The sequence below is a fragment of the Clostridium sp. BL-8 genome, assembly GCF_002006495.1.
GTDB lineage: Bacteria > Bacillota > Clostridia > Clostridiales > Clostridiaceae > Clostridium.
In genome coordinates this window covers 1-42,047 of sequence record NZ_LZZL01000053.1, presented here as the reverse complement: position 1 = coordinate 42,047, position 42,047 = coordinate 1, and the positions used below count along the sequence as shown (strand labels likewise).

The following is a 42,047-nucleotide window of genomic DNA, read 5'->3' as shown; positions in this document are numbered from 1 at the left end:
GATATAAAAGTAATAATTAGATATAAAACAATAAAAACGCATAAAAGAAATTATATGCGTTTTTAGTTATTTTAACATATTGTAATAATTTAATGTAAAAAATTCCTTTTTGATATGGAATTGAATTATTATGTTATAATAAATAACTAAATATACTTAATGAAAACAAAGGGAGGGGCTTATGTTAATAAGAGAAATACAAGAAAAAGATAATAAGCAAGTTGAATCGCTTATAAGAACTTGTTTAATAGAATTTGGGGCAAACAAACCTGGATGTGCTTGGTCTGATCCTAACTTAGGATGTTTTTATCAGGTTTATATAAACGAGAAATCTAAGTATTTGGTTGTTGAAGAGGATGGTAAAATAGTAGCAGGTTGCGGCATAGGACCATTAGAAAATGCTGAAGGTGTATGTGAATTACAAAAGATGTATTCATTAAAAGAGGTAAGAGGTACTGGTATTGCGCAAGAGTTATTAGATATCTTATTAGAATTTGCTAGAAAGCATTATAAAGAATGTTACCTTGAAACTTTTGATAATATGGTAGCTGCGAATAAATTTTATAAAAAGAATGGATTTATACAATTAGATAAACCTTTAGTTGAAACTGAACACTTTGCTTGTGATGTTTGGTATTTAAAGAACTTATAAAGTTATTTACTTAAAAAATATAAAGGACATGCATGATACTTTCACGCCATGTCCTTTATTTTGGCTGTATATCTTAAATATAAAAAGCTATAATCTATAGTTCTAGTATATCTAAATCATTAGGCATGTATATATTTCCATTGAATTCTTGTTTTCCTTCATCTATATATAATTCTTTTCTGTTCTCTAGGTTCTTATCTTCTGTATGATATAATATGATATTTTTTACATTCAATTCTTTAGCATTTTTACATGCATCTTTTGCAGTGGCATGATGCTTTTCATAGGGTTTAAATATATCTTTTTGAGAATAAAGACAGAATGCTTCGTGAAGTAAATAATCTACATTTTCACAATAATTTTTTACCGTGTCTCTATATGGTTCATCACCTAAAAATGTTAATGATTTATCATTAGCCAATATGGTTGTAAATCCATATTGAAGATCTTTAGTGCTATGTATATCAAAAAAAGTGATTTTTCTATCTAATATAGTAGTTGTATAGTTATCGGTGATTTTGTTGAATAGTATCCTATCATCAAATAATTTTAAAAACTTTTTTTGAAGGACAAATGAGCAAATAGTCTTAATTGCTTCTGTGGAAGTATCATGACAATAGATATTTAAGTCTCCGATATATTTGCCGTTTAGTATACTTTGAGCGACAGCCCTGATTACCCAGACACTTCCTAAAATATGATCATTATGATTATGTGATATAAACATATTGTGGATGTGATTAATTGATATATTTAATTTTTCTAAATTTGATAGAACAGTATTTCCGCCGCCAGCATCAACAAGAAAATGTTCATCATCCTTTGATAAAGTAAAGCAGGTATTATAGCATTTTGTAACCATTGCAGAGCCTGTTCCAAGCATATATAATTTTTCCATTCGTAAACTCCTTGTATAAATATAAAAATTTTAAAGATAATAAAATTAAGAATTTTTTAATTACTAATTTTAAATTAAGTATATTATAAAAGCTATATAAAATAAATTCAATATCATAAAATTATCTTATAGATTAAGAATTAATTTAAACTTAATATAAAAATGTGTATAAATTTTAATAAATGCATTTACTTATAAGTATACTTATTATATACTAGTGTATATACAGTTAGTAAGCAAGAGGAGGATGCAGGATATATGAATAATAAAATAAAGCAAATGGTATATGCTGGATTATTAACAGCACTAGCAATTATAATTCCTATTCAATTTGGATTTTTAAAGATAATTATTCCACCATATTTTACAGCAACATTGGCAGCTCATGTACCAATGATGTTATCTATGTTAATATCACCATTTGTGGCGATAGTAGTTGGAATAGGTTCAACAATTGGTTTTTTAATAGCAGGGACACCTGCACCAGTAGTTGCAAGAGCAGCAACGCATATTGTTGTAGGGTATGTCGGAGCTATGGTAATCATGAAAAACAAAAGTTATGTTAAAGCTGTAGCAATATCTGCACCTATACATGGAATTCTAGAAGCTTTAGTTACAATACCATTTATAGGATTTGGAGCTGCGGCTTATCCAGCTTTAGCAGTTACACTTGTTGGTGCAATGATACATCATAGTGTAGATGGTGTAATAGCATATGCGGTTATTAAAGCAGTCGCAAAAGCTAGAAAGAAAAATATCTACAATGTTTTTGGTGATTTTGGAACAAAAAATCAATATAGTTATACAAAATAAAATATTAAACAATAATTTAAAGAAAAATATATAAATTTTCTCTAAATTACGAAGCCCAATGCAATATACGAAGTATGCATTGGGCTTTTTGTAGCGATTAATCAGAAAAATTTAGAAAAAAAATAAAATAATATAGACAAAAAGATGAAATATCATATAATAAGGTTAGAATATTTAAAAGCACAAATTATAGGAATTCAATGAAAGTGAATAAATTACCTAGTTTATAAGCAAGATAGGCTTTGTGCTAATAATTAAAGATGAGGTGTGAACATTTTGGAAGAAAAAGAAGTAATGTCATTTAAAGATGAGGATGGAAATAAAGTTGATTTTGAAGCTATAGCAAGGATTTATTTAGGGGAGCAGGGATATTTATTATTATCACCATTAGACGATAATAGTAATGATATGTTTGCTTTTAGAATAGATATAAATGAAGAAGGAAAAGAAGAATTGAATCTTGTTGAAGATGATAAGGAATTTGAAGAGATAAAGAAAGAATATAAAAAATTATTATACTAGGTGTAAGAGGTGAAATTAATGAAAGGTTCAGAAATAATAAGCTATCTAGAGGATAATGGCTTAGAAGATGTAGAGGAAGTAAAACAAAAGAAAGATTATGTTATGATAAAATTTTATTACGATTTTGATAAAGAGGAGATAAGCGCTGCAAAAACTTATTCGAACGAAGAAAGTGATTTTGAACCAGAATCTGACGAATGGTATAATGAATATTATATTCCATATCTAAGAGATATTGCAGTAGATAATGTTGAATCAATACTGGAAGAAATTATAGATGAATATGAGGTAGAAGCTAAATATAAGGAATTTGGAATGGAAAATGGAGACAGCGGATATTTTAAATTTGTAGCAGTCTTTTCTGATGAATTAACAGATACAGAAATGGAAGATATTTTAAACGATTACTATGAGTAAAACTGCCATTAAAATACTATTGAAAATATTATAGCTTGTGCTATAATAAAATCATAGATTTCCTGAGATGTGCGTAGAGCTTATGATATTCAACCTACATGATATTATCGGGATTTGCAGTTAATTCATAAATGTCAGGCTTCATTTAATCACATGTTGTGACAGTAGAAGGCAGAAGTGAATTGAGCTTAACCCACCTGCGAGGCGCAGGATTTGAATATATGGGCAAGCGGCATGTTGGGAACTATAATTGGAGTCAACACCTCAGTAATGAGGTGTTTTTTATATGTTCAAAAATATAGCAGGAAAATGCTAAAAAGCTAACTAAAGAAGTACTTTAGTTAGCTTTTTAGGTAAATGAAAAATTCAAATTCATTATATATGATGCAATATTACATTTAAGCCCCTGTAACCTAAGTAAATATCCAGATACAAGAGACAGAAAACTAATTTCTATATATACATCTTAATTTAAAGTAAAACTATAATTCAAAATTTTATTTTTTGAAAGCATTCTAACTTAAGCAGCTAATTCACTAATTGGTTTTGAATTATGTCTTCTCTTATACACATGAGCTAGTTCCTTTTGGTAAAGAACTATATGCTTGTCCAAATTTTGAGAGAGAATAATCATAAATTTGTTCCTTGGTGAAAAAAACAATAACAATAAGTTAAGTAAGTTTTTCCTAAATAAGAGATTACATTTGAGTTTGTAAGATATCCATGTTTTCATAATTTCACCTTCTTTTTTCATATTTGGCTGAGATATACATTTATTATAAACAAAAAAGTAAAAAAAGTAAAAAAAAATCATCTTGCAAATATTGACAGCAAGAACCAAAAATGAGTAATAAAGCGTTAAAAAACGCATAATTTTAAATATTTTATTACAATATAATACAAATATGGGTAATAATTACAAAAGAGATGATCGACATGACTATATATGGAATTAAGAAATGGTGTCGAAAAATTTCATATTGATTATATTATTTTAAATGGTAAAATTATTGATATAGACACAGAAAGGATGAGGCATAATGGATATCGAAAATTCTAAGATTGAGGACGTTGTTAAGGAAATTAATTCATTATACAAAATAAGTCAAGAAAGAGAACTTACAAAGGATGAGAAAGAATTACAAGAAAAACTTAGAAAAAGGTATATAGATAATGTTAAAAGGAATTTTAGGGCTCAATTAGATGGGATAGAATCAAAAAAAAGAAAAAAGGGGTAATGAGGAGTGGGAGTATTAGTCAAAAAGCTTATAGCTGATTTGAATTTGGAAGTGCTAGTTGAAGGAAAAGAAGATGTGGAGATTTCTGTAAATGATATAAATAGACCAGGACTACAACTTGCAGGCTTTTATAATTACTTTGCTCCAGAGAGAATACAGGTTATAGGCAAGGCAGAATGGAGCTTTCTAGATTATATGCAAATAGAACTTAGAAAAAAGAGAGTAAAGAAATACTTTAGCTTTGATATAAACTGCTTAATTATAACTAGAGGATTAGAACCACATCCGGAATTTATACGAGAAGCACAAAAACATAATATATGGTTTGTTAGAAGCAACTTGGTAACTACACAATTTATAAGTAAAACTACAATATATTTAGCAGATAAGCTTGCACCTGAAACTAGATTACATGGAGTTTTGGTTGATGTTTCCGGTATAGGTATATTAATTACAGGAGAAAGTGGAATAGGAAAAAGTGAAACAGCTTTAGAATTAATAAAAAGGGGACATAGACTTGTTACAGATGATGCTGTTGATATAAAGGATATAGATGGCCAGCTAATAGGAAGATCTCCTAAAATAACAGTAGGAATGTTAGAAGTTAGAGGGCTTGGAATTATTGATGTCACAACATTGTATGGATTAAGTTCCGTTGTTCAGGAGAAGGAAATAAGATTAGTTATGCATTTTGAACATTGGAAAGATGATAACGATTATGATAGATTGGGAATAGACAATGAATATATGAACATATTAGGTATAAATGTAAAAAAATTAACTGTTCCTATTAGGCCAGGAAGAAATATTGCAGTCATTATAGAAGCAGCGGCAGTTAATTACAGACATGCACTCATGTCAAAAATTACACCTGTAGATGTAATAGAAAGTAGGATGAATGATCTTAATGATTAAAGGGCATGCTAACTAAGGAGGAATTTTTTTATGAAAAGTGAGAAAAAGGAAAGTAATAAAAATGCATGGAATAAATATGATAGCGAGAAGGTAGAAGAGATATTTAAATTCTGTGAAGGATATAAAGATTTTATGTCGCAATGTAAAACTGAAAGAGAATGTGTTCATGAGGTAATAGAATTAGCAAAAGCTGAAGGTTATAAAGATATAGAAGAAATTATTAAAAACAAAGGAACTTTAAAAGCAGGAGATAAAGTTTATGCTAATAATAAAGGTAAAACAATAGCTTTGTTTATAATAGGAAATGAGCCAATGGAAAATGGCTTAAAAATTTTGGGAGCTCATATTGATTCACCAAGATTGGATGTGAAGCAAAATCCTCTATATGAAGATAGTGAATTGGTATTGTTAGATACGCATTATTATGGTGGAATTAAAAAATATCAGTGGGTTACATTACCTTTGGCATTGCATGGAGTTGTGGCAAAAAAGGATGGAACAGTTATAAATATATGTATTGGAGAAGATGAAGATGACCCTGTTATTGGAGTTTCTGATCTTTTAGTACATTTAGCAGGAACTCAGATGGAAAAGAAAGGGAATAAGGTTGTTGAAGGTGAAGACCTTAATGTCTTAGTTGGAAGTATGCCTTTAGAAGGAACAGAAAAAGAAGCTGTTAAGGCAAATATTCTAAAAATACTTAAAGAAAAATATGATTTTGAGGAAGATGATTTTCTTTCAGCTGAATTAGAGGTTGTAACTGCAGGAAGAGCAAGAGACTATGGATTAGATAGAAGTATGGTTATGGCTTACGGTCAGGATGATAGAGTTTGTTCGTATACATCTCTCATGGCTATGTTTGATATAAAGGAAATTGATAAGACTTGCTGTACCTTATTAGTTGATAAAGAGGAAATAGGCAGCTTTGGTGCTACTGGTATGCAATCAAAGTTTTTTGAAAACATTGTTGCTGAAATTATAGACAAAGTCGAAGGATATACAGAGCTTAAACTTAGAAGATGTCTTACTAATTCAAAGATGTTATCATCAGATGTTAGTGCAGCCTTTGATCCTAATTATCCTTCAGCAATGGAAAAGAAGAATGCAGCTTTCTTTGGCAGAGGAATGGTATTTAACAAATATACAGGTTCGAGAGGAAAATATGGTTGTAATGATGCAAGTGCTGAATATATGGCAGAACTTAGAAATATAATGGAAAAACACGATGTTGCAATTCAAACAGCAGAACTTGGAAAAGTTGATGCTGGTGGAGGGGGAACTATAGCGTATATATTAGCGCAATATAACATGGAAGTAATAGATTGTGGAGTTGCACTTCTTAATATGCATTCACCATGGGAAATTGCAAGTAAAGTTGATATATACGAAACTATGAAGGGATATAAAGCTTTTTTATTAGAGGCATAGAAATTATTAAAATATGAGATAAGAAAGAACTTTATAATAATAGAGCTCAAGGATATAAATGCTAGAATCCTTGAGCTTTTTATCTTTTAATATAAATAATATCGATTTGTTATTTAGTTTAGTGCGATAAATTTAGAGAAGAGAGAAATTTAGACAAATACTCATAGGGCAATTCAACAGAACCAATATCACCATGACGAGTATCTTCTTTTAAATTACCATGAAAATCAGAACCGCAGGAAACTAATAAATTATTATCATTTGCTAGTTTTAAAAACGATTCAGTTTCTTCCTGTGTGTTAAGATAATATATAGATTCAAAACCGTCAAAACCCATGGATAAGAACTCGTGTATGCTAGAATTCACTATTAATTTAGGATGAGCTAAGAATACATGTGCATTATATTTTTTAAGTAATTTTAAACCATCAATAGTAGAAAGCTTTAAAGTTGGGACATAGGCTTTACAATTTTTGCCGATGAATTTATTGAAAATTTCATCATGAGTATAAGGGTAGCCGCAATTAATTATCTCTCTGGCAATATGAGGTCTAGCAATAGTATCTTTAGCATCTTTTAAAATTTTTTCGAAATTTATTTCTATATTAAACTCCTCTTTTAACTTATTAATCATTTTTTTTGCTCTAACAATTCTATGATTTTTTATATTATCAAGTTCTTTAATAAACTCTTGATTTTTAAAGTTATCATCTTTAAAGAAGCCTAAAATATGTACACTTTCATTGTTGTGCTGAGTTGATAATTCAATTCCAGGAATTAAGGTGATATCATATTTATAACTTTCTTCAATAGCTTCATTTAAGCCATCAATAGTATCGTGATCGGTTATGGCTAGATATTTAACATTATTCTCATAAGCCCTTTTAACAACTTCAGAAGGTGAGAATATTCCATCAGAAGAGGTAGTGTGAACGTGGAAATCTACTTTAAGCATAAGTTATCCTCCAATTATCAGAGATTTTTATAATAATATAATAATCATATCATATGGAAAAATATAAGTATAGGGACTCACAATAACAATAATATTTTTCATATATTTAATTGCAAGATTTGAAATAAAATCACCGGATTTGGTTTATAGTTCACAATTAGTTATCGTTTGATTGTAGTTTGTTAACTTCATTTGCACATTTGATTACAGACAAAGCATTTTTATATCGTAGCCAATAATTCGTAAAATACCCTATTGTAACTAAAACGCACAGAAGCATATCAATACCAATGAGTAGTTGATAGCTCTTACTGATATCAAAAGAAATACCTCCGATTAAGCTACCAATTATACCACCTGCTTGATGGAATAGAAGGAGACTTCCAATGAACTTTCCTTTTTCCTTTGTATTCTCGTTGGCAATTAACATTCCTCCAGGTACAGCCCCTAGATAAGTAAATCCGAAGAGGACTGCAAATATAATTGGCGACCAGGGCGAATATACAAACAAAATTATAAACGCTAAGATGCGTATCCCGTACAACAGCGACATGGCTGTAAATTTATTGATACGATCCAAAAAATATCCGAAAATGAGCGAACCGATTATTTCCATAATTCCTAAGGTGCTCATGGATATAGCAATCAAGGCAGGCTTTACGCTAGACCATTGATAAATAGCCACTAAATTCATCTCTACAGTCCCCATATTAAACCCACATGTAAATAATGCAAAACCAATAAATAGAAATAATAATATATGAGGGCCTCTAAAAAGCATTTTCATTTTTGGTTGTTCAGATTTCTTTGATTGATTCTGTCGAGTTTCAGGATTCCGAATAAGAACCTGAATAACTGGCAATGCAACAAAAAGGCTGAGCAGGCAAGAGATCAGAAATGCATCCTTCCATGTTAACCAACTATTCGAGATAAAAATTGGAGTGCAAACGGCTAGACCAATAGATGATGAGCTTGCCAGAAGCGCAGTAGCTTTGGCTCGATGATGTTGGAACCAGTCAAATATTAGAATATATGTAGCAGATGCTCCTATACCGTAAAAACCCGATATGACTCCATATCCGATAAAAAACAAAACCGGGCTATGTCCTACAAAAACGATACTTGTCCCTAAGATACTAAAAATTGTACTTAGTTGCATTAATTTCTTAGGTCCATAACGGTCAGCAATCCATCCTCCTATAGGTGTGCATAATGCTGCAATCAGTAAGTTGGTTGACCATGCCATGGAAATCAAGCTTCTGCTTATATTCAAATCTTGAGAAATTTGGACTTGATAAGTAGCCATAATAAAACGCAATAATGCGCCAATAAAGCCGATAATCCACAAAGCAGCTAGCCCGATCCAAGCATACTTACGTTCTTTGAACCATGTGTCGTTCATTTTCTCACCTCATTTTAATATAATAAAAAAGATACTTAACGATCTCTTTTTTATCATGGTAACACAATCATGAATAAAGTGCAAATTTATATTCACTTCTTGTGTGAAAAATATTTTTATTATGTCTAATTACAGAATTGGTTTCTTAAGTTAAAATATCAAGTTTGTTGACGAAAATACCCCCTGGCTTGTAATAACTATCTAAATTTTTGGAGGCATGCTATAATAATTAAAGAAAAAATAACATGTGCAATGAGGATAAGATTACATTCCTTGGAGGAGATACTATGAGTAAAGGAGAAAACACACGCAATTATATAATTAAGAAATCGGCTGAACTTTTTAATCAGCGAGGCTACGCAGGATCTTCGCTCTCTGATATTACTGAAGCAACTGGAATTAAGAGGGGAGGGATTTATCGTCACTTTGCATGTAAGGATGAGATTGCCCTTGAGGCCTATGATTATGCAGTAGGAATTGTTAATGAAAAATTTACTGAAGCCGTAAGTGAACAACAATCAGCGATTGATAAAATTTTGGCCTTATTCAAGGTCTATGAACAAGTTGTAGAAAATCCTCCTTTTATCGGAGGATGTCCTGTATTAAATACAGCCATTGAAAGTGATGATACTCACCCTGAATTACGAAAAAAAGCCCAGCAAAGCATTGAAAGGATGCTGCAATATATTAAGGGGATTCTTTACCAAGGTATACAGAACGGTGAGTTAAAGCCAAATATTGATACCGATGCTCTTGCTACTTTCATTTTTTCCACTTTAGAAGGCGGTATAATGCTAAGTAAACTGGAGGGAAATAATCGGCATATGCAATTTAACATTGAAAATATATCCAAGTATTTAGAACAATTTTCATCATAAGTATCTTAGTTCGTTTCCTTTAAAACGCTATATTAGTGAATATGAATCATAATCAGTGCTAATCTGGTGAGTGCAGAAGGTATTCGCACTTCGCAAGAATACCCAGTTGTCTTGTGAATATCCAAGCTAAAATATTCAAGGTTATAAATTTTTTTATGATCTTTTTGTGCTAGTAGAATTTATGAAAAAACCAAGGCTTATTAATTTGTTATTGAAAGAAACATTAACTTATATAAAAGATGCCAATGATATGATTGAATATAATTCTAAGCAAACATTGAGCTTCATAGGAATTGAATAAGTAATATAAAAGGCATTAAACATTCATTAGAAAGTTTAATGCCTTTTATATACTAATTAATACCACATTACAACGTTCAATTTAAACTCTTGAAGAAATATCTTTCAAAGTCTAAAGAATATACTCCAAAAGTATATTCTTGCGGTATCCGTAACAGTTATTCAAAAACTGATGTTGACGCTGCATTTATTCGTCAAAGAAAAGAAGATTTAGAGAAATTTATAAGTGAAGAAGGCTGTCTGCTGGTGCGACAGCCCCTTTAAAGAATAATAATGATTACTATTCAATAAAATATTGTCGTCATAGGTTTCAATGCTTTACTCCCCATATAGTGCGTCTAACTTTAGATAAAGCCTCTTTTGATTTTTCTTTATTCATAAACATCAAAATTACATAGAGTGAATCTAAGATGCTCAATTGAGATATACGAGAAGATAAGGCTTCTGAATGAAATTCGATTTCTTCAGATATAGAAATAAAAACGACATCACCTATCTTAGCTAGAGGAGAAGATGCATGGCTAGTGATAACAATTACTTTTGCACCGGCTTCCTTAACTATTTCAGCAATCTTGATAGTTTCTTTTGATTTTCCTGTATGTGAGATACAAATTGCACAATCCTGTGGTGTTAATAAAGATGCTTCCATAAGTTGTATATGATAATCAGTACTATGACGGACATGAGCTGGGGAACGTAAAAATTTATGATATGCATCTTCTGCAAGTATTCCTGATCCACCGACACCAAAAAAATATAATAGATTTGAATTTGATATAATCTCAGCCGCTTTTTTCAAATCGTCTAACCGTAATATATTCTTAGTATTAGTTAGCGTTTTAATGTTTGAATCAAAGACTTTTTGTGCCATAGTTAACTCATTATCATCAATTTCAATTCTTTCATGAATTGATGTGGTTGAAAAATTATTTTCTTCAATTAAGATAGCCATCTTAAACTCTTTAAAACCAGAATAGCCTAGTTTTTTTGCAAATTGAAATAAAGTAGAGTCTGCAACATTGAGTTCATCAGATAAATAGCTGATAGAATTGTAAGCCACAGAAATTGGATTTTCAAGTATATAGTCTGCAATATTTTGTTCTTTAGCACTTAATCCATTGTATAACGATTTAATTTTAAGTCTAACAGATACCTCCATGTTGGTCCTCCTTTTTATAAATGATGTATTGTAACTTTAAAAATAATAAAAAATTTTGAGTGTAATGTATATTTTAAATAGTATTGTATATAAAAATCAAATTTATAAAAGAAAATGATATAGAGTTTTGTGTTCATATGGTTGAATGAATAATTGAGTTTAATAATGTATGAAAAGTGATTGAATTATTAAAAAAAAGCATTGTTATAAGTATATCAAATAGTAATTTTATGTCAATATCTTGAATACTACAAGTCAGACTTTGGTTCTTATCTTTATGAGAAGGCTAATTATAATAAGCATTATTTAAAGCCTTAACAACTAAAGCATTAGTAATTTTTAACGAAAGTGTAGCCAATTATTTATTTAGAATATAACTCAAGAACTGAAACAAAATAACACTAAACATATTTGATAATAGGGATATATGAATATCTCCTATCTATTTTTGGTTAATAGAAGTAATAGTAAAATAGATATTCTTAACTAAACGATATCTTACTTAACTCTACTCAATATGTCTGCTACTTTATATAAATATCATAGTATTTCTGAAATTGCAAGAGGCGGATAGAGATAGAAGTATGAGAAAAGCGCAATTCTATCAAAAAAATTTTTTTTTATAAAAATATTTACAAAAAAAATTTTTTTTGATACAATAGAGACATGAAATGGAGGGATTGTATGAAAATAGCAATTATAGGTCTTGGTAAGATGGGGTTAAACATAGCATGTAATTTAAAGAATCATAATTATGATGTTATGGGATTTGATTTATCTGATAAAGCAAAAGAAAATGCTGAAAAGGAAGGTATAAAAACATTTGATAATTTAGAAAAAATCATTACTTCATTTACTGAAAAAAGAGTAATCTGGTCTATGTTACCTGCTGGAGAAATTACGGAATCTGTATTGAATCAATTGCTGAACTTACTTTCTCCAAATGACATTGTCATTGAAGGTGGAAATTCAAATTTTAAGGATTCAATACGACGTGCAAAGACTTTTAAGGAGAAAGAAATATCTTATTTTGATTGTGGAACATCAGGTGGTACTTCTGGAGCACTTGGTGGTGCATGTACGATGATTGGTGGAGATCCTGAAGTATTTAAGTATATAGAACCAATTTTTAAAGATATATCAGTTGAAAAGGGTTACTTATACACTGGCCAATCAGGAAGTGGTCACTTTTTGAAAATGATCCATAATGGAATCGAATACGGAATGATGCAAGCAATAGGTGAAGGTTTTCAAATTGTTAAAGAAAGTGAATTTGATTATGATCTAGCTGCTGTTGCGAGGGTTTGGAATAACGGATCTGTTATTCGAGGTTGGCTTATGGAAATTGCTGAATCACAATTTAAAGCTAGTCTAAATTTAGAAGACTACAGAGGAGTTGTTGCTGCATCAGGAGAAGCGAAATGGACTATTGAAACTGCTTTGGATATGGGGATTTCAGTACCAACAATTGCTTTGAGTTTATTTATGCGTAATTTGTCTCAGGAAGATGACAGTTTTTCTGCAAAGGTGGTTTCGGCTTTACGGAACGGATTTGGTGGACATGATGTTGTAAAAAAGGATAAGTAGATATGAGAGAATATAAGATAGCCATTGTTAATTCAAGTAGTTTTGGAAAGATATTCCCTCAGCACATTGATCGTTTGAAGGAAATAGGAGCTGTTGATTATTTTCAAGTTGATAATGAAATGCATGGAAAAGAACTTGCAAACTTATTAAGTGGATACAATATTATCATTGCAAGTGTAACCCCATTTTTTACTAAAGAGTTTTTTGATTACAAAGATGAGCTTTTGCTGATTACACGTCATGGAATTGGATACAACAATATTGATATCGATGCGGCAAAAGAACATGATACTGTTGTTGCAATAGTTCCGGCTTTAGTAGAACGGGACGCAGTCGCAGAAAACAACATTACAAATTTGTTAGCTGTATTAAGAAAAACAATGGAGTCTAGTAATCGAGTTAAATCGGATCGTTGGGAAGATAGAGCCGAATTTGTTGGACATGCACTTTTTAATAAAACAGTAGGTGTTATTGGAGTTGGAAACACAGGAAGTTGTGTAGTAGAGATTGTTAGAAATGGTTTTAGATGTAATGTTTTAGCTTATGACCCATACAAGTCAGATTTGTATTTACAGACTTATGGGGCAAGAAAAGTTGAATTAGATGAATTGTTGACTTCTTCTGATATTATTTGTCTTTGTGCAAATTTAACCAAAGAAAGTTATCATATGATATCTAAAAACGAAATAGAAAAGATGAAAGACGGTGTTTACATATCGAATAGTGCGCGAGGAGCACTATTGGATGAAAATGCGGTTATTGAGGGATTAAAATCTGGAAAAATTGCTGGTTTTGCAACAGATGTTTTAGAAGAAGAGCCAGGAAGAAAGAGCCATCCTTATTTAGCCTTTGATAACGTTTTAATAACTCCTCATACGTCAGCTTATACTATAGAATGTCTAGAGCGAATGGGTAATAAATGCGTAACAGATGTGGAACAAATAGTTCAAGGTGTTTTACCAGAGAGGGCAATTCAGCCAACAAGTAAATTTATTAAAAAATAAGGGGGGATAAAAATGTTGACAGATTTAAAGGTTAAAGTTGGTCCTGAGTTCTATAGGTATCATAAAGGTGCAATTGATTTTATTCCGCAATTATTAAAAGAACATAAATCAAAGAATATCTTGATTGTACATGGAACAATTTCTTGGGAAAAAGCAAAGCCAAAGATGAAGTTTTTAGAAACGATAGATCAAAATGTTTTTTATCATCAATATACAGGTGAATGTAGTTATTATGGTGCAGATTTAATAGCACAAATCGTTGAAGAAAATGATATCGATTTTATTATTGGAGTTGGTGGAGGAAAGCTTGTGGATCTTGTTGGATATTCTGGTCATATTTGTAATGTTAAATATGGGGTCGTTCCAACTTTGGTTAGTAATTGTGCACCATGGACACCTTTATCTGTTATGTATAAGGAAAGTGGAGAATCAGAAGGAAAATCTGAGCATTATATGAGGCAGGCTAGTTTCTTGATAACAGATCCGTATTTAGTGATTGATTCTCCAGTACGTTACTTCATTGCAGGGCTGGCAGATACAATTGCAAAATGGTATGAATCAGATTCTATTTTAGCTCAAAAACATTTGCAGAACGAACCTTTTTTAAAGCTAGCAAGCTATACTGCAAAGTTATGTAATGAATCAATTGTAAAAGAATCGGCTAAAGCAATGAAAGATATGGAGAATAAAGTAGTTTCGGAAGAATTTGTACATTTGTCTGAAATTGTGATAGCAGTTGCAGGTTTATGTGGAGGATTGGGAGATAAGTATGCCCGTAATGCCGCAGCACATGCAATGCATGACGCAATAGCTAAATATATTCCGGAAAGCCATTCATATCTTCATGGCGAAAAAGTAGCTTATGGGGTTTTATACCAGTTGGCTCTAGAAGGCAAGTGGTCGACGATTGATTCTTTAATGCCTTTCTATTCAGATTTGAAACTACCTGTATCTCTGCATTATATGGAATTGTATCCAGAAGATGAAAAAGTTCTTGATGAGATAGTTGGTTTTATTAATTCAAAAGAAAAAGTTCATTTGATTCCTATTGTAATTACGCCAGATATTTTGAAAAAAACAATCTTTGATTTAGAAAAATATGTAGAAAAGAGGTAGAAGAAGAGTAATGGAAACTTTAAGTGTATTACAGAGTTTTTTAATCGCTTTGTGGGTTGGCGCGGTTATGTCAAGATGGTTTGGTGGAGGAGCTTCACTAACGCTTCGATTTTCACCTTTAATGACCGGTTTGATTGTTGGTATTGTTATGGGAAATGTTGGCCAAGCAATGATTGTTACAGCTGCTTTACAGATGATCTATATGGGTGTTTTCTCTCCAGGAGGATCCATGCCACAAGAACCATCTATTGCAGCAGCTATCGCAGTACCAGTTGCTTTATTAGGAAATCTACAGCCTGAAGCTGCTATCGCTGTAGCAGTTCCAGTTGGTTTGTTAGGAAGTTATTTATATCAATTCCGTTTCTTTATCAATACATTCTTAGGTAAATATACAGATAAAGCTATAGAAGATTTAAATGATGGAGCTATTAAACGTTCAATAATTCTTTTACCTACAATTGCATCATTTGCTTTATTTGTACCGTTAGTATTTGTAGCTTTATATTTTGGAGCACCAGTGATTGCTGATGTAATCAATGCTCTGAAAGGAACTATTATCATTCACATCCTTCAAGTTGTTGGTGGTGGATTAGCTGCTATTGGTATTGCCACAACAGTTTATGTAATTGGACGTAAGGATTACTTAGCATTCTTTTTCTTGGCGTATTTCATGAGTGTTTCATTAAAATCATTGAATATTACAATGGTAACTTATGCTGTGTTTGGCCTATTGATTGCTCTAATTTTCAGTATGTCTCAAAAAGGAAAGAATGTTCCTGCTAAAACTGCCACTACGGGTATAGAGGCATTAGATGAAGATGATTATGATGATGGGTTTTAAGGAGAGGATAAAATGAGTGAAAATGTAAAAAGAGCTGCAGCTCCAGAAGAGATTACAAAAAAAGATGTTACTAAAGCATATTTAAGATGGCATTTTTCAAATGAAATTCCACATTCATTTGAAAGATATCTTGCATCTTCTTTGTTGTATGCAATGATGCCAATTTTAAGAAAATTATACAAAGATGATGAAGCGTTAAAAGCTGCTTATAAAAGACAACTATTATTTTTCAATACTCAGTTAAGCTGGGGTGGTGGAGTTATTACTGGTTTAATGGCTTCCATGGAATCACAACGTGCAAAAGAAGAATATGAACAATCAGAAATAACAATGCAAGACGATTTGATGTATAACACAAAAGCTGGTTTAATGGGTGCACTTGCTGGAATTGGTGATGCAATTGACTCAGGGACTGTGCAATATATCTTTATTGCCATCGCAGTTCCCTGGGCACAACAAGGTAGTCCATTAGGAGCGTTGTTCCCATTCGTTTGCTTTGCTCTTTACCAAGTTTTATTGGGTCTATTCTTTGCTCGTCAAGCATTCACTATGGGACGTAACGCAACAGGATTGATGGGAAGTACAGGTGTTAAAACTGCAATCGATACTTTATCTGTTTTAGGTCTATTTATGATGGGAATCTTAGCAGGTAACTATGTACAAGTTAGTGCAAATTTACAATTTACGATTTCTGGAAAAGCATTCATTATCCAAAATATTTTAGATTCTGTTGCTCCGGGTATTTTACCATTAGCAGTAGTTATGGGAGTTTATTGGTTCTACAATAAAAAAGGTTTAAAAGTTACATCAGCATTATTATGGTTAACATTAATTTTAATTGTTTTAGCTGGCGTTAGAATTCTATAGAGTAAAAAGGAGAGTTGAAAAATGGGTGTTATAAATTTAGCAAGAGTAGATGAACGTTTAATTCATGGGCAAGTTATGGTGACTCTTTCACAAAAGAGCGGGGTAAATTCAATTTTTGTAGTAGATGAAGTTGTAGCAAAAGACCCATTCATGAGAGATTTATATAAAAATGCAGGTAGCCGTACTGGACAAAAAACAATAGTAATTACGCCAGAGAAAGCTAAATTCTATTGGGATGAATACCAGTTCAAAGATTATAATTGTATCTTGATAGCAAAAACTGTAAAAGTTATGTATGACTTGGTTAAACATGGAGTGCCAATGAAAGAATTGAATATTGGAGGTATTGCACAAAAAGATGCAAGTAAAGATTTACTAGTTACAAAATCTGTTTATATAAACAAAGAGGATGTAGATAGATTAGTAGAAATGAAAGATAAATATGGAGTAGAGAATATCTATTTCCAAGCTACTCCTTCTGCTCCTAAAACAGAATTGAAAGATGTTGTTAGTAAATTTAAATAATTGTTTTTAAATGAAAGATTATTATTTTCCTTATAATAAAAATTGGAGGTTTATCATGGAGGATATTTTTAACGATAGATTAGCTAGGTATTCGTTTATGTATCGCTCACGGAATAGCAATAAAGAGAAAACTAGATTTTTGAAGGCGCTTGTAACAGATATATCACAAGTGCGAAAAGATATTTCCGTAATCGAATATAGTAATCAAAAAAAAGACAGTGCACGAAATGTATATGTTGGAGATATTGAAAAGGCAGATCAAATCGTTTGTACTTATTATGATACACCTCCAGCCTATTTAGGAGATTATATATTGTTTGATCGAAAAAAACAAGAAAAACAAACTACAAAAGCCGTTCTTTGTATGTCTCTAATTTGGATTTTCCTAGGTATTCTAGGAACACTTTTATACATGAAATTGGTTTCTACACCATTTGTTTTATTTTCTGTGCAAACAGCATGTCTTGCACTAATATACGGTGGATATTTTATTATTTTATCAAAGTTGTCAAAAGGTGAGTGGAATCGAAAGAATTTAATTAGAAATACATCTTCAGTACTTTGCTTGCTACAGATGTTAACAGAGAATCAAAATCAGAAAAAAGTGGCTTATGCATTTATCGATGAAGGTTGTTATGGAAGACGAGGATTAGATGTCTTAATGAGTTCTGTAAAAAAGAATGCAAAGGTTTATTGTTTAGATTCTGTTGGAGCAGATGCCACTTTAAATGTAATGGGTAAACAATTTAAAGAAGAGCTTGCTGAATCTAAAGAAATCCGATATGTATCACCTAGAGGTCAAATCAATTATTTATTTTGTGCAGATATGAATCAAGATAAAGAGTTTTACTTAGATAAGTCAAAGTTAAATAAGAAAAATTTAAATTATAGCCATTTTACTCAAGTAATAGAATTGTTAGGCATATGAAAGAAAATAACGAGTCCAAAAAGTCATGATTATTTTTGATTATGCCTTAAATCAAAATATAAAAGGAGATTAAATCATGTTAGGAATTGTAATCGCTACACATGGTACCTTAAGCAACGGTATAAAAGACGCAGCTGAAGTTATTATGGGGAATACAGAAAATATCATAACTGTAAATTTAAATGCAGGAGATGATGTTGAGAAACTTGGTAAGAAGATAAATAACGCTATTTTAGAAGTAAATCAAGGTGATGGTGTTGTAGTATTAGTTGATTTAGTGAGCGCAAGCCCATATAACCAATCAGTTCTTGCGACAAATCAGTTAGACCCAGAACTAAAAGATAAGGTTTATATTATTAGTGGAGTTAACTTACCTATGTTATTGGAGATAATCAATCATCAAATTTTAGGGACACAAATTGAAATGGTTGAAAAATCAGCTGCAGAACAAGCAAAAGAAAGTATTAGCTCATGGCATTTTCCTATTGATGTAGATGCTAATGAGGTTGATGAAGATGATGATTTTTGATGGAGGGATAAAATGAAGTGGGGATTCAGATGGTATGGAGCGAAAGACTCTATTCCTTTAAAACATTTCAGGCAAGTTCCAGGAACAGATGGTGTTGTAGGGACCTTATTAAATAAGTTACCTGGAGATGTTTGGGAAATTGATGAAATTAAAGAATTTAAGGCTTCAATTGAAAAAGAGGGATTGGAGTTACTTGGTATTGAAAGTGTTGCGGTTCATGATGCAATTAAAGCAAGAACAAAAGACTGTGATCATTATATTGATAATTATATTCAAACAATTAGAAATTTAGCAGCATGTGATATTCATTTAGTATGTTATAGTTTTAAACCAATTTTTGGATGGGCTAAGACAAATTTGAAATATGAAAATCCAGATGGTAGTTATTCATTGTTGTTTGATCAGTCTGTTGTAGAACATATGGATGCTAGTGAGATGTTTAAGCTTATAAATAGTCAATCTAATGGGTTTAAATTACCTGGATGGGAAGAAGAACGTTTGAAAAAGTTTAATGATTTGATGGAAATGTATGAAAATATTACAGAAGAAGATTTATTTAACAATCTTGCATACTTTCTAAAAAAAGTTATTCCTGTTTGTGAGGAAGTTGATGTGAAAATGGGGATTCATCCGGATGATCCACCATGGGAAATCTTTAATCTTCCAAGGGTAACAAAAAATTTAGAGGATTATAAAAGAATAATAAATATTATTGATTCTCCTTATAATGGTGTAACACTTTGCACAGGATCTTTAGGTGCAAATCCAGAGACAGATTTAGTTAAAGTCATACATGAATTAGGAAATAGAATTCAATTTGTACATTTAAGAAATGTTGAATTTTTGGGAAAACAAAAATTTAGAGAATCTGCTCATTTGAGTATTGATGGATCATTGGATATGTATGCACTTATGAAGGCGCTTATAGATGTTAATTTTGATGGGGTTATTCGTCCAGATCATGGTCGTTCAATTTGGGATGAAATAGCAATGCCAGGATATGGTTTATATGATCGTGCTTTAGGTTTTACTTATTTAAGAGGATTGTATGAAGCTATCACAAAATCTCAAAAAGAAAATGGATTGGAGAAAGAATAATGAGTGTATATTTAGAAGGTGCTAAATATTTTGATTTTACAGTGAATCATTCCGTATATTACTATTTGACCAGACGTAGAGATCCTGAGATTCATATATAAGTACGTATTTAAAGCATAAATAGGTTAAAATTAATATAAAAAGCATGAAGAAGGATAATTTAAAATAAGAACTTCTTCATGCTTTTTTATGCTAACTAATACTATTCTGTAAGGGGCAAAATTTGATAAACGCTTATATTACTTAGCTTTGTTTAGCTATAGGCTTATTAGCAATATGATTGCAAAAATCAAAAAGGTTATATCTTAGCGGTAAGTTTTTCATGGAAATAATATCTTCGTTAAAAATTCCATCCCATGGAGCAACAGATATAATAGAATCATTAAAAACTTTAACGAAGTACTGATCATTATCATTAAAATATAATCTGATTCTAAAAGGCTCTTTTATATTGACTCCCTCAGTTGAGTAGTTTTCGGTAGCTAATGAAGAGATGAAATCTTCAAAAATAGAATTTTCGTCCGATGGAACTTCTATTTCCTTATATAAATTAGTATCAAATACGTAAAGAGTAAATTTTTTATTATTTAAAATTTTATTTTTTATTTCATCAATATAATAATGATTATTTGGTTTTACAGAAAAATTTATATATTGATAATTTCGTAAATTGCAACCAATTAGATTAATGGATAATAGCAATATTATAAAAATGCAGCTAATTTTTTTCAAAATACATACCTCCTAAAATACCATGTTTACAATATAAATTTATTCGAACCTTTGAGTTTTAGAACTTCTACATTAATGGAATAAGTGATAATTAAGGGGATTTTATAATATGAATAAACAGTAATAATGTTTTGGGGGATAATATGTATATAATAGGAACAGTAGGACCGACTGTAAAGGATAGGACAATACTTAAGGGGATAATAGACAGCGGTGTAAATGCATTGAGATTTAACTTTATACATGGAAGTGCAATAGAATTCTTAAGATTTTTAAAAATGGCAAAAGAAATAAAGAATGATATTGAAATAATATTAGATCTTTCAGGAACTAAGGTAAGAGTATCAAACAAATTTGAATATGTTTATAAAGTGTATGATGGGGAAGAAATTTATTTTTGTGGTGAAGATAAATATGAAGAAATAAAGGATCGTGAAGGTAAAATCAAAATAATTCCATTAAATATTAAAAATGAAGTCTTGAATGGAAAAGAATATAAAGAAATAGGAATAAAAGATAATACGATGATTTTTAATGTCATAGAGAGAGAAGATGGGCTTATTAAAGTTACTACTGTAAGAGGTGGGATTATTAGAAAGGGTAAAGGGTGCAATATAAAGAATCTAGAGAGAAATGCGATTGCATTAAGTGAAAAGGATAAAAATGCTATAATGTGGGGCATAAGAAACAGAGTAGATATAATATGCCAATCGTTCGTTGAGAATAAAGAAGATATTAATGAAATAAAAACATTTTTGAATGATAACAGTAGTGCAAGTAAAGCTAAACCTAAGATTTGGGCAAAAATAGAAACCTTAAACGGAGTAAATAATTTAAAAAGTATATTAAATGAAGTGGATGGAATAGTCATAGGAAGAGGTGATTTAATACCAGAAACATCAATAGAAGATACACCTATTTATGAAGAAAGAATTATAAATGAAGTAACTAAGGATAAAAACAAAGATATAATAGTAGCAACTCATCTTTTTAATAGTATGAAAAGTGGGAAAATGCCATCAATTTCTGAAGTTGAAAGTATATATAATTTTATAAAAATCGGTGCGACAGGTTTTATGCTGGCAGGGGAAACATCTATAGGAAAAGCACCAGTTAAAACAGTAGAGTTTTTAAATAAGCTGATTGAAAAGTATAGGGATTCATGATAAGGAATTAAAGTAAAAATTTATAACTTGAGATGAAATTAAAAAGTATTCTCTAATAATGTATGCTTTATAAAATGATTATAGAGAAAATGGCATAAATCTAATAAAAAATGAATGATGAAATTAAAAAGTATTCTCTGATGAAGGCAAGCATTAGAAAAATATTAAATAGTTTCGTCATTCATTATTAGATTGCACATGGATATTGCTTATTATATAAGGCATTTAAATATATATGCAAATTTTAACTAAGTTTATGTATTCTGCTTAAATAAAAGCTTATTATAATGGTTAATGCATAATCATAAATTAGAAATACAACTTGCGCTATTATCCATACAATGTATATTGGAAATTTGGTATCTAAATTAATTAATAAGTTGGTTCCGATAAAGTAAATTACTGAAAGTAACATATTAAAGGTAACTAATTTTAGGACTAATTCTATAAGTATATTTCTGATTTTTTCTATGAAATATTTTATTATGCCATATATTCCAAAAAATAATATATAATATATGGCTATATTAATTGTTACTAAAAAGAAGCTTAAAATACTTGAAGCAATGTAAACCAATATTGTATTTTTTATTGAAGTTCTAATAATGGATATTGGTATTAAGCATGAAGCAACAGTTAATATAGATAAAGTACTTATTGGAATAATGGAAGCAGAGTAGAGTATTGCAAGGGTTAATGCTGTAATTATACCATTTTCGGCAATATACTTTGCTTTCATAAATTGCTCACTCCTTTATATTTAAGTACAAGTTCTGAAGTCTGAAATTTGGCGGATAAGATATTGAAATTAACAACAGTTGATTAAATCTCCACCTGCACATTCGCATAAAGAGTCTAAACACCAAAGATTTATACAGCAATTGCATAGATCAGCATTGTTTGTATTTGTAGTTCTATAATAAGGACTAGAATAGCTTGAGCCTCTTTGCCTTAAGGAATTTAGACCTTGTCTATATTCAAAATTATTAGGATCCATACTGACAGCTGCATTCATTTCGTTAAGGGCAGCATCAAACCAGCCTTTGTTAAGTAAAACAACTCCATTTAAGTAATGCCACTCAGCAGTTCTGTTAGAAATAGAATTTAATTTATTTTCAGCCGCTAAATAATTTCTAGATTGAATAAGTCTTCTTATTTCCTGAAAATCATAGGAATTACTCGAATTATTGGATGAATTATTATAATTTGATGAAGTACTAGTGTTACTAGAATTATAATTATTATTAGGATTTTTAGTTAATGCTTCATAAGCTTCATTGATTTCAATCATTTTTTCTTCAGCTAAATTTTTAAGTGGATTATCTCCAAATTGGTCTGGGTGATACTGCTTAATAAGTTTTCTATATGCACTTTTTATTTCATCTTGACTTGCACCAGGTTTTATACCTAATACCTCATATGGATTCATTATAAATCTCTCCTTTTAGTTTCATTTGTACTTTCTGGATGTCTGATAATATTAACATATTTATCCATTAAGCCTAATTCAATTATGTTATATAGTATATCGCTATTTCTATTAAGATTCAATTTATCTAAATTTTCCTTACAACTATACCCGCAATTTAAAATAGTAAATTCTATTTTGGGTTTTACTGATTTAATAAATTCATCATATGGTAAAGAATCTTTATTATATAGAAAATTTATAGGGTTGAATTTTCCTTTTTCCATATCGGACTTTAAATCATCTAGGGCATCAATCAAGTATATCCATTTACCTATAGAATACCCTAAATTATATAAAATAGTTCTAAGTTCAGCAGAATCATTAAGCAATTCATAAGGATAATCACGTAGAATTATACCCACTAAATCACTGAAAGGATCGGATATTTCATCTATATAAATAAAAGACTTATCATTTTCTAACGTAGAAAGTTTATCTAAGCATTGCTTTATCTTATTATTAATTTCAAGTATTTGAACTGAAAATTTTCTTATATAAGGTGATAAGAGAGTACTTAAGAATTTGCTTTTAAGATTCTTATCATCATATACATCGTCCAGTAACTTGTAATAGGATAATGAAATGTTCATTGCAGCTGCATAAGCTAGAGCTTTATTATTAGTTATAATAATTTTTTTCTCAGTAGGATGAAGTGAACATCTATGATGTCCAATTTCTAGTTCGTCAGAATTTAATGCATCTAATAATAAGCCTAGAAAAGTCATATCATAATTTAAAGACAGTCTTGGTAGATTACCGAAGTCTTTTTTTATGTGGCAGCATAGTCCACAATAATAGCATTTAAACCTAGCAAAGTCTTTGATTTTCATTTCTGCCTTTAAGGGAGTAACATATCCAAACAATAAAAAACACTCCTTATAAGAATAAGTATAAATACATTATACAGTAACTTTTAATATTTAAACATAAAGTTTATATAGATATAATAAAATATTTAGATATTATTAATATTTATTTACAAGTTTTATTCCAAAATCTAGTGTTTATGGGCCATTTATAATGTTATGGATATTAATAATAAAAAAATATAGAAAAATTTATAAAAAAGTATTTACAACGAATAATAATTATTATATAATAATTTTTGTAGAGAGAAGTAATTAAAAATAATTACAAAATAAATATTAAAGTTAAGATTTTAGGAGGAGAAGATTATGAAAAAATTTGTTTGTACAGTATGTGGTTATATTTATGAAGGAGAAACAGCACCAGAAAAATGTCCAGTATGTGGTGTAGGATCAGAAAAATTCGTTGAACAAAGCGGAGAATTAACTTTTGCTGATGAACATGTAATCGGAGTAGCTAAAGGGGTTGACCAAGAAGTAATCGATGGTTTACATGCAAACTTCACTGGAGAATGTACAGAAGTTGGAATGTACTTAGCAATGTCAAGACAAGCTGATAGAGAAGGATATCCAGAAATTGCAGAAGCATATAAGAGAATTGCATTTGAAGAAGCAGAACATGCAGCTAAATTTGCTGAATTACTAGGAGAAGTAGTTGTTGCAGATACAAAAGCAAATTTACAAGCTAGAGTTGATGCAGAACATGGAGCATGTCAAGGTAAAAAAGATTTAGCAACACTTGCTAAGAAATTAAACTTAGATGCAATACATGATACAGTTCATGAAATGTGTAAAGATGAAGCAAGACATGGAAAAGCTTTCAAAGGATTATTAGATAGATATTTTGCATAAGATTAGAAATATTGAAAGAGTAGATACTAAGTGTGAGTAGTATCTACTCTTTTATTATGTTATGATTTTCTAGCATATAGAGAATCATATAAGGAGTTATACATATCATAGGTTTTTTTATCTAAACAAACCATAGCAACTTTATCGAAAGTGCCAGGTGAATCTTCAATAAATGTTAAGATTTCATCTAAGGCTATTTTGCAGGCATCTTCTAAAGGATAAGAATATGCGCCTGTGCTTATTGATGGAAAGGCAATAGTTTGAATTGGATGTTCTTTAATATAATCATTTGATTCTCTAATTAACAATTCCTTTTGTTTTCCTCCGATAAATTTATTTGTGCTGAAACGATAAAGATGTGTATTTAAAATTTCATTAAATTGCTTAGAGTAACACTCAGAATAATTAGCAGCTATTTTAAAAGCAGAACGGTACGCATTTCTTAAATATTTTTCTTCAGAACCGTTATTTCTATAAATAGGCCCAACTGTGTGTATTATCCAATAAACACCAGAGCTCGTTAGATTATATGATTTTGTTATTTTTGATTTGCCAGTTAAACACCCATTTAATTGTCTACATTCTTCTAATAATTTATCACCACAGGCTTTGTGAATTGCGCCATCAACTCCACCGCCCCCAAGCAGTGATGCATTTGCAGCATTTACAATTGCGTCAAATTTAGTTTTTGTTATATCACCAAAAAGAATTTCAAATTTAGTCAAATTAATCACCTCATATTAGTCATACAAATTATCTAATTAATAGTTTACACCTAATTAATACAAATAAAAATACAAAGATTCAAAAAAAAGGAAATTAATAAATGTAAATATTCTTTTAACAGATAGATAACATATAAAAGATATAAGGATGATAGACAGTATTCTTTATTTAATTGTTCCTAATATTGAAAAGAACTAACTTAGAATAAAGTTAAAGCCACAATGCAAATTCATTCTTCATACATCGTGACTTTAAACTTTAAATATATCAAATTTTAATTGTTATATTAATAATATCAAAGATAATTGTTACTAGATAGGTTGGTTCTCTAGATTTTTTCTTCTATTATCTAAAGGATTTAAATTTATGTGATGAACTTTCATTGTTTCATCAGGATTCATAATTAGTTCGTCTAAGCGAATTCTACCATCAGGTGTATTTGCTACAACTATTATTTCAGTTCCCTTTTTATAAGTAACCCAATTATATCCGTCTCTTACTACCTTGTTTACATCTTCAATTGAAATCAAAGCAGTATCTTTGTGATTACCGAACTTATCTCTTAAAATTATTCCCATAGTATCATGATCGATTTTTGTACAATCGTTTTTAAAGTTTCTATTATATATTTCTAAATTTTCACGTCTATTATCTAATGTATTTCCGTTTAAATGCTTTATTGGAGCTTTAGGATTAACATCTAAAATTACAGACTGAATAGTTCTTTTATTTGAAACTATCTTACCGTTGATTTTAGAAGTAGACAATGATTGAACTAAATAGTTATTAAAGTCTTTATGCCACTCAGCAAACCAAATACCTTCCTTTTTAACTTTTTCAGCATCTAAGGCATCTATTTTGCAGATTAGCTCACTTCCGTCCTTTTTTAAAATTGTGATTTCTGTGATATTGCCCTTATCAGTGTATTTATTTTCTTGAATTTTATAATTAGTATTTATGGTTAAGCACCTCTTTCATGGTTTTAAGTAAAAAGATATATAAGGCACATAAAAATAAATAACAGATTAAATATACATTCTGTACTATTATATTATTTTTTGATTATGCCTAGTTAATTACTTCATTTGAAAAAATAACATAAAATATGTAGTTTTTCAAGATAATATTCTTTATTATGACTCAAATATCTTAAGTCTAAACATCATATTATTATAACAGATTAAAAATGTAAAAGATATGCTTTAAAATAATTTAAATTTTAAAATAAAGTTAAATGCATAATAAAATCTAATAGAATCTAAAATATGTTATAGACATGATTAATTAAACTAAAGTAAAATAGTACTTGATATGAAGAAGAGAGGCATAAAAGAGGTACTAAATATTATGGTGATAGGAAAAACCTTGAAGGATATTTCACAGGATAAAAAATTTGTAAGAAAAGCTATAGCTATTACAATACCAATAGCGTTACAAGCTTTATTAAATACTAGTTTAAACCTTGTAGATACTGTAATGATTGGAAGTTTGGGGCAAACTTCCATTGCAGCAGTCGGTCTTGCTAATAAAGTTTTCTTTGTGTTCACTTTGTTATTATTTGGAATAGTAAGTGGATCATCTATTTTGACAGCTCAATATTTTGGTAAGAAAGATATAAAAAATATAAGAAGAGTTTTGGGAATGTCTTTAACTATCGCGCTCATTGGAGCTTTTATTTTTGTAATTCCAAGTTTAATTTGTCCTAAAATTGTAATGAGTATCTTCACTCCAAGTGAAAATACTATAGAAATAGGAGCTGGATATTTAGCAATCGCTGCAATAAGCTATCCATTGACTGCAATAACTAATGTTTATGTGGCGCTTTTAAGAGGAGTGAACCAAGTAAAAGCACCTGTTATAATAACTATCATTTCAATAGTTATAAAAGTACTATTAAACTACGCATTGATTTTTGGACATTTTGGAGCACCAGCGCTTGGTGTTAAAGGAGAGGCAATTGCAGTTATAATTGCGAGAACCATAGAATGCAGCTGTATATTATTTATAGCATACTATAGCAAGGGACCATCAGCAGCAAAAATTAAGGAATTAATAGCATTTAATAAAAGGTTTGTTAAATTATTTTTTTCAACTGTATCTCCTGTTATTCTCAATGAATTTATGTGGGGATTAGGGGTTACAATGTATTCATTAGTATATGGAAGAATGGGTGATGGAGCTGTAGCTGCTATTACTATAACTCAAACGGTTGAACAGATAATTACTGTTATTTTTCAAGGAATAAGTGCGGCAACTGCAGTTATCTTAGGAAATGAATTAGGAGCAAACAAATTAAAAGAAGCGGAAAGTCATTCGAAATACTTTATAGTATTACAATTTATTTCTGCCTTAATAATGTGCGCTACATGCTTTGCTATTAAAAACCCATTAATTACATTATTCAATGTAACAGATAATGTAGGTACTGATGTAAGTAAATGCTTAATAGTTTTTATAATGTACTTGCCATTTAAAGTATTTAATTGGGTAAACATTGTTGGTATTCTTAGAAGCGGAGGAGATACTAAGGCAGCATTAATGCTAGATATTAGCGGGGTATGGATGGTTGGAATTCCATTTGCATTTTTAGGAGGAATGGTGTTAGGCTTTCCGATATATTTCGTATATGCAATGGTTACATTTGAAGAGATATATAAGTTTGTTTTAGGTTTTAGACGATACAAACAAAAGAAGTGGCTTAGAAATTTAGTTTAAGTAGAAGCATTATTGAATGAAAAATCCTGATAATGGATTATGTGTAAAATATTTCTTAATTATTTTGTAAGAACTAAGTAGTTTATTTACTATATAATAGGAAATAATGAAGATATTGATTTATATGCATATTGGAGGGATATATGGTTACAAAGAATGATAACAGACGAAGAAAGATAAAAAAGAAGAAGAAAAAAATGCGTAATTCAAAAGTTCTTTTACGAGGTATCCGTGATATGCTTCTTTTTTTAGTGATAACTACACCTATTGTATTTTTCTTAGGTCCATATGATAACGTGAGAAAAACTTTGATTTCAACTATTTTAGCAACAAGGCATGCATATTTAATAAATGATATAATACCACAAACGATGTTAGATAAGATGCTTGGAATAGATGGAAGTGATAGTAGCACAGAAGCTTTTCAAGATATGAAAAAGATAGATGTTAAATATAAAGTCGGAAATGAAATAACAGAATATCATATACCTAATAAAAAATATGATGCGTATGTTCTAGAAATAAAGAACCCGTTAAAGGTTAAGGTCGCAATGACCAAGTTCTTGGGAAAAATGGGGCAAAAGACAAGTGAAATGGCAGATGAACACGATGCGGTTGCAGCCATTAATGGTGGTTCCTTTGTTGATAAATCTTCAGATGGAACTCAATATGCAGGAACTGGAGCTGAACCTGGGGGCTTTGTTATATCAGAAGGAAAGGTTATTTATCCTACTGGAAATGTAAATGAAAATGATGTTGAAAATGTTATTGCTTTTACAAAAGGAGGAGAGCTGATAGTTGGAGATCATACAATAGCTGAACTGAAAAAACTAAATGTACAGGAAGCAATGTGCTTTAGAAAGCCTAATATAATTATTAATGGAGTTAGACAGATAAAAAATACAGCAGAAGAAGGACTTAACCCCAGAACTGCAGTTGGTCAAAAAGCAGATGGAACAATAATATTTTTAGTTATAGATGGTAGAAAAATAACAACACCTGGAGCAAGTTTATATGATGTTCAAGAGATAATGATGGAAAGAGGAGCTGTTAATGCAGGAGCTCTTGATGGAGGATATTCATCAACAATGTATTATAAAGGCAACGTCATAAATTCTCCTAATGCCTGGGATGGCGAAAGATCTGTTGCAACAGCATTTTACGTAGAGCAGTAAAGGAGGAAGTAGTAAATGAAGAATTTAAAAAGAAGATTAACTTGGTTTGCACTTGCTTTTATATTGCAGCAAAGTATATTTTTATTTATTGATAAGGTATATCTAGCTTCAGATTTTGATATTAAAGCTGAAAAAGTTGAAGAACAAGACAACCAAGCAGATAAGAAAACAGAAATTGATATAAAAAGTGGGATAAATGAAGTGAAGTTATCTTCAGATGCACGGTATGTTTCTTATATAGATAGTGGAAAACTTAAGATTTTAGATAGCAATGATAATACAGAAAAAGAATGTGAGACAGATAGCGGCTCTGAAATTGCATTTTATAAATGGCTTAATGGGGAAGATAATATGCTTGTGATACAGAAAGTAAAAGATAAAGGGGCATATTATTTAGAACCAGTATCTTTTGATGCTAAAAAGGGAGAAACTAGAGATCTTGCAGATTTTGATTTGCATAAAGTTCAAATTAAGCTCAATAGTTCAAAAGATGAAGTGAATAATGTAGTGTTTTCAACCTTAACCCATAGTTTGTATATTGAAGTTAAAAAGAGTACTGGAAAATGTGATTTATATTATGCAAATGTAATGAATCAATTAAAAAAGGTTAAAAGTGATAGGCCAATAACCAATGTAGTGGTTCCGACAACAAGCACGAATGCAGTACTAGAGGAAGGAACGAGCATAACAATATTAAATACAAAAGGAACACTATCAATACCGAATGTTAGAAATCCTAAGGTGCTAGGTGCAGATGTTAATGATAATGTATATTTTGGAGAAGAGGTAAATAATAAAATTCAAAAGATATATTATACTGTTTTATCAGATAAAACTAGGAAATGGAATGAATTAAAAATTGCTGATCCAGTTGATAAAGACGATATACTAATTGATTATTCTGGAAAAGTATATATTGATAATAAATCTAAAAAAACAGTATTAGAGCTTACAGGAAATAAATCGATAAGTTATAAAGGTAATTTAGTTCAAACATATTCTAAGGGAGTTATCTCTAAGGATGGTAATAAGTTGATGAAAAATAAATTAGAATAAAGTTATATAAAGGCATACCCTTTAAAATTTGATAAAGTAATTAATAAAAAGTATTTTTCTTTTGTTTACATATATAAACGTAGATTGTAGTTATATATAAGAATGAATAATAAATAAAAAATAGGGAAAAATATATAAATAGATTACTTAAAAAACAAGATCTTCCAATTATAAGAGGATCTTGTTTTTTATAGAAAGTGGAGGAATGACAATGTCTAAAATAGGAGTAATAAGTGCAATATTAGAGCACCCAAAAGAAGTGCAAGATGAATTTAATGATGTGGTAGCATCCTTTAGGGGAAGTATAAAAGGACGAATGGGTATACCTTTTGCAGATGAACTATCGGTAATTTCCATAACTCTTATAGGAGAAACTGAAGATATACACGAGTTTACAGATGAACTTAAAAGTATTGATGGGGTGACTGTAAATACATCAATTGCAAAAGTTGAAGTTTAAATAGTTATTATAATATGAAATAAATCTGTCATAAATGTAATCAACAAATAAAAATAAAATATGGCTATTTCAAGCAATAAATTGAAATAGCCATATTTTTTAATTTGTGAATTTATCTATGAGAGAAGAAGGTAAATCTTCTGCTATATAAGAATCTGAATCTATTAAATTTAATAATCTGGTTAATTTTTCAATATGTTCTTTTTTATTTATGCTTATTACTTTTATAACTTTAAATAATTCGTTACTTTTAACGTTTTCTAAGAAGTTAGTATATAGTATAATTGCTTCAAGTTCATCCTTTATAGCATTTCTAATGCTAGTAAGTAATAACTTGTTTTCCTTTCCCCCTGAATATTCATTATAAGAAATTTTTGAAGTGTTTTTAAGTTGCTTATCGGCATGCTCATAAGCAGAAAAGAACTCTTTGTCTGTTTTTTGTAAGGCTTTCAAAAATGAACCACAATGTTTCTTTTCCTCTTTCATAATATGATATAACATATCTTTTATTTCTTTATTTTCGGTGAGGCTTAAAGAATAACTATAATCATTTACAGCAGTTATTTCAGAAATCATTCCTTCCATAAGAAAGGTTATATCGTTATTATTTTGACATTGTAAAATTGTTGTATAGCTCATATACGCTCCTAAAATTTTGATTTATATTATTACAGTATATATAAGCAGAGCAAAAAGTATGTCATTCTCAGTTTTAATTATAGCTGTGAGTTTGAATAGTATGTGTAAGATCTATGGAAATATATAGCATTGAGTCTTAGCACATACTATATCAGGAACTCTTATGATCTATCGTTGTTATAGTTTTTAACAGGCATACATATTAATTTTAATTGTTTTTTTCGATGTATATTTATAATAACTGTGTGCATTAATCCAGTATTTTATAAGTTGTGGTTTATAATCTAAAAGATACTTTAGAAATTCATCAAAAACATTTAGTTTTACTAAAATCTTAACAATTTCTTTGGGGTAAGGAGTATTTTTTTCAAAGACTTTTCTTGGATCTATTACCTGTATCTTTTCATGTTTATTTACAAATATATGGGCGCCTCTTATATCGAGTCGTGTAAATTTCAATTGTTTAAATTCTTCAATAAGATTTATAATTTCAGCGGACAAATTATATGATAATCCATTTTTTTTAATATAGTCAGATAATATATCTCCTTCTACATAATCTCTCAAGATCATATTATTTGCGATAAACATAACTTTAGGAAAAAATCTGCTGTTGTTGACTGCATCTAAAAGGTAGGCCTCCTTCTCAGCCTTCTTTCGTTTAGAAAATATTTTTAAGGCATATCCTTCAGGGGTTAAATAAACAGAACCTTCCTTGCCTTTACCTAAAAATTCACATTCTTTTATATCTAAAACGTACCTCATATTGTTCACTATTATTAATTGTTTTATATATTATATGAAATCATTTATACAATTCTACAAAATGAGATGAATATGTATAAATTATTCTATTAAACAAATGATTTAATGGGTGACTTTTTTTATTATATTTATAAAAAGAACTAATGATGAGATAGCATATGAATGGTCAGTTATATTAGATTATAACTTTAAGTCGGATATATTATAATTTTTAATCCAAAATATTATAATTCTAATAAGTTTTAAGTGTTATGGAATTGAATTGAAAATAAATGAATTATAATATTATAAACAAAAAATTAAATATTTAGATGATATTCTATTAATTTATGGAAGTTTTATTAAGATAAAAAGCATTATATTCAAGAAGTCAATTGAACTTATGATTAAAATATGTAATAAAAGCCTATAGCAAAAATAAAGTTAGGTCTAATGAACTGAGACATGCACAAATGGGTCTATTACTTGTATTCAGAGGATAAAAATTATAATATCATATGTCATATTTAATGTGTTAGATTGCAATTAGGAAATAAAAATCATTTAATGAAAAGGTTTGTGAAAAAAATTTTTCATTATTAAACTGTTAATATCTTGCCGAGTATTATCATAATATGATAAAATACTAATTGGTTTGTTGTATTTTTTGGATTTTTGGGGAGAATATTTGTAGGTTGAAGTTAAAATTTAACCTATTTCAAAGATGATTTTGGGGCGAATATAAATTAAATGGGAGGACCCGTATGAATATTTTTAAGAAAAAGTCAGTAGACAAAATGCTGGAAGGAGTGGAGAGGACAGCCTTAAAGAAGAACCTCAAGGCTAAAGATATAGCTGCATTTGGTATAGGAGCAGTAGTAGGAGTAGGTATCTTTGTGGCAACAGGAACAGGTGCGCATCTAGCAGGACCAGCTGTAATAATTTCATTTATTTTAGCAGGTATAGTTGCTTGCCTTTGTGCATTGTGTTATTGCGAGCTTTCAACTATGTTCCCAGTTGCAGGAAGTACCTATTCGTATTCATATATAGTATTCGGTGAAATAATAGCAATGATAATTGGGTGGTGTCTTACTGCGGAATATTTAGTTGCTTGTAGTGCAGTAGCATCTGGATGGTCAGGTACCTTTGTAGGGATACTAAAATCATTTGGAGTAACATTGCCAGCAGCTTTCACTGCATCACCAAGCAAAGGTGGAATAGTAGATTTACCAGCTATATTAATAATTGCAATAATAACTTACATACTATATTATGGAATGAAAGAAAGTGCTAGAGTTAATAATATCATTGTTGGAATAAAGATTGTTATAATTCTTGTGTTTGTAGTACTTGGAGTAGGACATATAGATACGGCTAACTATCATCCTTTTGCTCCATTTGGATTTGGAGGAATCTTTGCGGCAACAGCGACTATATTCTTTTCATTCATTGGATTTGATGCAATATCAACTGCGGCAGAGGAAGCAGAAAATCCAAAGCGAGATATTCCGCTTGGACTTATAATTTGTTTAATAGCTGTTACAGTACTTTATGTTTTAGTTGCTGTTGTACTTACAGGAATGGTTCCTTATAACGAAATAATTTCTGAAAATGCGGTGCCAGGGGCTTTAGCAAGAGTAGGTATAAATTGGGGAGCAGCACTAGTTGGGACAGGAGCTATACTTGGAATGATTTCTACTATTATGGTAGTTCTTTATGGCCAAGTTAGAGTATTTATGGTTATGTCAAGAGATGGACTTTTACCAAAGATATTTTCAAAGGTACATCCGATTCATAAGACACCACATATTTCAACTATCATAACCGGAACTATAGCAGCAATAATTGCTGGGTTTATACCATTAGACATTATCGTAGAATTTTTAAGTACTGGAACTTTATTTGGATTTATTGCTGTATCTCTTGCAGTAATAGTACTTAGAAAAACTATGCCAAACTTTAAAAGAATTTTTAAAGTTCCAGGAGCTCCATTTACTCCGATAGTAGCTATAATATGTTGTATAGTTTTATTGTGTGGATTAAAATTAATAACTTGGATAGGCTTTATAGTATGGCTCATTATAGGACTTGTAGTGTATTTTGTTTATGGAAGAAAACATAGTATAGTTCAAAATGAAGGTGATTTAGAAAACACCGATAAAGCAGTATAGATTAAGATGGAATTGTAAATAAGGATTACTTTACCACGATTAATTTTATGATATGAATTAGAGAAAGAATCATTGTTGTAGTGATAGCGGATATGCTAAAAATATTACAACAGTGATTCTTTTGTTTTATTTAAAATTTAAATAAAACATTAGAACTAATAAAGTATATTTAAAAATATAAAATATATAGGAAAAGTTGTTATTAACGAGTCAATAATTGTAAAAATAATAGTTAAAATAATATCAATATAAAAGAACGTATTATGTATGTATTTCATAATATATAGAAAATAAGCGATAATTAATAATATGGTGAGATTTTAAAAAATGTGATTTTCAACTAATATATTAGGCGTATAAGTAGAGTATAAGCCGAAAAGAGTATTAAGTAGATAATAAAATAGAATCTTATAATTCATGTACAAAAATTCAGAATTGTCAAAAAATTTATTGACAAAAATTAAACAAGCAAATAAAATAAAGGTAGGAACATTTGATAAAAAAATAACAAAGACTATAAAAGTTATGGAGATGGTATTTATGGTGAAGGTAATAAGTACAAGAGAGGCAGCAGATTTAATAAAGGATAACGATGTTTTGGCAACTTCCGGTTTTGCATCATTAGGAGTTCCAGAAGCATTATTAAAAGGTTTGGAAGAAAAATTTTTAGAAGAAAAAAGTCCTAAAAATTTAACACTAATGTTTGCAGCAGCACAAGGTGATGGGAAAAGTAAAGGATTAAATCATTTAGCACACGAAGGGCTGGTAGGTAAAATCATAGGGGGACATTTTAACTTAGCACCAATGTTAGGAGAGTTGATTAGAGAAAATAAAGTATATGCATATAATTTACCACAAGGAATTATGTGTAATGTGTTTAGAGATATAGCAAGTAAAAAAACTGCAACCATAAGTAAAGTAGGGTTAAATACGTTTGTAGATCCAAGAGTAGAGGGAGGAAAGGCAAATTTAATTACTAAGGAAAATGAAGAAGATATAGTTGAAGTGATTAAGATATTGGGTGAAGAAAATTTATTATACAAGTGTCCAGGCATTAACGTGGCATTTATTCGTGGAACATATGCTGATGAAAAAGGAAACGTTTCGATGAATCATGAGGCTACCTTTTCAGAAGCAACATGTATAGCTCAAGCAGTTAAGAATTGTGGTGGAATAGTTATAGTACAAGTTGATAAAGTAGTTAAAGCCGGAATGTTAGATCCAAGACTTGTAAAAATACCTGGAATTTACGTTAATTATATAGTCGAAGCTAAGAACAAAGAAGATCAGGCTCAGGTACTAGGATATGATGATGATCTATCTTTGACTGGAGATATTAAAGTAATAGCGGATAGTTTAGAACCGTTAGAACTTAATGCTAGGAAAATTATTGGAAGAAGAGCAGCTATGGAATTAGAAGAAGGAAGCATTGTTAATATTGGAATAGGAATACCAGAAGCAATTTCGAATGTTGCTAATGAAGAAGGAATAGCAGATTCCATTGTATTAACAGTTGAACCAGGACCTATAGGAGGAATCCCTCAAGGAGGAAAAAAATTTGGTTCTTCAGTGAATCCAGAATGCATATTTGATCAACCGACACAATTTGATTTTTACGATGGAGGAGGCTTAGATATAGCATTTTTAGGACTTGCACAGGTAGACAAGCATGGGAATTTAAATGTTAGCAAATTTGGAACAAGAGTTGCAGGCTGTGGAGGATTTATCAATATTACTCAAAATGCTAAAAAGGTGTTCTTTTGTGGAACATTTACAGCTAAGGGTTTAGAGGTAAAAGTAGAAAATGGAGAATTGAAAATCATAAATGAAGGAAATAAGAAGAAATTTATAGATTCTGTAGAGCAGATCACTTTTAGTAGTGAATATGCATTGAAAGTTAAACAGCCAGTTATGTATATAACTGAAAGAGCTGTCTTTGAATTAAAGGAAGATGGATTGCATCTAATTGAAATAGCACCAGGAATAGATATTAAAAAAGATATATTAGATTTGATGGAATTTGCTCCGGTGGTAGATAAAGATCTTAAATTAATGGATAAGAGAATATTTATAGATGAACTAATGGATTTAGAAAAATAATTTATAATTCTAGAGGGGGATAAAGATTATGTTAGAAAATTTAAAGATTAAAGTTGTTAAAATGGCAAAAGACGCAGAAAGGTATAATCTATGTAAAGGAAATATAGGAAGCTTTAGTATTAGAGATGAAAGTTCAGGATATGTGGTTATAACACCTTCAAAAATAGCAGTGGAAAACTTGAATGTTGAACATGTTTGTATAGTAGATTTGAAAGGGAATAGGATTAATGTTGTCGATGGAATTGAACCAACTAGTGATATATTAATGCACCTTGAGGTTTATAGAGCAAGAAAAGATATAAAAACTATAATGCATATTCATTCAGTTCATGTAAGTACTTTTGCTGTAATAAATAAAGTAATTCCACCAATAGCGTATGATTCTGCAAATTACGGAGGATATATTTATGTTGCAAATGGTGGGAATACAGAATCTTCCGAAACTGCAAAAGATTTGATAGAAAAATTAAATATGAGTGATGCTTGTCTTTTAGAGAGTAATGGAGCTATTGTTGTGAGTGGGAATATAGAAAATATAGTATTTAAAGCAAGAACTGTTGAGAGAGTAGCTGAAATTTATTATAAAGCATTAGTTTTAAATCAATCTAACGAACCAAAAAGATTTTCGAGAGAAGAATTAGCTTTATACAGTGGAAATAGATAAGATTTGAAGTGCTGTGAAAGCTAGTGATATTAAATAAATTCAAGATATGAATTAAAAAAGCATTAATCCATTAGGAGCAATGCTTTTTTATTTATATAAAAATAAACAAATATTTCATTAAATACTTTTTCTAACATGCTTTGATTTTTTTACTATAAAATGAGAATCACCAGGAAAATTTTCAATAAATTTAAGATATTTAAGGATTTTTACATCCCTTTTTAAAGATTCAAGAGTATGATAGTATGTTGCTAATTCACGATTTGTAAAAAGAGCATGAATTTGCTGATGACAAGTTGGACATAAAGAGAGGGTTTCAAATTTCCTTCCGCCTTTTTGCAGGGGAATCAAGTGATGTTTAGTTATGATAGATACATTTCTATTACATAATTCACATATATGCTCCATAAAATCCTCCTCTTATACGCTATTCATATTTTATGATTAAATTATATCAAAATAAAAAATAAAGTCAAAGTGATTTTAATGGTAAATAAAAGTCAATTATTTTTATGATATGATGTAACTAACCAATTAAAAAATAAGTTAAAAACTCAAGAGGCTAAAGGCTTATTGGGAGAGATAGGAGACTTATTTTCTTCTTTAGGGAATTTAATAAAAAGTCTATTATAAAATAAATATTAGACTTAGGAGGCCATATGTTAATAGTTAGTTGGAAACCAGATAAAAGCTCTTCTATTCCAGTATATCAGCAGATAGTTGACTATTTTAAGAGGATGATATCAACAGGTGAATGGGATTTAGGAAGTAAATTGCCACCACAAAGAGAGCTGGCAAGGATATTTGAAGTGAACAGAAGTACTGTTGTAGAGGCTTTGGACGAATTGAAGGCAGAAGGATTAATTGAAGGGAAAAGCAGCAAAGGAACAATTATAGTCAATAATACTTGGTCTTTGATGGCATCTGTTTCACCATTAAAGTGGAAAAATTATATTGCAAGAGGTATACATAAACCTAATTTACCTATAATTCAAAAAATAAATAAATTAGAATTTGAAAATAGGATAATAAGACTAGGTACAGGGGAACTTGCTAGTGAGTTATATCCTCATGATATGATGAAAGAAGTTTTAAATAATGTATCAAAGAAAGTGTCATCTTTAGGCTATGAGGAACCAAAAGGATCATTATTTTTAAGAGAGACAATAAGTAAATATTTAAAAAAGCATAGTATTAATGTTTCCCCATCTAAAATATTAATTGTTTCTGGCTCATTGCAGGCCTTGCAGCTGATTTCTATAGGAGTTCTGGAGCAGGGATCTACAATACTTGTTGAAAAGCCTTCATATTTGAGCTCTCTAAACTTATTTCAGTCATCTGGAATGAAGTTAAAAGGTATTAGAATGGATGCTTTTGGAATTGATCCAATTCAAATTAAAAAAAGTAACAATAATAAAAATTCAACTTTAGTATATACTATACCGACCTTCCAAAATCCAACTGGGATTTTAATGTCAGAAGAAAGAAGAGAGACAGTTTTAAAAATATGTTCAAAAGAAAGAATACCAATTATTGAGGATGATGCATATAGAGAATTATGGATAGATGAAGAACCACCAGTTCCTCTAAAAGCTAGAGATAAGAATGGTAATGTAATGTACTTAGGCACGGCTTCAAAATCTTTAGCAGCAGGTCTTAGGGTTGGTTGGCTAATTGGGCCAGAAAATGTTGTTGAACATTTAGGTGATATTAAGATGCAGAGTGATTATGGAACAAGTTCACTGTCCCAAGAAGTTGTAGCTGAATGGATTACAAGCGGTTTGTATGAGAAATATTTGCTTCAGCTAAGGAACAATTTAAAGACTAGAAGGGACTACACACTTAATATCTTAGAAAAGTATTTTAAGGATATAGCTACATGGAATAAACCAGTTGGAGGATTTTATATTTGGTTGAAACTTAATGTACCTATATCATTAAACAAGCTGTTTGAAATTGCATATAGAGAAGGAATACTAATTAATCCAGGCAATGTTTATGATCTTTCAAATAATCAAAATCTAAGAATCTCATATTCATATGCATCATTAACAGATTTAGAAAGAGGTTTGAAAATATTATCTAAGGTAATTAGAGAAAAGTTATTTTAATTATAAAGATGAACAGCTATTCAAGAAAATCAATAGCTGTTTTGGTTGGTGAATAATTCATTTTTTTGGTTGGAGATTTCAGTGATTTTATCATGTATAATGACAAAAAAGAAATTACATAAGGTGGTGAATTATGATTAAATATCTATTGCAGGGACTGCTATTTGGACTTGCTTATGTAGCACCTATTGGAACACAGAATTTATATGTAATAAACACTGCGCTTAAGAAAAGCAGGTTAGATACATATAAAGTTGCACTTATAACTATTTTTTTTGATATTTCACTAGCAATCTCATGCTTTTTTGGAATAGGATTCTTAATTCAAAAATACTTTGAATTAAGGCTTGTGGTGCTTTTACTTGGATGTATTATTGTAACTCATATAGGTATAGGATTGATAAAATCAGCATCGCAAGTATCAGATAATAAAAATATAGACAATTCATTGATTAGAATTATTATTTCTTGTTTTGCTGTTACATGGCTTAATCCGCAGGCAATAATTGATGGCTCATTATTATTAGGGGGCTTTAATGCTTCACTTCCGCTAGATATGTCGAGATATTTTATATTAGGAGTTTGTCTAGCATCATTTTTATGGTTTAATTCTCTGTCAATGCTTATAGTAAAATTTCGTAATAAGCTTAATAAAATAATAAAATGGATCAATATAATATGTGGAGCAATATTAATATTTTATGGCTTGAAATTAGGATATTCTTTTATTGAATTGATATAATAATTCTAATTTAATAGAAGAACAAAGAAAAATAAAATGTAGTAAATAGTAAGGTAGAAAAATTATTTCCCCTTACTATTAAAATTATTTAACATATTTAGAATATGGAAGTTTAACAGTGTTTCCGGTTTGGTCAAATTTATAATTTGTACCATTGAGGGGATAATTTCCATAAGCAAGATTCATTCCTATGGTATAGATTGCATCTGCATGAATACTAGGATCTTGAACAACAGTACCAGTCATAATCCCTTGATTAATTAATTCTTTAGCTTCAGGTAAAGCATCAACTCCAACAACTGGAATATATTTTTTTGAATTATCTCCTTTGTTATAACCATATTCTTGGAGTGCTTTAATAGCTCCGATTGCCATAGCATCATTGTTAGATATTATTGCCTCAATTCTGCCATCAAGTGTTAATAAATTAGAGCTAATTGCGCTTTTTGCACACGCCTCATCCCAATTACAAACTATTGATGATAACTCTTGGGTTTTTATTCCTGCTTCATTGAGTGCTTGAACAGAATATTTTGTTCTTGCAATAGTTTCAGGACTATTAACTGGACCTTTAAGCATAATATATTCTAATATATTATCATTGTTTCTGTCTAAATTATTTTTATCATCATTCCAAGTATCAGCAAGGATCTCACCTTGCAGAATGCCAGATTGATCAATATCAGTATCAATTATAACTGCATTACGGTAAGGTTTAAGAAAATTTACTATTTGCGGTGTTTGCGCATAATAGAGAATTAGAGGTATATCTTTTCCAACTATTTCATTAAGAGCACTTTGAATTTTATCTATATCAGTGGTGACTGGATTTAATACAACAAGGTTAAAATCATTATTAAGGGCTCTATTTATGAGTTCATTTTGAATCACTTGATTTCCTTTTCCATCGAAAAAAGTAAATTGAACTTTATTTGCATTATTGCTTTGTATAGTCTCGAGATTTTTTTTAACAGTAGAAATAAATTGATCATTAAAATCATTTAAAAATACAGCTATTTTAACTGGAGTCTCAGGATTAACAGCTAAAAGAGCTGCGGTGCTTTGGGTATTATTAAATAATAATATTGAGATAATGGTAAGGGACAACATCTTCTTTAAAATATTCATTTTAATCTTCCCTCCGACTGTACTTGATTGAATTATCTATTATTAGGTTATCTTTCAGCTTAAATTTTATTCGTATTTCTGTAGAACGTATCTGTTTTTTATTTAAATATATAAATTGCAAATTATTTTTATAACTTGAAAGAGCTTTAACTAATAATTAAAGATATATGTAAATTTAAGAAAATTACAGAAAAACCAAGAAAACTGGCTAAATTTTTAGTTATGAGGGCATAATATACATAATATAAAGGTTAAAATTTAACATTAATTATATATGTATAGTTGACAATTAAGAATATGTAATTTATAATAGACAAGCGAATTAAATTTTTAGAAGTTAAGTTAATAGCATATTTTTATTGATAATTAGCACTATAAATTTAATTGTTTAAAGCTAAATTGTGGTGAACGTAGTTCAGTTGGTAGAGCGCCAGTTTGTGGCACTGGTTGTCGTGGG

At 29.9% G+C, this 42,047-nt stretch carries 42 protein-coding genes and 1 other RNA gene; 29 read left to right on the top strand and 14 right to left on the bottom strand.

Features of this window, described 5'->3' with window-relative positions:
- The first annotated feature begins 181 nt into the window (after window positions 1–181).
- Window positions 182–652, top strand: a complete 471-nt coding sequence (locus CLOBL_RS17490; RefSeq protein ID WP_077860213.1) for a GNAT family N-acetyltransferase — start codon at window positions 182–184, stop codon at window positions 650–652.
- Window positions 653–746: 94 nt separating this feature from the next.
- On the opposite strand, the gene CLOBL_RS17485 is transcribed toward CLOBL_RS17490, so the two are convergent.
- A complete protein-coding gene (locus CLOBL_RS17485; RefSeq protein ID WP_077860212.1) occupies window positions 747–1,550 on the bottom strand; it encodes an MBL fold metallo-hydrolase in 804 nt (267 codons plus the stop codon).
- Between the two features lie 258 nt (window positions 1,551–1,808).
- Between CLOBL_RS17485 and CLOBL_RS17480 the strand changes: the two genes are divergently transcribed.
- From CLOBL_RS17480 to CLOBL_RS17445, 7 genes are all read left to right on the top strand, one after another.
- Complete coding sequence (locus tag CLOBL_RS17480) at window positions 1,809–2,363, top strand: hypothetical protein (protein ID WP_009169598.1); 555 nt, start codon at window positions 1,809–1,811, stop codon at window positions 2,361–2,363.
- A gap of 276 nt (window positions 2,364–2,639) precedes the next feature.
- Complete coding sequence (locus tag CLOBL_RS17475; RefSeq protein ID WP_077860211.1) at window positions 2,640–2,885, top strand: DUF1292 domain-containing protein; 246 nt, start codon at window positions 2,640–2,642, stop codon at window positions 2,883–2,885.
- A gap of 18 nt (window positions 2,886–2,903) precedes the next feature.
- The gene (locus CLOBL_RS17470) at window positions 2,904–3,302 is read left to right on the top strand and encodes a hypothetical protein (RefSeq protein ID WP_009169600.1); all 399 of its coding nucleotides are present in this window, start codon (window positions 2,904–2,906) and stop codon (window positions 3,300–3,302) included.
- A gap of 56 nt (window positions 3,303–3,358) precedes the next feature.
- Window positions 3,359–3,550, top strand: a non-coding RNA gene (gene ssrS, locus CLOBL_RS17465) — 6S RNA.
- A 792-nt stretch (window positions 3,551–4,342) separates the two neighbouring features.
- Complete coding sequence (locus tag CLOBL_RS17455; protein ID WP_009169601.1) at window positions 4,343–4,540, top strand: DUF896 domain-containing protein; 198 nt, start codon at window positions 4,343–4,345, stop codon at window positions 4,538–4,540.
- 6 nt (window positions 4,541–4,546) lie between these two features.
- The gene (hprK, locus tag CLOBL_RS17450; RefSeq protein ID WP_009169602.1) at window positions 4,547–5,455 is read left to right on the top strand and encodes an HPr(Ser) kinase/phosphatase; all 909 of its coding nucleotides are present in this window, start codon (window positions 4,547–4,549) and stop codon (window positions 5,453–5,455) included.
- A 30-nt stretch (window positions 5,456–5,485) separates the two neighbouring features.
- Entirely contained in the window at window positions 5,486–6,883 is a 1,398-nt protein-coding gene (locus CLOBL_RS17445; protein WP_077860210.1) for an aminopeptidase, read from the top strand.
- A 118-nt stretch (window positions 6,884–7,001) separates the two neighbouring features.
- Here CLOBL_RS17445 and CLOBL_RS17440 read toward each other — a convergent pair whose 3' ends face one another.
- Both CLOBL_RS17440 and CLOBL_RS17435 read right to left on the bottom strand, forming a co-directional pair.
- Complete coding sequence (locus CLOBL_RS17440; RefSeq protein ID WP_077860209.1) at window positions 7,002–7,838, bottom strand: PHP domain-containing protein; 837 nt, start codon at window positions 7,836–7,838, stop codon at window positions 7,002–7,004.
- A 157-nt stretch (window positions 7,839–7,995) separates the two neighbouring features.
- On the bottom strand, window positions 7,996–9,240 hold the full coding sequence (locus CLOBL_RS17435) for an MFS transporter (protein ID WP_077860208.1): 1,245 nt from the start codon (window positions 9,238–9,240) through the stop codon (window positions 7,996–7,998).
- Between the two features lie 287 nt (window positions 9,241–9,527).
- On the opposite strand from CLOBL_RS17435, the gene CLOBL_RS17430 reads away from it, so the two are divergent.
- Complete coding sequence (locus tag CLOBL_RS17430; protein WP_077860207.1) at window positions 9,528–10,118, top strand: TetR/AcrR family transcriptional regulator; 591 nt, start codon at window positions 9,528–9,530, stop codon at window positions 10,116–10,118.
- Window positions 10,119–10,728: 610 nt separating this feature from the next.
- On the opposite strand, the gene CLOBL_RS17425 is transcribed toward CLOBL_RS17430, so the two are convergent.
- Window positions 10,729–11,577 carry a MurR/RpiR family transcriptional regulator gene (locus tag CLOBL_RS17425; RefSeq protein WP_077860206.1) on the bottom strand — a complete coding sequence of 283 codons (849 nt, stop codon included), beginning with the start codon at window positions 11,575–11,577 and terminating at the stop codon, window positions 10,729–10,731.
- A 684-nt stretch (window positions 11,578–12,261) separates the two neighbouring features.
- On the opposite strand from CLOBL_RS17425, the gene gnd reads away from it, so the two are divergent.
- From gnd to uxuA, 9 genes are all read left to right on the top strand, one after another.
- On the top strand, window positions 12,262–13,164 hold the full coding sequence (gnd, locus tag CLOBL_RS17420; protein ID WP_077860205.1) for a phosphogluconate dehydrogenase (NAD(+)-dependent, decarboxylating): 903 nt from the start codon (window positions 12,262–12,264) through the stop codon (window positions 13,162–13,164).
- Window positions 13,165–13,166: 2 nt separating this feature from the next.
- On the top strand, window positions 13,167–14,168 hold the full coding sequence (locus tag CLOBL_RS17415) for a D-isomer specific 2-hydroxyacid dehydrogenase family protein (protein WP_077860204.1): 1,002 nt from the start codon (window positions 13,167–13,169) through the stop codon (window positions 14,166–14,168).
- Window positions 14,169–14,180: 12 nt separating this feature from the next.
- Window positions 14,181–15,284 carry an iron-containing alcohol dehydrogenase family protein gene (locus CLOBL_RS17410; protein WP_077860203.1) on the top strand — a complete coding sequence of 368 codons (1,104 nt, stop codon included), beginning with the start codon at window positions 14,181–14,183 and terminating at the stop codon, window positions 15,282–15,284.
- A gap of 10 nt (window positions 15,285–15,294) precedes the next feature.
- A complete protein-coding gene (locus CLOBL_RS17405; RefSeq protein ID WP_077860202.1) occupies window positions 15,295–16,125 on the top strand; it encodes a PTS sugar transporter subunit IIC in 831 nt (276 codons plus the stop codon).
- Window positions 16,126–16,137: 12 nt separating this feature from the next.
- Complete coding sequence (locus CLOBL_RS17400) at window positions 16,138–16,992, top strand: PTS system mannose/fructose/sorbose family transporter subunit IID (RefSeq protein ID WP_077860201.1); 855 nt, start codon at window positions 16,138–16,140, stop codon at window positions 16,990–16,992.
- 21 nt (window positions 16,993–17,013) lie between these two features.
- On the top strand, window positions 17,014–17,517 hold the full coding sequence (locus CLOBL_RS17395; RefSeq protein ID WP_012058423.1) for a PTS sugar transporter subunit IIB: 504 nt from the start codon (window positions 17,014–17,016) through the stop codon (window positions 17,515–17,517).
- Window positions 17,518–17,656: 139 nt separating this feature from the next.
- The gene (locus tag CLOBL_RS17390) at window positions 17,657–18,445 is read left to right on the top strand and encodes a hypothetical protein (RefSeq protein WP_242953868.1); all 789 of its coding nucleotides are present in this window, start codon (window positions 17,657–17,659) and stop codon (window positions 18,443–18,445) included.
- Between the two features lie 76 nt (window positions 18,446–18,521).
- Entirely contained in the window at window positions 18,522–18,974 is a 453-nt protein-coding gene (locus CLOBL_RS17385; protein WP_077860199.1) for a PTS fructose transporter subunit IIA, read from the top strand.
- Between the two features lie 12 nt (window positions 18,975–18,986).
- Entirely contained in the window at window positions 18,987–20,072 is a 1,086-nt protein-coding gene (gene uxuA / locus CLOBL_RS17380) for a mannonate dehydratase (protein ID WP_077860198.1), read from the top strand.
- 243 nt (window positions 20,073–20,315) lie between these two features.
- On the opposite strand, the gene CLOBL_RS17375 is transcribed toward uxuA, so the two are convergent.
- On the bottom strand, window positions 20,316–20,804 hold the full coding sequence (locus CLOBL_RS17375) for a DUF4883 family protein (protein WP_077860197.1): 489 nt from the start codon (window positions 20,802–20,804) through the stop codon (window positions 20,316–20,318).
- 143 nt (window positions 20,805–20,947) lie between these two features.
- Between CLOBL_RS17375 and CLOBL_RS17370 the strand changes: the two genes are divergently transcribed.
- Window positions 20,948–21,970, top strand: coding sequence for a pyruvate kinase (locus CLOBL_RS17370; RefSeq protein WP_077860196.1), 1,023 nt, complete (start codon window positions 20,948–20,950; stop codon window positions 21,968–21,970).
- 244 nt (window positions 21,971–22,214) lie between these two features.
- Here CLOBL_RS17370 and CLOBL_RS17365 read toward each other — a convergent pair whose 3' ends face one another.
- The 3 genes from CLOBL_RS17365 to CLOBL_RS17355 form a co-directional block, all read right to left on the bottom strand.
- Window positions 22,215–22,709, bottom strand: coding sequence for a hypothetical protein (locus tag CLOBL_RS17365; protein WP_077860195.1), 495 nt, complete (start codon window positions 22,707–22,709; stop codon window positions 22,215–22,217).
- Window positions 22,710–22,778: 69 nt separating this feature from the next.
- Window positions 22,779–23,399: a J domain-containing protein gene (locus tag CLOBL_RS17360; protein ID WP_077860194.1), complete on the bottom strand. Its 621-nt coding sequence runs from the start codon at window positions 23,397–23,399 to the stop codon at window positions 22,779–22,781.
- Window positions 23,399–24,304, bottom strand: coding sequence for a DUF5685 family protein (locus CLOBL_RS17355; protein ID WP_077860193.1), 906 nt, complete (start codon window positions 24,302–24,304; stop codon window positions 23,399–23,401). The genes CLOBL_RS17360 and CLOBL_RS17355 overlap by 1 nt, the downstream gene beginning before the upstream one ends.
- Window positions 24,305–24,616: 312 nt before the next feature.
- Between CLOBL_RS17355 and CLOBL_RS17350 the strand changes: the two genes are divergently transcribed.
- Window positions 24,617–25,159, top strand: coding sequence for an NADH peroxidase (locus CLOBL_RS17350; RefSeq protein WP_077860192.1), 543 nt, complete (start codon window positions 24,617–24,619; stop codon window positions 25,157–25,159).
- Between the two features lie 59 nt (window positions 25,160–25,218).
- On the opposite strand, the gene CLOBL_RS17345 is transcribed toward CLOBL_RS17350, so the two are convergent.
- Both CLOBL_RS17345 and CLOBL_RS17340 read right to left on the bottom strand, forming a co-directional pair.
- Complete coding sequence (locus CLOBL_RS17345; RefSeq protein WP_077860191.1) at window positions 25,219–25,884, bottom strand: macro domain-containing protein; 666 nt, start codon at window positions 25,882–25,884, stop codon at window positions 25,219–25,221.
- Between the two features lie 312 nt (window positions 25,885–26,196).
- Window positions 26,197–26,793, bottom strand: a complete 597-nt coding sequence (locus CLOBL_RS17340) for a hypothetical protein (RefSeq protein ID WP_179117788.1) — start codon at window positions 26,791–26,793, stop codon at window positions 26,197–26,199.
- A 439-nt stretch (window positions 26,794–27,232) separates the two neighbouring features.
- Between CLOBL_RS17340 and CLOBL_RS17335 the strand changes: the two genes are divergently transcribed.
- The 4 genes from CLOBL_RS17335 to CLOBL_RS17320 all read left to right on the top strand — a co-directional run bounded on the left by CLOBL_RS17335 (window position 27,233) and on the right by CLOBL_RS17320 (window position 31,291).
- Window positions 27,233–28,600 (top strand): MATE family efflux transporter, encoded by a 1,368-nt coding sequence (locus tag CLOBL_RS17335; protein ID WP_077860189.1) that lies wholly within the window; start codon window positions 27,233–27,235, stop codon window positions 28,598–28,600.
- Window positions 28,601–28,797: 197 nt separating this feature from the next.
- Window positions 28,798–29,775 (top strand): phosphodiester glycosidase family protein, encoded by a 978-nt coding sequence (locus CLOBL_RS17330; protein WP_242953870.1) that lies wholly within the window; start codon window positions 28,798–28,800, stop codon window positions 29,773–29,775.
- Window positions 29,776–29,790: 15 nt separating this feature from the next.
- Window positions 29,791–30,831: a hypothetical protein gene (locus tag CLOBL_RS17325; RefSeq protein WP_077860187.1), complete on the top strand. Its 1,041-nt coding sequence runs from the start codon at window positions 29,791–29,793 to the stop codon at window positions 30,829–30,831.
- Window positions 30,832–31,042: 211 nt separating this feature from the next.
- Window positions 31,043–31,291, top strand: coding sequence for a TM1266 family iron-only hydrogenase system putative regulator (locus CLOBL_RS17320; protein WP_009169619.1), 249 nt, complete (start codon window positions 31,043–31,045; stop codon window positions 31,289–31,291).
- A 99-nt stretch (window positions 31,292–31,390) separates the two neighbouring features.
- Here the strand turns inward: CLOBL_RS17320 and CLOBL_RS17315 are convergent, their stop codons facing one another.
- Both CLOBL_RS17315 and CLOBL_RS17310 read right to left on the bottom strand, forming a co-directional pair.
- A complete protein-coding gene (locus CLOBL_RS17315) occupies window positions 31,391–31,930 on the bottom strand; it encodes a ferritin family protein (protein ID WP_077860186.1) in 540 nt (179 codons plus the stop codon).
- Window positions 31,931–32,116: 186 nt separating this feature from the next.
- Window positions 32,117–32,695, bottom strand: a complete 579-nt coding sequence (locus CLOBL_RS17310) for a serine/threonine protein kinase (RefSeq protein WP_077860185.1) — start codon at window positions 32,693–32,695, stop codon at window positions 32,117–32,119.
- 743 nt (window positions 32,696–33,438) lie between these two features.
- Here CLOBL_RS17310 and CLOBL_RS17305 point away from each other — a divergent pair.
- From CLOBL_RS17305 to CLOBL_RS17295, 3 genes are all read left to right on the top strand, one after another.
- Window positions 33,439–34,845 carry an amino acid permease gene (locus tag CLOBL_RS17305; protein WP_077860184.1) on the top strand — a complete coding sequence of 469 codons (1,407 nt, stop codon included), beginning with the start codon at window positions 33,439–33,441 and terminating at the stop codon, window positions 34,843–34,845.
- Between the two features lie 540 nt (window positions 34,846–35,385).
- A complete protein-coding gene (locus CLOBL_RS17300) occupies window positions 35,386–36,945 on the top strand; it encodes a malonate decarboxylase subunit alpha (RefSeq protein ID WP_077860214.1) in 1,560 nt (519 codons plus the stop codon).
- A gap of 28 nt (window positions 36,946–36,973) precedes the next feature.
- Complete coding sequence (locus CLOBL_RS17295; protein WP_077860183.1) at window positions 36,974–37,609, top strand: class II aldolase/adducin family protein; 636 nt, start codon at window positions 36,974–36,976, stop codon at window positions 37,607–37,609.
- A gap of 117 nt (window positions 37,610–37,726) precedes the next feature.
- On the opposite strand, the gene CLOBL_RS17290 is transcribed toward CLOBL_RS17295, so the two are convergent.
- Entirely contained in the window at window positions 37,727–38,017 is a 291-nt protein-coding gene (locus CLOBL_RS17290; protein ID WP_077860182.1) for an HNH endonuclease, read from the bottom strand.
- Window positions 38,018–38,268: 251 nt separating this feature from the next.
- Here CLOBL_RS17290 and CLOBL_RS17285 point away from each other — a divergent pair, with 251 nt between their 5' ends.
- Both CLOBL_RS17285 and CLOBL_RS17280 read left to right on the top strand, forming a co-directional pair.
- Window positions 38,269–39,720: a PLP-dependent aminotransferase family protein gene (locus CLOBL_RS17285; RefSeq protein ID WP_077860181.1), complete on the top strand. Its 1,452-nt coding sequence runs from the start codon at window positions 38,269–38,271 to the stop codon at window positions 39,718–39,720.
- A gap of 133 nt (window positions 39,721–39,853) precedes the next feature.
- Window positions 39,854–40,462, top strand: coding sequence for a LysE family transporter (locus tag CLOBL_RS17280; protein ID WP_009169627.1), 609 nt, complete (start codon window positions 39,854–39,856; stop codon window positions 40,460–40,462).
- 84 nt (window positions 40,463–40,546) lie between these two features.
- On the opposite strand, the gene CLOBL_RS17275 is transcribed toward CLOBL_RS17280, so the two are convergent.
- Window positions 40,547–41,590: a galactose ABC transporter substrate-binding protein gene (locus CLOBL_RS17275; protein WP_077860180.1), complete on the bottom strand. Its 1,044-nt coding sequence runs from the start codon at window positions 41,588–41,590 to the stop codon at window positions 40,547–40,549.
- Window positions 41,591–42,047: the final 457 nt, after the last annotated feature.

Bases quoted from the DNA above. Each gene is read 5' to 3' on its own strand.
- CLOBL_RS17490 (WP_077860213.1), top strand. From the start codon at position 182: ATGTTAATAAGAGAAATACAAGAAAAAGATAATAAGCAAGTTGAATCG.
- CLOBL_RS17485 (WP_077860212.1), bottom strand. From the start codon at position 1,550: ATGGAAAAATTATATATGCTTGGAACAGGCTCTGCAATGGTTACAAAA.
- CLOBL_RS17480 (WP_009169598.1), top strand. From the start codon at position 1,809: ATGAATAATAAAATAAAGCAAATGGTATATGCTGGATTATTAACAGCA.
- CLOBL_RS17470 (WP_009169600.1), top strand. From the start codon at position 2,904: ATGAAAGGTTCAGAAATAATAAGCTATCTAGAGGATAATGGCTTAGAA.
- CLOBL_RS17455 (WP_009169601.1), top strand. From the start codon at position 4,343: ATGGATATCGAAAATTCTAAGATTGAGGACGTTGTTAAGGAAATTAAT.
- CLOBL_RS17445 (WP_077860210.1), top strand. From the start codon at position 5,486: ATGAAAAGTGAGAAAAAGGAAAGTAATAAAAATGCATGGAATAAATAT.
- CLOBL_RS17440 (WP_077860209.1), bottom strand. From the start codon at position 7,838: ATGCTTAAAGTAGATTTCCACGTTCACACTACCTCTTCTGATGGAATA.
- CLOBL_RS17435 (WP_077860208.1), bottom strand. From the start codon at position 9,240: ATGAACGACACATGGTTCAAAGAACGTAAGTATGCTTGGATCGGGCTA.
- CLOBL_RS17430 (WP_077860207.1), top strand. From the start codon at position 9,528: ATGAGTAAAGGAGAAAACACACGCAATTATATAATTAAGAAATCGGCT.
- CLOBL_RS17425 (WP_077860206.1), bottom strand. From the start codon at position 11,577: ATGGAGGTATCTGTTAGACTTAAAATTAAATCGTTATACAATGGATTA.
- gnd (WP_077860205.1), top strand. From the start codon at position 12,262: ATGAAAATAGCAATTATAGGTCTTGGTAAGATGGGGTTAAACATAGCA.
- CLOBL_RS17415 (WP_077860204.1), top strand. From the start codon at position 13,167: ATGAGAGAATATAAGATAGCCATTGTTAATTCAAGTAGTTTTGGAAAG.
- CLOBL_RS17410 (WP_077860203.1), top strand. From the start codon at position 14,181: ATGTTGACAGATTTAAAGGTTAAAGTTGGTCCTGAGTTCTATAGGTAT.
- CLOBL_RS17405 (WP_077860202.1), top strand. From the start codon at position 15,295: ATGGAAACTTTAAGTGTATTACAGAGTTTTTTAATCGCTTTGTGGGTT.
- CLOBL_RS17400 (WP_077860201.1), top strand. From the start codon at position 16,138: ATGAGTGAAAATGTAAAAAGAGCTGCAGCTCCAGAAGAGATTACAAAA.
- CLOBL_RS17395 (WP_012058423.1), top strand. From the start codon at position 17,014: ATGGGTGTTATAAATTTAGCAAGAGTAGATGAACGTTTAATTCATGGG.
- CLOBL_RS17385 (WP_077860199.1), top strand. From the start codon at position 18,522: ATGTTAGGAATTGTAATCGCTACACATGGTACCTTAAGCAACGGTATA.
- uxuA (WP_077860198.1), top strand. From the start codon at position 18,987: ATGAAGTGGGGATTCAGATGGTATGGAGCGAAAGACTCTATTCCTTTA.
- CLOBL_RS17370 (WP_077860196.1), top strand. From the start codon at position 20,948: ATGTATATAATAGGAACAGTAGGACCGACTGTAAAGGATAGGACAATA.
- CLOBL_RS17365 (WP_077860195.1), bottom strand. From the start codon at position 22,709: ATGAAAGCAAAGTATATTGCCGAAAATGGTATAATTACAGCATTAACC.
- CLOBL_RS17360 (WP_077860194.1), bottom strand. From the start codon at position 23,399: ATGAATCCATATGAGGTATTAGGTATAAAACCTGGTGCAAGTCAAGAT.
- CLOBL_RS17350 (WP_077860192.1), top strand. From the start codon at position 24,617: ATGAAAAAATTTGTTTGTACAGTATGTGGTTATATTTATGAAGGAGAA.
- CLOBL_RS17335 (WP_077860189.1), top strand. From the start codon at position 27,233: ATGGTGATAGGAAAAACCTTGAAGGATATTTCACAGGATAAAAAATTT.
- CLOBL_RS17330 (WP_242953870.1), top strand. From the start codon at position 28,798: ATGCGTAATTCAAAAGTTCTTTTACGAGGTATCCGTGATATGCTTCTT.
- CLOBL_RS17325 (WP_077860187.1), top strand. From the start codon at position 29,791: ATGAAGAATTTAAAAAGAAGATTAACTTGGTTTGCACTTGCTTTTATA.
- CLOBL_RS17320 (WP_009169619.1), top strand. From the start codon at position 31,043: ATGTCTAAAATAGGAGTAATAAGTGCAATATTAGAGCACCCAAAAGAA.
- CLOBL_RS17315 (WP_077860186.1), bottom strand. From the start codon at position 31,930: ATGAGCTATACAACAATTTTACAATGTCAAAATAATAACGATATAACC.
- CLOBL_RS17310 (WP_077860185.1), bottom strand. From the start codon at position 32,695: ATGAGGTACGTTTTAGATATAAAAGAATGTGAATTTTTAGGTAAAGGC.
- CLOBL_RS17305 (WP_077860184.1), top strand. From the start codon at position 33,439: ATGAATATTTTTAAGAAAAAGTCAGTAGACAAAATGCTGGAAGGAGTG.
- CLOBL_RS17300 (WP_077860214.1), top strand. From the start codon at position 35,386: ATGGTGAAGGTAATAAGTACAAGAGAGGCAGCAGATTTAATAAAGGAT.
- CLOBL_RS17295 (WP_077860183.1), top strand. From the start codon at position 36,974: ATGTTAGAAAATTTAAAGATTAAAGTTGTTAAAATGGCAAAAGACGCA.
- CLOBL_RS17290 (WP_077860182.1), bottom strand. From the start codon at position 38,017: ATGGAGCATATATGTGAATTATGTAATAGAAATGTATCTATCATAACT.
- CLOBL_RS17285 (WP_077860181.1), top strand. From the start codon at position 38,269: ATGTTAATAGTTAGTTGGAAACCAGATAAAAGCTCTTCTATTCCAGTA.
- CLOBL_RS17280 (WP_009169627.1), top strand. From the start codon at position 39,854: ATGATTAAATATCTATTGCAGGGACTGCTATTTGGACTTGCTTATGTA.
- CLOBL_RS17275 (WP_077860180.1), bottom strand. From the start codon at position 41,590: ATGAATATTTTAAAGAAGATGTTGTCCCTTACCATTATCTCAATATTA.